Annotated in this window: 52 protein-coding genes and 1 tRNA gene (1 of these 53 cut by a window edge); 25 read left to right on the forward strand and 28 right to left on the reverse strand. The window is 63.3% G+C overall.

Annotation, left to right across the window (positions count from 1 at the left end; translation table 11 throughout):
* Positions 1-35 precede the first annotated feature (35 nt).
* Positions 36-5,720 (forward strand): DUF1998 domain-containing protein, encoded by a 5,685-nt coding sequence (locus tag AC01FP_RS02950; protein WP_474477998.1) that lies wholly within the window; start codon positions 36-38, stop codon positions 5,718-5,720.
* Entirely contained in the window at positions 5,717-7,930 is a 2,214-nt protein-coding gene (locus AC01FP_RS02955) for a 3'-5' exonuclease (RefSeq protein WP_474478001.1), read from the forward strand. The genes AC01FP_RS02950 and AC01FP_RS02955 overlap by 4 nt, the downstream gene beginning before the upstream one ends.
* Positions 7,931-8,363: 433 nt before the next feature.
* On the opposite strand, the gene AC01FP_RS02960 is transcribed toward AC01FP_RS02955, so the two are convergent.
* The 5 genes from AC01FP_RS02960 to AC01FP_RS02980 form a co-directional block, all read right to left on the reverse strand.
* Positions 8,364-8,594 carry a hypothetical protein gene (locus AC01FP_RS02960; protein ID WP_474478004.1) on the reverse strand — a complete coding sequence of 77 codons (231 nt, stop codon included), beginning with the start codon at positions 8,592-8,594 and terminating at the stop codon, positions 8,364-8,366.
* A gap of 2 nt (positions 8,595-8,596) precedes the next feature.
* Positions 8,597-8,806, reverse strand: a complete 210-nt coding sequence (locus tag AC01FP_RS02965; RefSeq protein ID WP_474478007.1) for an addiction module protein — start codon at positions 8,804-8,806, stop codon at positions 8,597-8,599.
* 339 nt (positions 8,807-9,145) lie between these two features.
* The gene (locus tag AC01FP_RS02970) at positions 9,146-9,445 is read right to left on the reverse strand and encodes a hypothetical protein (protein ID WP_474478010.1); all 300 of its coding nucleotides are present in this window, start codon (positions 9,443-9,445) and stop codon (positions 9,146-9,148) included.
* Between the two features lie 53 nt (positions 9,446-9,498).
* Complete coding sequence (locus AC01FP_RS02975; protein ID WP_474478013.1) at positions 9,499-10,827, reverse strand: Fic family protein; 1,329 nt, start codon at positions 10,825-10,827, stop codon at positions 9,499-9,501.
* Positions 10,828-10,884: 57 nt separating this feature from the next.
* Entirely contained in the window at positions 10,885-11,220 is a 336-nt protein-coding gene (locus tag AC01FP_RS02980; protein ID WP_474478016.1) for a hypothetical protein, read from the reverse strand.
* A gap of 648 nt (positions 11,221-11,868) precedes the next feature.
* Between AC01FP_RS02980 and AC01FP_RS02985 the strand changes: the two genes are divergently transcribed.
* Together AC01FP_RS02985 and AC01FP_RS02990 are read left to right on the forward strand one after the other, a co-directional pair.
* Positions 11,869-13,170 carry a hemolysin family protein gene (locus tag AC01FP_RS02985; protein ID WP_474478194.1) on the forward strand — a complete coding sequence of 434 codons (1,302 nt, stop codon included), beginning with the start codon at positions 11,869-11,871 and terminating at the stop codon, positions 13,168-13,170.
* 55 nt (positions 13,171-13,225) lie between these two features.
* Positions 13,226-14,218, forward strand: coding sequence for a Gfo/Idh/MocA family oxidoreductase (locus tag AC01FP_RS02990; protein ID WP_474478018.1), 993 nt, complete (start codon positions 13,226-13,228; stop codon positions 14,216-14,218).
* Here the strand turns inward: AC01FP_RS02990 and AC01FP_RS02995 are convergent.
* Positions 14,215-17,496, reverse strand: coding sequence for a glycoside hydrolase family 15 protein (locus AC01FP_RS02995; protein ID WP_474478021.1), 3,282 nt, complete (start codon positions 17,494-17,496; stop codon positions 14,215-14,217). The genes AC01FP_RS02990 and AC01FP_RS02995 overlap by 4 nt on opposite strands.
* Before the next feature lie 60 nt (positions 17,497-17,556).
* On the opposite strand from AC01FP_RS02995, the gene AC01FP_RS03000 reads away from it, so the two are divergent.
* Positions 17,557-18,282, forward strand: a complete 726-nt coding sequence (locus AC01FP_RS03000) for a WecB/TagA/CpsF family glycosyltransferase (protein WP_474478024.1) — start codon at positions 17,557-17,559, stop codon at positions 18,280-18,282.
* A gap of 8 nt (positions 18,283-18,290) precedes the next feature.
* Here AC01FP_RS03000 and AC01FP_RS03005 read toward each other — a convergent pair whose 3' ends face one another.
* Together AC01FP_RS03005 and tgt are read right to left on the reverse strand one after the other, a co-directional pair.
* Positions 18,291-18,434: a photosystem II reaction center protein K gene (locus AC01FP_RS03005; RefSeq protein WP_254935149.1), complete on the reverse strand. Its 144-nt coding sequence runs from the start codon at positions 18,432-18,434 to the stop codon at positions 18,291-18,293.
* A 29-nt stretch (positions 18,435-18,463) separates the two neighbouring features.
* A complete protein-coding gene (gene tgt, locus AC01FP_RS03010; RefSeq protein WP_474478196.1) occupies positions 18,464-19,597 on the reverse strand; it encodes a tRNA guanosine(34) transglycosylase Tgt in 1,134 nt (377 codons plus the stop codon).
* Positions 19,598-19,646: 49 nt separating this feature from the next.
* Between tgt and AC01FP_RS03015 the strand changes: the two genes are divergently transcribed.
* Positions 19,647-20,426, forward strand: a complete 780-nt coding sequence (locus AC01FP_RS03015; RefSeq protein ID WP_474478026.1) for an adenosylcobinamide-GDP ribazoletransferase — start codon at positions 19,647-19,649, stop codon at positions 20,424-20,426.
* On the opposite strand, the gene AC01FP_RS03020 is transcribed toward AC01FP_RS03015, so the two are convergent.
* On the reverse strand, positions 20,383-21,519 hold the full coding sequence (locus AC01FP_RS03020) for a sensor histidine kinase (RefSeq protein ID WP_474478028.1): 1,137 nt from the start codon (positions 21,517-21,519) through the stop codon (positions 20,383-20,385). The genes AC01FP_RS03015 and AC01FP_RS03020 overlap by 44 nt on opposite strands.
* Before the next feature lie 431 nt (positions 21,520-21,950).
* Here AC01FP_RS03020 and AC01FP_RS03025 point away from each other — a divergent pair, with 431 nt between their 5' ends.
* Entirely contained in the window at positions 21,951-22,322 is a 372-nt protein-coding gene (locus AC01FP_RS03025; RefSeq protein ID WP_474478030.1) for a DUF3155 domain-containing protein, read from the forward strand.
* 43 nt (positions 22,323-22,365) lie between these two features.
* Here AC01FP_RS03025 and AC01FP_RS03030 read toward each other — a convergent pair whose 3' ends face one another.
* Entirely contained in the window at positions 22,366-22,995 is a 630-nt protein-coding gene (locus tag AC01FP_RS03030; RefSeq protein ID WP_474478034.1) for an alpha/beta hydrolase, read from the reverse strand.
* 54 nt (positions 22,996-23,049) lie between these two features.
* Here AC01FP_RS03030 and purH point away from each other — a divergent pair, with 54 nt between their 5' ends.
* A complete protein-coding gene (purH, locus tag AC01FP_RS03035; RefSeq protein WP_474478037.1) occupies positions 23,050-24,609 on the forward strand; it encodes a bifunctional phosphoribosylaminoimidazolecarboxamide formyltransferase/IMP cyclohydrolase in 1,560 nt (519 codons plus the stop codon).
* 95 nt (positions 24,610-24,704) lie between these two features.
* Entirely contained in the window at positions 24,705-25,169 is a 465-nt protein-coding gene (locus AC01FP_RS03040) for a DUF4079 domain-containing protein (protein ID WP_474478198.1), read from the forward strand.
* A 49-nt stretch (positions 25,170-25,218) separates the two neighbouring features.
* Here AC01FP_RS03040 and AC01FP_RS03045 read toward each other — a convergent pair whose 3' ends face one another.
* From AC01FP_RS03045 to sfsA, 4 genes are all read right to left on the reverse strand, one after another.
* Positions 25,219-25,842 carry a DUF1997 domain-containing protein gene (locus tag AC01FP_RS03045; RefSeq protein ID WP_474478200.1) on the reverse strand — a complete coding sequence of 208 codons (624 nt, stop codon included), beginning with the start codon at positions 25,840-25,842 and terminating at the stop codon, positions 25,219-25,221.
* Between the two features lie 211 nt (positions 25,843-26,053).
* Positions 26,054-27,250 carry a 4-hydroxy-3-methylbut-2-enyl diphosphate reductase gene (locus tag AC01FP_RS03050; protein ID WP_474478040.1) on the reverse strand — a complete coding sequence of 399 codons (1,197 nt, stop codon included), beginning with the start codon at positions 27,248-27,250 and terminating at the stop codon, positions 26,054-26,056.
* 37 nt (positions 27,251-27,287) lie between these two features.
* Entirely contained in the window at positions 27,288-27,995 is a 708-nt protein-coding gene (locus AC01FP_RS03055) for a GAP family protein (RefSeq protein ID WP_474478043.1), read from the reverse strand.
* Positions 27,996-28,023: 28 nt separating this feature from the next.
* Entirely contained in the window at positions 28,024-28,779 is a 756-nt protein-coding gene (gene sfsA / locus AC01FP_RS03060; RefSeq protein ID WP_474478044.1) for a DNA/RNA nuclease SfsA, read from the reverse strand.
* Positions 28,780-28,838: 59 nt separating this feature from the next.
* Between sfsA and murJ the strand changes: the two genes are divergently transcribed.
* Positions 28,839-30,464, forward strand: a complete 1,626-nt coding sequence (gene murJ / locus AC01FP_RS03065; protein ID WP_474478046.1) for a murein biosynthesis integral membrane protein MurJ — start codon at positions 28,839-28,841, stop codon at positions 30,462-30,464.
* Here murJ and AC01FP_RS03070 read toward each other — a convergent pair.
* Genes AC01FP_RS03070 through AC01FP_RS03080 form a run of 3 tightly spaced genes read right to left on the reverse strand, consistent with a single transcriptional unit; the run spans position 30,461 to position 31,272 of the window.
* The gene (locus tag AC01FP_RS03070) at positions 30,461-30,721 is read right to left on the reverse strand and encodes a cytochrome-c oxidase (protein ID WP_474478048.1); all 261 of its coding nucleotides are present in this window, start codon (positions 30,719-30,721) and stop codon (positions 30,461-30,463) included. The genes murJ and AC01FP_RS03070 overlap by 4 nt on opposite strands.
* A gap of 24 nt (positions 30,722-30,745) precedes the next feature.
* A complete protein-coding gene (locus tag AC01FP_RS03075) occupies positions 30,746-31,036 on the reverse strand; it encodes a DUF3181 family protein (protein WP_474478050.1) in 291 nt (96 codons plus the stop codon).
* A complete protein-coding gene (locus AC01FP_RS03080) occupies positions 31,033-31,272 on the reverse strand; it encodes a hypothetical protein (protein ID WP_474478053.1) in 240 nt (79 codons plus the stop codon). The genes AC01FP_RS03075 and AC01FP_RS03080 overlap by 4 nt, the downstream gene beginning before the upstream one ends.
* Positions 31,273-31,337: 65 nt before the next feature.
* On the opposite strand from AC01FP_RS03080, the gene AC01FP_RS03085 reads away from it, so the two are divergent.
* The 4 genes from AC01FP_RS03085 (at position 31,338) to AC01FP_RS03100 (ending at position 35,255) form a co-directional block, all read left to right on the forward strand.
* Positions 31,338-31,411: transfer RNA gene (locus AC01FP_RS03085), tRNA-Arg, on the forward strand.
* A gap of 110 nt (positions 31,412-31,521) precedes the next feature.
* Positions 31,522-32,811, forward strand: coding sequence for a serine hydroxymethyltransferase (gene glyA / locus AC01FP_RS03090; protein ID WP_474478056.1), 1,290 nt, complete (start codon positions 31,522-31,524; stop codon positions 32,809-32,811).
* 64 nt (positions 32,812-32,875) lie between these two features.
* A complete protein-coding gene (locus AC01FP_RS03095; RefSeq protein WP_474478058.1) occupies positions 32,876-33,973 on the forward strand; it encodes a glycosyltransferase family 4 protein in 1,098 nt (365 codons plus the stop codon).
* Between the two features lie 4 nt (positions 33,974-33,977).
* Entirely contained in the window at positions 33,978-35,255 is a 1,278-nt protein-coding gene (locus AC01FP_RS03100; protein WP_474478062.1) for a competence/damage-inducible protein A, read from the forward strand.
* Here AC01FP_RS03100 and AC01FP_RS03105 read toward each other — a convergent pair.
* Positions 35,246-37,348, reverse strand: coding sequence for an amylo-alpha-1,6-glucosidase (locus tag AC01FP_RS03105; RefSeq protein ID WP_474478066.1), 2,103 nt, complete (start codon positions 37,346-37,348; stop codon positions 35,246-35,248). The genes AC01FP_RS03100 and AC01FP_RS03105 overlap by 10 nt on opposite strands.
* On the reverse strand, positions 37,338-38,438 hold the full coding sequence (locus tag AC01FP_RS03110) for a glycosyltransferase family 4 protein (RefSeq protein WP_474478069.1): 1,101 nt from the start codon (positions 38,436-38,438) through the stop codon (positions 37,338-37,340). Before AC01FP_RS03110 ends, AC01FP_RS03105 begins: the two co-directional genes overlap by 11 nt.
* 150 nt (positions 38,439-38,588) lie before the next feature.
* Between AC01FP_RS03110 and leuC the strand changes: the two genes are divergently transcribed.
* Positions 38,589-40,016 carry a 3-isopropylmalate dehydratase large subunit gene (leuC, locus tag AC01FP_RS03115; RefSeq protein WP_474478072.1) on the forward strand — a complete coding sequence of 476 codons (1,428 nt, stop codon included), beginning with the start codon at positions 38,589-38,591 and terminating at the stop codon, positions 40,014-40,016.
* Complete coding sequence (locus tag AC01FP_RS03120; RefSeq protein ID WP_474478075.1) at positions 40,013-40,627, forward strand: 3-isopropylmalate dehydratase small subunit; 615 nt, start codon at positions 40,013-40,015, stop codon at positions 40,625-40,627. Before leuC ends, AC01FP_RS03120 begins: the two co-directional genes overlap by 4 nt.
* Here AC01FP_RS03120 and AC01FP_RS03125 read toward each other — a convergent pair.
* Both AC01FP_RS03125 and AC01FP_RS03130 read right to left on the reverse strand, forming a co-directional pair.
* Entirely contained in the window at positions 40,614-42,737 is a 2,124-nt protein-coding gene (locus tag AC01FP_RS03125) for a DUF3769 domain-containing protein (protein WP_474478078.1), read from the reverse strand. The two genes, AC01FP_RS03120 and AC01FP_RS03125, sit on opposite strands and share 14 nt — an antisense overlap.
* A 400-nt stretch (positions 42,738-43,137) precedes the next feature.
* Positions 43,138-43,257: a photosystem II reaction center protein I gene (locus AC01FP_RS03130; protein ID WP_006172424.1), complete on the reverse strand. Its 120-nt coding sequence runs from the start codon at positions 43,255-43,257 to the stop codon at positions 43,138-43,140.
* Positions 43,258-43,371: 114 nt separating this feature from the next.
* On the opposite strand from AC01FP_RS03130, the gene AC01FP_RS03135 reads away from it, so the two are divergent.
* Positions 43,372-46,284: an alpha-mannosidase gene (locus tag AC01FP_RS03135; RefSeq protein ID WP_474478085.1), complete on the forward strand. Its 2,913-nt coding sequence runs from the start codon at positions 43,372-43,374 to the stop codon at positions 46,282-46,284.
* Between the two features lie 3 nt (positions 46,285-46,287).
* Here the strand turns inward: AC01FP_RS03135 and psbN are convergent, their stop codons facing one another.
* Complete coding sequence (gene psbN, locus AC01FP_RS03140) at positions 46,288-46,440, reverse strand: photosystem II reaction center protein PsbN (protein ID WP_106632281.1); 153 nt, start codon at positions 46,438-46,440, stop codon at positions 46,288-46,290.
* Between the two features lie 123 nt (positions 46,441-46,563).
* Between psbN and psbH the strand changes: the two genes are divergently transcribed.
* The 4 genes from psbH to AC01FP_RS03160 are packed head-to-tail and all read left to right on the forward strand — an operon-like array spanning position 46,564 to position 47,943.
* The gene (gene psbH, locus AC01FP_RS03145; RefSeq protein ID WP_094559148.1) at positions 46,564-46,764 is read left to right on the forward strand and encodes a photosystem II reaction center phosphoprotein PsbH; all 201 of its coding nucleotides are present in this window, start codon (positions 46,564-46,566) and stop codon (positions 46,762-46,764) included.
* Positions 46,764-47,036, forward strand: coding sequence for a TatA/E family twin arginine-targeting protein translocase (locus tag AC01FP_RS03150; RefSeq protein ID WP_474478088.1), 273 nt, complete (start codon positions 46,764-46,766; stop codon positions 47,034-47,036). Before psbH ends, AC01FP_RS03150 begins: the two co-directional genes overlap by 1 nt.
* 6 nt (positions 47,037-47,042) lie before the next feature.
* Positions 47,043-47,681 carry an aminoacyl-tRNA hydrolase gene (pth, locus tag AC01FP_RS03155; protein ID WP_474478091.1) on the forward strand — a complete coding sequence of 213 codons (639 nt, stop codon included), beginning with the start codon at positions 47,043-47,045 and terminating at the stop codon, positions 47,679-47,681.
* 4 nt (positions 47,682-47,685) lie between these two features.
* Positions 47,686-47,943 carry a DUF3146 family protein gene (locus tag AC01FP_RS03160; protein WP_474478093.1) on the forward strand — a complete coding sequence of 86 codons (258 nt, stop codon included), beginning with the start codon at positions 47,686-47,688 and terminating at the stop codon, positions 47,941-47,943.
* A 5-nt stretch (positions 47,944-47,948) separates the two neighbouring features.
* Here the strand turns inward: AC01FP_RS03160 and AC01FP_RS03165 are convergent, their stop codons facing one another.
* From AC01FP_RS03165 to ntcA, 3 genes are read right to left on the reverse strand one after another with little or no spacing between them, the layout of a single operon-like run.
* Positions 47,949-48,413, reverse strand: coding sequence for a RuvC family protein (locus AC01FP_RS03165; protein ID WP_474478096.1), 465 nt, complete (start codon positions 48,411-48,413; stop codon positions 47,949-47,951).
* Positions 48,410-49,627, reverse strand: a complete 1,218-nt coding sequence (locus tag AC01FP_RS03170; protein WP_474478098.1) for a DUF3084 domain-containing protein — start codon at positions 49,625-49,627, stop codon at positions 48,410-48,412. The genes AC01FP_RS03165 and AC01FP_RS03170 overlap by 4 nt, the downstream gene beginning before the upstream one ends.
* Before the next feature lie 34 nt (positions 49,628-49,661).
* A complete protein-coding gene (ntcA, locus tag AC01FP_RS03175) occupies positions 49,662-50,402 on the reverse strand; it encodes a global nitrogen regulator NtcA (RefSeq protein WP_106632287.1) in 741 nt (246 codons plus the stop codon).
* A 242-nt stretch (positions 50,403-50,644) separates the two neighbouring features.
* Here ntcA and AC01FP_RS03180 point away from each other — a divergent pair, with 242 nt between their 5' ends.
* Together AC01FP_RS03180 and dcd are read left to right on the forward strand one after the other, a co-directional pair.
* Positions 50,645-51,283, forward strand: coding sequence for a cob(I)yrinic acid a,c-diamide adenosyltransferase (locus AC01FP_RS03180; RefSeq protein WP_474478101.1), 639 nt, complete (start codon positions 50,645-50,647; stop codon positions 51,281-51,283).
* Complete coding sequence (dcd, locus tag AC01FP_RS03185; RefSeq protein WP_474478104.1) at positions 51,283-51,876, forward strand: dCTP deaminase; 594 nt, start codon at positions 51,283-51,285, stop codon at positions 51,874-51,876. Before AC01FP_RS03180 ends, dcd begins: the two co-directional genes overlap by 1 nt.
* 20 nt (positions 51,877-51,896) lie before the next feature.
* Here dcd and thyX read toward each other — a convergent pair whose 3' ends face one another.
* Both thyX and AC01FP_RS03195 read right to left on the reverse strand, forming a co-directional pair.
* Positions 51,897-52,622, reverse strand: coding sequence for an FAD-dependent thymidylate synthase (gene thyX, locus AC01FP_RS03190; protein WP_474478106.1), 726 nt, complete (start codon positions 52,620-52,622; stop codon positions 51,897-51,899).
* 8 nt (positions 52,623-52,630) lie between these two features.
* On the reverse strand, positions 52,631-53,203 hold the full coding sequence (locus AC01FP_RS03195) for a thioredoxin domain-containing protein (protein ID WP_474478109.1): 573 nt from the start codon (positions 53,201-53,203) through the stop codon (positions 52,631-52,633).
* 70 nt (positions 53,204-53,273) lie between these two features.
* On the opposite strand from AC01FP_RS03195, the gene AC01FP_RS03200 reads away from it, so the two are divergent.
* Both AC01FP_RS03200 and AC01FP_RS03205 read left to right on the forward strand, forming a co-directional pair.
* Complete coding sequence (locus AC01FP_RS03200) at positions 53,274-53,687, forward strand: NIL domain-containing protein (RefSeq protein ID WP_474478112.1); 414 nt, start codon at positions 53,274-53,276, stop codon at positions 53,685-53,687.
* 5 nt (positions 53,688-53,692) lie between these two features.
* Positions 53,693-54,160, forward strand: coding sequence for a hypothetical protein (locus tag AC01FP_RS03205; protein WP_474478114.1), 468 nt, complete (start codon positions 53,693-53,695; stop codon positions 54,158-54,160).
* On the opposite strand, the gene AC01FP_RS03210 is transcribed toward AC01FP_RS03205, so the two are convergent.
* A protein-coding gene (locus tag AC01FP_RS03210) for a lytic transglycosylase domain-containing protein (RefSeq protein ID WP_474478117.1) crosses the window boundary here: on the reverse strand, positions 54,157-55,966 show its 3' portion. Its footprint extends 185 nt past the window's final position; only the last 1,810 of its 1,995 coding nucleotides appear in the window; the start codon falls outside the window, past its right edge; it ends in the stop codon at positions 54,157-54,159. The genes AC01FP_RS03205 and AC01FP_RS03210 overlap by 4 nt on opposite strands.

The raw sequence follows: 55,966 nt of genomic DNA on the forward strand, positions 1-55,966 counted from the left end.
CCGCCACCCTCGGAGGCCCCGAATCACGTGAGGCGATGCTCAGCTACGCCGGCCAGATATTTGCCAGCCGCTTTGAGCCAGCCTCCTTAATAGAAGAAAAACGCCTCGAGCCAGAAGAGTTCTTCACAGCGCACACCGCCTATGGAGAGGAGGGGCTCTATGCCCTGTCTCTGCCTGGGGTGGAGACAGAGCACCAGCTCAATGCCAGTAATGCCGAAAGCGCAGCGGCTTACCTCGCCCTGCAGGCCCAGCTATGGCTGGGCGACACCCTGCCACTGCCACCAGAGGGCAACGTCAACGACGAGTCCTGGCGCCAGGCTTTAGGTCAACGGCTCGGCACCCTGCCTGCTGTACAAAACCTGGTGCGCCAGGCCGCTGGCACCTGCTCAATCGAGGAGCTGCTTGATCGCTTCTCCCGCCAGCTGGGCTTAGGTGATCGCTTCCGCCGCCCCTATCGGGTATTGCTGCTTGAAAGCCTCCTTGCCTTGGTGGCCCATTCCCGGCGCAGCACCACCTTGCTCAATGGTCAAGAGGTGGTCGTGCCCTGGCTCAACCTGCGCCAGCAGCTCTGGCTGAGGGAGCTCAAACGCATGGTGGCCTCAGTAGAAGCCGTGCCCCAATTACGTCATTCCGATGACCTGTCAGGCACAGAAGCCAGCCCCCATCTGCCGGTCGTCCATTGCCGCGACTGCGGTGCCACCGCCTGGGCCTCCACCGTGATCAGCCAGGGCAGCAATTGCCTCGATCGCGGCAGCAATCTGCAGGGCTTCTACAAAGCCTTCTTCTCTGGTGCCCCGGAGCTTCGCTATCTCTTCCCAACCGGCGCCAGCACGGCAGGCCATCGAGTTTGTGGCGACTGCCTCTCTTTCCACCCCGGCCAAGACGTTGCTAGTGGCATCTGTCCCAACTGCCAAAGCCGCAACCTGCTGGCCGTTGATATTCCCGATTGCAGCTACCAAGACGACAACAACCATCCCCATGTCAGCCGTGATTGCCCCCATTGCGGTGCCCAGCAAGGCTTACTGCTGATTGGTTCTTCTGCCGCGAACCTCACCAGCACCTGGAGTGCAGCCCTGTTTGCCTCGCCCTTCAACGGCGACAAGAAGCTGCTGGCCTTCTGCGATTCGGTGCAGGACGCCGCCCACCGCGCCGGCTTCATTGCCGCCCGCGCCTACCGCACCTCTTTCCGCACCGCGCTCACCACCACTGCGCGGCAAGCCCAGCTTGAGCTAGCCAGCCCAATCACCCTGGATCAGCTGCAGGAGCGCCTGATCACCGACTGGCGGCAACACTTTCCCAACCCGGTGGATTTTGCTGCCACCTTCATCCCAAACGACCTTGAATGGCTGCGCGAATGGGATGCCCTGCAGCACCAGGACACGCCAAGCCTGGATGCGGACAGCACCCTGCTGCGCTTGGTGTGTGACCGGCTGCGCTGGGAGGTGGCCGCCGAATTCGGCTACCGCTCCCGTTTGGGCTCATCGGTGGAGCAGGCCGGTTCGCTGGCGGCAGGAGTCGATCCTCAGGCCATCAATGCCCTGCTGCCCGACCTGCTGAGCCGTCTGCAGAACGAAATCGAGCCGCTGCGTCAAGCCCGCAGCTCCCATGTGCAGCAGCTGGTAGTCGGGCTGCTGCATCACTGGCGCCAACGCGGCGGCCTTGATGTTCCCGAGCTGCTCGGCAAAGACGGCAAAGGCAGCGATTACCTGCTCTCAGGTGGCAACGACACCTTCGTGTTCAACCAAAAAATTACCCATACCCCCCGCTTTGGCCCCACCTCAGCGCGGCCCAGCTTCCCAACCAGCCACCGCGGTAAGGGTGGTTTCGAGCAGCTAGTGCGTGAGCGCGAGCGGCCCACCTGGGCGCAGCACTGGTTGCAGCGCACCCTTGAACCCAGCTCGCCACTTGATGCTGAGCAGCAAAAAGAAGCGCTGCAGGCTGTGGTGGCCGCACTGATCGAAGCGCAGCTCCTGCTGGAGATCCAAGGCAACCGCAGCGAGCACATCTGGGCGATTCCTCGTGCCCGTATTCAGATCAGTGCCCAGCCCCAACGCTTGCGTTGCAGCTCCTGCCAGGACGCCCAGGCGGTACTGAGCGAGCAGCTCAGCCTCTGGGATGGCATGCCCTGCCAAGTGCGCCATTGCGGCGGCGAATATCGCCTTGATCCCCGCGGCGGCCTGCCGCTCTACCGCCATCTCTACGAGCGCGGCGACGTGCACAGGATCGTGGCGCGTGAGCACACCGGCTTACTGCCGCGCCCCGATCGCGAGCGGCTGGAAACCCAGTTCATCCGCAGTGAATACCGCAGCGATCCCAACCTGCTCTCCGCCACCTCCACCCTGGAGATGGGCATCAACATTGGCGATCTCTCTACTGTTCTGCTGGCTTCCGTTCCGCCTGAGCCCGCCAACTATCTGCAGCGCATTGGCCGCGCCGGAAGGCGCGATGGCAACGCCCTAGTCGGCACGCTGGTGACCGGCACCGCCCACGACCTTTACTTCTTCTCGGATCCTCGCGAGATGCTGCAAGGTCAGGTGAATCCACCTGGCTGTTATCTCGATGCAGCCGCCATCCTGCGGCGCCAGCTACTGGCCTACAGCCTCGATCGCTGGGTCGTAAGTGGCATCGATCACCAAGCCCTGCCTAAGCAGCTCAAAGCCGTACTCGATGCGGTGGAGCAATCGGGAGCCGGCAATGTCAAGGTTGCCTTTCCTTACACCTGGCTGAGCTGGTGCGATGCCAATCAAGGCGAGCTGCTGAAGCGCTTTCTAGGGCTGTTTGATGCCACCCTTGCTGAAACAAGTCGCCAGGAATTAGGCCGAATTTTCCTTGCCGCTGCCGATTCCCCCTACAGCGCGCCCTATGCCCAAGAGTTGCTGCAACGCCTCGAGGAGCTAATCGCCGAGCGCAAACGGCTCAGCGCCGAAGCCCGGCGGCTGCGCGAGCGCTTCAACAAGCTCTCGCAGCTGGGTGATGCCCTCACACCAACCCAGCAAGAAGACAAGGACCAGATCTACCGGGAGATGAAGGCCTTTGGCCTGTTGCGCAAGGCACTCGATGCCCGTCCACTGCTGGCGATGCTCACCGATGAGGGCTTCCTACCCAATTACGCCTTCCCGGAGGCGGGTGTCACCCTCAAATCCGTGCTGTGGCGCCGTAATCCTGCTCGCGGTGATGGCCAAAACCGCAGCGAGGAACTACCACCGCTGAGCTATGAACGCCCCGCCAATGTGGCCATCCGCGAGCTGGTTCCCGATGGTCAGTTCTATGCCCAGGGCCGCCGCGTCAAGGTTGATCAGGTTGATCCGGGCCTGAATCAACCGGAGCGTTGGCGTTTCTGCCCGTCTTGCTCCTATGCCTGCCGTGGCACCGACGACGACTTCGGTCGCAAGGAATGCCCCCGCTGCGGAAACAGCGGCTACGCCGATCAGGGGCAGGTCAAGGAGATGACCATGCTCAAGCAGGTACAAGCCACAACAGAAGATGCCCGCAGCAGGTTTGGTGACGACGCCGATGAACGCAACCCGCTCTTTTTCTTGCGGGAACTGTTGATCCTTCCCGATCTCAATCGCCGCGAGATCTCACTGGCAATCGAGGATGAGGAGTTTCCCTTTGGTGTGGAGTATCTAGCCAGCTCCACCTTCCGCGAAATCAACTTCGGTGAGCAGGCCGCCGTCGGCCAGAACCACACCATTGCCGGTAAAAACCTGAAGGTGCGTGGATTTGAGCTGTGCCGTAGCTGCGGCAAGGTCCAGCACGGCAAAGCCAAGGCCAGCAATCACACCTGGGGCTGCCGTTACCGCGACAAGCCCGATGACGCCCAGCTGCGGCAGCTGCTGTTCATGTATCGGGAGTTCCGCTCAGAAGCACTGCGTTTCCTATTGCCTGGTGCCAGCTTCTGGGATGACTCCGGCCAGCCCTCCTTCATCGGTGCCCTACACCTGGGTCTAAAGCAGCGCTTTGGCGGCAAGGTAGATCACCTCCACTCGGCCTTGGCAGAGGAGCCCCAGCCCGGCAGCCGCCAGCGCAAAACTTTTCTCTATCTGTTTGATTCGGTGCCGGGTGGCACCGGGTATGTGCGCCAGTTGATGGATCGCGGCGGCGAAGATCTCAAGGAGGTGTTCCAGCGCTCGCTCCAGTCTCTACAGAGCTGCGCCTGCAGCGATGGCTGCTACCGCTGCATCTTTCGCTATCGCGAGCGGTTTAATCGCGAGCACACCAGCAAACTGCGCGCCATCGAGCAGCTGCAGACCATCCTCAAGCGTTGGTCAGAGCTCCAGCCCAGTGAGCGCAGCCTCTCGGAGGTGAGCATCAACACGCGCGCTGAAAGTGAACTCGAGCTGCGCTTCCTCGAAAAACTGCGCGAGGGCAAAGGCCTACCCGAAGGCGCCAAGGCCTCCCTGCGCGACGACGTGATCCATGGCCGCAAAGGCTTTTTGCTCACACTGAGCACTGCCAATCACAGCGTCAGCTGGAAGCTGGAGCAGCAGGTGCCGATTGGCGATAGCGAAGGGGTTGGGGTGTTCTCCCGGGCTGATTTCCTACTGACCCCCACCGCCGGCGGCAAGCCAATCGCGATCTATACCGATGGTTGGGAATACCACCGCGGCCGCCTGGCCACTGATGCCCAGCAGCGGATGGCGCTGCAACGCAGTGGCCGCTATCTGTTTTGGGGCTTGAGTTGGGATGACGTTGTTGAGAAGCCCCCGAGCGCCCAGAACCCCCTGGTGCCCAATGGGCTGCAACTGGGCGTGGTGCCAGCCTTCATCGACCGGCCGGAGCTGTTCAGACGCTGGTGGCCTGAAAACACCACTAACCAGGTGACACCGCCCCCTCCAACGCTGGCAGCACGCCAAGCCCAGCTGGCCAGCAGCCTGGAGTTACTGATGGCTTACTTGCTCCATCCCAGCGAGGCCTGGTGGCAAGGTCTGGCCCAGCAGTTCGCCCAGGCCCAAATCACACCATCCTTGATTTCAGCCCCTGACCTGACTCAAGCGATCGAGGAGTTGCTGCTCCAGCCCCACATCGAGGAATGGCGGGTGTCAGCGACCGGCAAGTGCATGGGGCAGCAGCTGGAAATAGCACCAGGCCTAAGGGCCCTAAACCTTGCAGACCTTGAGCTGCATAAGCACCTGCACCCCGCCGCCAGCTTTCGCGTCATCCATTTCGAGCCAGATGCGGCAGGCAACGACCAGCAGCAACAAGCCACCTGGCGTGAATGGCTGCGCCAAGCAAACCTGTTCCAGTTCATCCCCCATGGGCTGATCTCTACGCCAGGGTGGGGTGGAGCAGAGCAATCGCCTTCCCTTGAGCCCTACGAGGTCTGGGTGCAAGGGGTTTCCGCCGCTGCTGCGGCACAGAATCCAACGGCCCAGCCACAGGAGGCCATCGCCTGGCAGGAATTGATCAGGTTCGCCCATCCCTCCTGCCAGTCGTTGCTCAGCGCCCTGCAACCAGTCATCTTCAAAAACGCTCTATCGCTGCCGGAACTGGGCTACGAACTGGAGGGTCCGAAGGGAGAAGTCTTAGCGGAAGCCGAATTGGCCTGGCCGGATCAGCAGCTGACGGTGATCCTGGATGCGGATCAACGTCCCTGCTTTGAAGCTGCAGGTTGGCGTTGCTGGACCATCGATGATCCCCCCGACAACAACGCCGTTGACATAACTGCCGCCCGCATCATCGACGCCTTGCAAACACCAGCCACCGCGCCCATCCCATGAGCGAGCCCCGCCTCACCGTTGCCCTCTCCAGCGACTTCCTCAAGGCGCTCAACAAGCTGCCTGAAAAGGGGCGCAGCAAGGCCGCTTCCTTTGTTTCCAAGTTTCGCGACAACCCTCGCAGTACTGGTCTCAATTACGAGCGCATAGAAGGCGGCAAGGATCCCATGATCCGATCGCTGAGGGTTGATCAGGACATTCGCTGCATCGTGCGCGCCCCAGAGGAGGGCGACACCTACGTGCTGCTTTGGATCGACAAACACGACGATGCTTATCAGTGGGCTCGGCGCCGCACCTGCCATGTCAACCGGGTCAACGGTGCCCTGCAGGTAGTGGATGTAGAAGCAGCTGAGGTAGCGGTGGGCGATGCCATTGCAGCAGCCGTGAGTGAGGCCCTAGCCCAGAACGGATCTACGCCAAAACCAGCGACAGGCACGACAGCGGCCGCTAACAGTCCACCTTCCCTGTTTGCCCATTGCGACAACGACCAACTGATGCTTCTCGGTGTTCCGGAAGCCCTACTGCCAGCAGTACGTGCGGTTTGCAGCGATGAGAGTCTCAGTCGCCTAATCCAGTGGGTACCAAAGGACTGCGTTGATGGCTTGATCCTGCTGGCAGAGGGCCGGCCGATTGAAGCTGTGATCGAGGAGCTGGAGCGGCAACGCCCTGATCACATCGATCCCGATGATCTGGCCGCCGCGCTGGAGACCCCGGAGAGCAAGGCCGAGTTCCTGGTCATCACCGATGACGATGAGCTGGAAGCGATGCTGGCTGCACCGCTGGAACAGTGGCGGGTATTCCTTCACCCCAGCCAGCGCCGCCTGGTGGAACGCGAATGGAGTGGACCCGTCCGTGTTCTTGGCGGAGCGGGTACCGGCAAAACCGTGGTGGCCATGCACCGGGCGCGCTGGCTTGCCCAGCAACTAAACAAATCGGAAACAAGTGGCCGGATCCTGTTTACGACCTACACCCGTAACCTGGCCACCGACATCCGCAGCAGCCTGACCAAGATCTGTAGTCCCGCAGAGCTACAACGGATTGAAGTGATCCATCTCGATGGCTGGGTCTCCACTTTCCTCAAAGGCCAGGGGCTGCCGGTTCGGGTATTCGATGAGAACGCCCGTAAGGCTTGCTGGGATTTGGCAATGGCTATTGCAGATACCTCTCTGGGCCTTGACCAACGCTTCTATGAAGAGGAGTGGAAAGAGGTGGTGCTTGCCAATGGCTGCCGCACCCAGCCGGAATATCTCGCCGCTCGCCGAGTGGGCCGGGGCACCCGTCTCACACGCCAAAACCGGGCCCAGATCTGGCCCGTCTTTGATGCAATGCGCATGGAGCTACGCCAAAGAGGTCTGTGGGAGCCAGAGGAAGCCAAACAAGCGGCTACTGATCTGATTGAGAAATCAGCTCTAGATGCCCGCTATACATCTGTGGTAGTTGATGAAGCACAAGATCTTGATGTTGCGGGCTTTTCACTGTTACGCACAATCGTCGGTGGAGCGCATGCCAATGATCTGTTCATCGTTGGCGATCCCCATCAGCGCATCTATGGAAAGCCTGTGGTGCTTAGCCGCTGCGGTATTGAGATCCGCGGTCGCTCACGCAAGCTGCGGATCAATTACCGCACCACAGAGGAAACCCGTGCCTGGGCGACGGCAGTGTTGCATGGTCTCGATTTCGACGACCTCGATGGAGGCCTGGATCCAGCCACCGACTATCGATCACTGCTGCATGGTGATCAACCGCTGATCAAGGCATTTGTAGACCCTGCAGAAGAACAACAGTTCTTGGCTGCAACCTTGCGTCAGATCCAGCAGGAGCAGGGGGGCCTAGCTGCCACATGCGTCATCGCTCGCACCAAGAGTGGGGTTGAGAAACTCAACCACGCCTTAAAGCAAGAAGGATTTTCAACCAGGATTATCCAAAAAGATGAATCAGATGATCCCAGTGACCCCGCCCTACGGCTAGCCACCATGCACAGGGTCAAGGGACTGGAATTTGATCAGGTGTTCATCCCCGGGCTTGATGTAGCTCAGATGCCATTTCGCTTTGAACTTGAGCAGCGCCCAGACCAGCTCTCTCGCGAGCTATTTGAAAAACAGGAACGCTCATTACTGCACGTAGCGGCTACCCGCGCCAAAAAACGCGTCGTGATTAGCTATAGCGGCAAGCCGTCACCGTTTATTGGTAGTTCCAATATCGGTACAAGCTGAGTCTGTGATCTCAAAGAATGGCTAATCTAAGCGGATTCATTAGCTATTTGGTTGTCACTTCGTAGATCGCTTAAGTTGCCTTCAATGAGCGATCAAACCGAGTCGGTCTGTGCCAGTGGCCAGGATTTAGCCGATGAAGTCCTATATACATTCGGCCGCCAGCCGAACAAGCTGCTGCGCCGCAAGATCTAAGGCTTGCCACCTGTGATAGATAATGAGCCGCTGATCCTCGATTTCTCCTGCGCGACTACATCCTGCTGATCACAATCCTTGTGGCTTTTCTAGAAGCCACCGCCCTGCAGCTCAAGCCAATCCAGCCACCTGTAGTGATGGCTCTTGGCGGTATTAATGCGGTGAACGGATGAGCAACCTGGACCGCAAACAGCTTGCAGCGCGGGTCCAGTACCAGTTGCTCTATCACCACGTTTCTTGCTCAGCTGGGATTAGGCCCTTGAGCGCTGACGCCGTAGGGGAAACGGCCGATCAGGGCACGGTGCGTTCCCCTATAAACGACGGGATACGCCACAGGGTTGGAGCGGATGCGCTCAAAAGCCAGACGCACCTCTGTAAGAAATTGCCGTCCCAGGCCAATCTCCTGGGCTTCGTACCAGCGGGCCGCCGCATAGAGATCGTCCCGGGCTTCTGGGCGGAGCCGCAGCAACATGCTCAGAGCGACTGCTCTATGGCAGCGAGCACCGCATCGGCATCGAGGCCGGTGTCGCTGTCTGTAAGGAAGCTCTCCAACCGCTGATCGATCAGCTGTTGATCGGCGTCTGTGAGCTCAGGGCCGATCTGCTCGGCGGCAATCGAGTCCCAGAGGGTCTGGACCAGCTCCAGCCGTTGTACCAAAGGCAGGGTCAGAAGGTCATTAACCACAGGCCGTGCCGGCAAAACCGGGTGGCTGGGACCTCTCAACCGTAGCGGGAGCAATAGGGCGAGTCGCCACCAGTCCGTCAAACACCCACCTAAATCCCTCGTCCAGTCCTGGCGCTGCGTCAAGGATCTAGCCATGCGCCCCGTTGGGGCGTCCCTGTCACATCCCTGCGGCTGGCCGTTGGGGGTGGGGTTCTCTGCCGTCCCCAGATGGCTGCCAGCGCTCCCCCCCAGAGCGACCTGCTGAAGAAGACCGGCGACGCCGGGCGCGTGCAGTTTCGCGCCCCGGCTTTCCCAAGCCCGGCCCAGCCTTCTGCCCTTCCTTCCGGGAAGTAGGAGATTTCACTGCAGCTCGATCGAAACCGTCAGGGCCTGGGGTGAACCGCTGACGGCGGTGAGCTGCAGCCACAGCCAGTGACCCGCGGGGATGTCGGGTATCGCAAAGTTGGTGATCGCGTTGCCGGCGGTGGTGCTTGTGACGCTGAGTGGATCCGTTGCGACGGCAGTGCCAGCAGCGGAGACATCAGCGCCATGGCTCAGCGAGAAGCTGGCGCTTGGGCTTGTGCCGCCGCTGAGCACGGCATCGACCCGGCTGATACTCAGGGCCTGGGGACTGGCGATCGAGACCGCCAGGGGTGGCATGGTTCAGGCAGCGGCATTCACTGCCTCTTGCCATCACCCGATACACGGCCAGATCAGGCGGGCAGGCGCGAGGGAAGATCCTCCGGCACTCGGAAGACTTCTCGTCTTCCGTCCTTGCCCGGAATCAGAAGCTCACGGGCAGCCAGCTTTTGCAGGTCACTTCGGGCGGTCTGATGACTGATCCCATGGCTGTTCTGGTGGGAGAGCACCGAATAGCGGAAGCCGGAATGCCTCAGCGCATGCCGCAGCAAGGCCAGTTGTCGATGATTGATGCCCTCCATTCCTTCAAGCCGCTGTTGAAGCGTCCCGACCTCGTCGGCCTTGCGCTCCAGATAGGCGTGCAGGCTGCTGATGGCCTGCTGGATCACCTTCACCTGGGCCAGCAGGAAATAGGTGAGGTCGTTGTCGTCGCTCTCGCTGAGCAGAAACGATCGCTCGTACTGCCCTCTGGCCTGGTTGATCACCGAGGAGATCGAGATGAACTCAAACAGCCAATAGCCCTGATTGAGCATCGCCCAATAAAAGAGCGCCCTGGCCGTTCGGCCATTGCCGTCGCAGAAGGGGTGGTCGTAGGCCAGCCAGAAGTGCAGGGCGATGGCCCGCAGCACCGGGTGGATGAACACCTGCGGGGTCTCGCCGTTCGCAAACAGGCACAGCGCCTCCAGCCGCTGCGGCAGCTCCTGCGCTGGGGGTGGCACATGAAACACGGTTCCGTAGAGGTCATCCACCACCACCTCCTTGCCGGGTGGGCGCAGCCGGCCGGCATCGGCAGGGTCATCCAGCGTGCCTTCAGTCACCAGCCGGTGCAGATCCAGCACCAGTTGCGGCGTCAGCGGCTGCTTCCGCAGCTCCCGGATGCGCTGCATCGTCAGGAAGTTATTCAGGATCATCCGCTCGGAACGATCGCGAGGCCGCCTGCGGCTGCGGATCATCGCTTTGGCCACATCACGCGTCGTGGCGGCGCCTTCCATCTGCGAGGAGGTGATCGCCTCCTCCATCAGCGAACTCAGCAGATAGCGATCCCGGGTGGAGCGGGTGGTGACAGCCTCCGGTGCCACCACGCTGGCACCGGCCTGCATATCGATCTGATGCAGCCCCTGGAGCAGTACAGGCGGCTGCGAAAACCAGAAGGCACTGCAGTCGTTCGCCTGGAGGGGCAGAAGAGTGGGGCGACGGGAAAGCTTTTCTGCCAGCCACCACTGCTCATGGCTCAGCCCCTTCGGCGGCGTGCGATAGCGCAGCTCATCCCAGTGCAGATAACGATCCCCTGCTTCCGCTGTAGAGGCCAGGCGGGATAGCAGCGGCAGCGCCTCCTGAGGTCCTCCGCAGAGCTCCAGCAGCTCCTGGAGAGAAGGGGGCTTGCGGGGCAGCCGGGTGGGCAAGTGCTCACGAACTTCAAATTAGGTTCAAATTAGAAGATGGCTTGGCGTTCCGTCTGGTTAGGCCGCCAGCTCGTAGACCTGCCCGCTCAGCCGGTCCAGATAAAAGTCCCCCACCGCTGGCGCCGGCTGCAGGGTCGTGGGCGGCGGGCCGTCGCCGGAATACCAGCGGGTGGCCCTGCTGCCGACACCCGATTCCTGCACCACCACAGGGATCCGCATCTCAGCGGGCAGATCGCCGAAGGCACTGAGGTTGCCGATTGAACCAAGGACGCCGATGGCATCGGAGCCCAGGCCTATATCCAAGGAAGAGAAACGCGGAGCGCAATCTTCCGCCATCCGGCGAAGCGACTCGGTACCGATCAGTGTGGCGCTGTCGAAGCGAATGGACTGCATCCGCAGACCTTCCATCGCTCCCTCTCCGACTCCAGAAAGGGGCTCATCGTTTGCAGGGCGGCCAAGCCCCTGGTGAAGTTCGCCCCGAGTGCTGAGGACAGCGCCCTCCCAATGCTGGCCTCAGCGAGCGCGATTGCCGCACCGTGTTGGCTCGTAAGGGTGGACCCGGAATGAGGGGCCCTTTACTTGGACGTGGGGGTGTGGCTCTCGGCTCGCGCGCTCTTGGTGGACATGCCCGTGGTTGCCGGTTGAGCCGCATCCGGTATCAATGAGGTTCATTTTAGACGACTTGTAGCGGGAATCTCCCGTTTGGCCCCCAGGCGTGTACACCATTGCTGGTGTGAGGTGGAGAGAGGCGCTCAGTCAGCCCGCTACTTGTGGATTCGCATCCATGAGACAAGCGTGTTTTGGAAGCCATCAAGCGGAACTAATAGGAACAGCTGCGACCGCCGTTAGGCATTGCCTAGGCACAACACTCGCGAGATCCCTTGCTGTGCATGGCCTTCAGACAGACTCATAATTCGCCTTAGCCGAGTTCGATCCTCGGGACCCCCATTTCAATTTGTTCAATCAATTCCAGAGGTCTGAATGCCCTTTCAGCCCCTATGGTCAGATTATTAATAGGTTCCCTGGCAGGGGCTGGCCGTGATCCAAGTCCTGGCGCTGGCCGTTCTGCTGGCCCTGCTTGCTTTTTTTGCCGCTGGGGAATTCGCCCTGATCCGCCTGCGGCCGAGCCGGGTGCAGCAACTGCTGGAGGCTGGCGAGCCCGGTGCTCAGGCCGTTGCCAAGCTGCAACACCGGCTCCGGCGCGTGCTGGTGGCTACCCAGCTGGGTACGGCACTCGCGTTAGTGGCAATGGGCTGGGCTGGCCGCGGCTTAGCTGAACAGCTGGGCGGGGCCCTAGCAGCCAACCCTGGAGCCATTCCCCAGGGTTTGCTAGATGCCGGCATTTTTCTGGTGCTGGTGTTACTAGCCACCGTGTTGGGAGGCTTGCTCCCCAAGGCTTGGGTGTTGCATCGGCCTGAAAGCTCGGCTTTGCGATTGGCGCCGTTGCTGGCTGCGGTGAGTCGAAACCTGGCCCCCTTGCTTTCATTGATAGAGCGCTGCAGCGGGGTGCTGCTGCGCCTGCTGGGTTTGCCCCGCAACTGGGATGAGCTGGTGCCGGCCTTGTCAGCCGGCGAGCTGGAAACCCTGATCGAAACCGGCAACGTCACCGGTCTGATGCCCGACGAACGCAACATCCTTGAGGGGGTTTTTTCGCTGCGGGACACCCTGGTGCGGGAGGTGATGGTGCCCCGATCCGGCATGGTCACTCTGCCGCTGGAGGTGAGTTTTGCCGAGCTGATGCGCGAGGTCCACGACACTGCTCACGCCCGCTTCCCGGTGATCGGCAGCTCCCTTGACGACGTGCGTGGCGTGCTTGACCTGCGGCGTCTTGCTGATCCCATTGCCAGGGGCTTGCTCAGCGCCGACACTCCCCTGGCTCCTTACATCACCCCCGTGGCGCTGGTGCAGGAGAGCAGTTCCCTGGCCGAGCTCCTGCCGCTAATTCGCAGTGGGCAGCCCTTGCTGGTGGTGGTGGACGAGCACGGCGGTACGGAGGGTCTGGTCACTGTCGCCGACCTCACCAGCGAGATCGTTGGGGAAGAAGAAGATTCCTTGGAGGCGGCCCAGGACCTACAGCAACTCGGTGAGGGCTGCTGGTCGGTGGCAGGAGACTTGGAAATTTTCGAACTCAACCGGCAACTGGCCTTGCAGTTACCAGAGGCAGAAGGACACCACACCTTGGCCGGATTCCTGCTCGAGCGTCTTCAGCACATCCCCGCGGTGGGCGAAGGGTTGCGCTGGAAGGGCCACCAATTTCGGGTGCTGGTCATGGATGGTCCGCGCATCGAGCGGGTGCAGATAGAGCGTCCAGTCGTGGAACCGGTGCGGCCTGAGGGCGGTTGAACGGCGTTTAAGGCCCCTAGACCCCCGATAATGCCCTTAGTCGGGAAGCCCTGCCTTGAACCCTGTGCGCGTGGGTGTCATCGGCATCGGCAACATGGGCTGGCACCACGCCCGGGTGCTGAGCCTGATCAAGGATGCCGAACTGGTGGGGGTGGCTGATCCGGACGAGGGCCGCGGACAACTGGCCACTGAGCAGTTCGGCTGCCGCTGGTTCCCCTCTTGCGAAACGATGTTGCCCGAGGTGGACGCGGTTTGTATAGCCGTGCCCACCCTGCTGCACCACCGAGTCGGTCTGGCCTGCCTGAAGGCCGGGGTGCATGTGCTGATCGAGAAGCCGATCGCCGCCAGTCAGGAGGAGGCGGCTGAGCTGATCCATGCTGCAGAGCAGGCCGGTCGCCTACTGCAGGTGGGTCACATTGAGCGCTTTAATCCCGCCTTCCGGGAGTTAGTCAAGGTGGTGGCCAATGAGGAGGTGGTGGTGCTTGAAGCCCGCCGCCACAGCCCCAACCCGGACCGCGCCAACGATGTTTCGGTGGTGCTCGACCTGATGATTCACGACATCGACCTTGTGCTCGAGCTAGCCAGGGCTCCGGTGATTCGCTTGGCGGCGGCCGGCGGTCGCAGTGCGGAGGGGCCAATCGACTACGTCAACGCCACCCTGGCTTTTGCCAATGGTGTAGTGGCCAGCCTGACGGCCAGCAAGATGGCCCATCGCAAGATCCGCAGCCTCAGTGCTCACTGCCGCGGCAGCTTGGTGGAGACGGATTTTCTCAATCGCACCCTGCACATTCATCGCCGCGCCAATGAGTCGGTGAGTGCAGACCATGGGGAACTGGTGTATCGATCCGATGGGGTCATCGAGGAGGTGAGCACTACTTCCATCGAGCCCCTATACGCTGAACTCGAACATTTTCTCCAGTGCGTGCGGGGTGTCGAGACCCCGGCGGTAGATGGCTTGCAAGCTTCCCGGGCTTTGCAGCTGGCCGACCTGATCGAGCAGTGCGTCGAGCAGCCCGATCTCTGCATGAGCCTGAAGGCGCCGATCTAGCTTATCGAAATTTGTCTTGAATTAGCAGCTAGCTTTTGGCTTGTGAGCTGGCGCAGGGCTGCCAGCTGCCAGCGGCGGCAAGCCGCCGGAGATGCCAGATAAAAATGATCCCAGGCATCTGCTTTATGCAAACCGTACTGGGACTCAGGAATATTGGGGTGGCGTTGTTGCCAGCCAACCCGCACGGCGTGACCGATCACCACGTCCAACACCAAGTCGTCGTCAAATATCACCTCGGGATTGGCACCCATAAAGGTGATCAGGGTGAGCAGGGTTTCCGTGCACAGTTGGCGATAATCCGGGGCTTCGATCTTGCTGAGCAGGTGATCTACGAGGGCAGCAAAGTTGCGCTCGCCCGGTGTTTTTTCGCTCAATAGGGGTCCGCTATCTAGGCGATTGCGCTTATCCAGCTTGTCGCCGATGACAATGCCGCGGCAATGGTGCAGCAGGTCCCAGATGCCCGGATAGAAATCGCGGGGGACTCGCCCCAAGGCCCCGAGCCGCAGCCGATGTTGTAGCCAGCAGCCGCCCTTGGGAAGCTCCGTCAGGGGATCGGGCACGTCCCAACGCACCCGGCCGCTCACATGCAGTTGCTCCTGGCGCTGCAGTGAGGCCTTGGCGTGCTCAAGGTCAGCCAGCACGGCCCGCAGCCGGCGCTGGATGGCGTGGGGCGGCTGAGCGCAAAGGGCTTCGAAGGCGTCAATGGGGTTGAGCGCGGCTGCGCTGGCCAGTTCGCCGGTGAGCAGTAGCAGCAGCTGACCCAATTGCAGGGTGAGACTGCCGCTCAGCAGGGCCGGCTCATGGCGGGCCAGGCTGTCGAGGGCAAGTAGCAGTTCCTGCTGAAGCATCCACTCGCGGCAGTCTTCACCGCTGAAGCGGCGGATCATGGCGGCGATGCTGGCGCTGCCCTGGGGCTCGCTGATGCGCGAATCGCTTGTGTAATTACGTCCCACTACCACCTGCTTCTGGCGCACCAGCAGGTCGGTGAGGGCATCTTCCAGCTGGGGATGGACCAGATCGAGGGCGCCAGCCACCCGCCGCACCACGTTCCAGTCGGCTTCGGCCAGGGCGCGGCGGTAGACCTCCTCCAGCAGGTCATGCAGGCGCACCGGCTGGCTGCCGGCCGGTCCCTGCAGCCGGGAGTCGGGTCCTAGGCGCCGCACCAGCTGCTCCAGCACCTCGCCCTGCTCTTCCAGGGAGGAGCTGCGCCAGAGCCGATCGGCGAGTTCGCCAATGCTGATGTCCTCCCGTTCAAGCTCTTGCTCCTCCTTGGCGCTAAGGGGGGCCTGGCTGGTGCCAGCCCGCAACGGGGTGGGTATGGGCGCAGGCGGTAGAAGCACGGCCCCTGGCGCTTGGGCAGGCAGCTCTACCCAGCTGCCCTGGTCGATGAGTTCTGCCAAAGGTGCAAGCCGCACGGGGACACCGTCCAGCAGGCCTGCCTGCAACTGCTGCCCCAGCCGTAAAAAGGCATCTGGGTTTGCCCGAAAAGCTCCCTCAGCGACCGGCAACAGCAGCAGTGGCGAGCCGCTGCCCCGCCAGTGGCGCTGCAGAAGGCGCAGCTCGGCGGTCACCGCGTCGACGAGCTGCTCAGGGTCGTCTGCTAGGTAGAAGGTGTCTTCATCAAGCACGGCTGGGAAAAAGGCAAAACAGCTGCTTCCCTGCCGGTAAAGGCGAGCCGTGGCCATGGTTTCCATCCGCACCGGTGGATGGCCGCTGAGGCCGAGGGCGGGGTTGGCACCCACCTGGGCCATGCGCTGGGCTAGCTCCTGGGAGCTGGCGATGCGGATCGGCGGACTGCTGTTGTCTGGGTTGCTGCTGGCGCCATGGGCCAGGGGTAGCCCAGCCGCATTCAGACTGGCCGCGATAGCCGCATTGGCTGGCACTAGAGCCACGAGCACCAGGTCAGCGCCGAGAGTGCTGGGCCGGCGTCGCCCGGTTGGATCGAGATCGTCTGGACTGATTAATCCGGCCAGCAACAGGTCGGAGAGCCAGGTGAGGCTCTGGGTCCACAGCAAGGGCACGTTGGGGTTTGCCAGCCGGAGCTGGCTGCCGGGCTGGCGCCGTTCGGCCTCGATTGCCTCTGCGGGCACCAGGTAGAGCTCGGGCAGCAGGGCGCCCTCTGTCTGCTCCAAGCTCACTTCATGCAGCCGCTGGCGCCACTTGCGGGCCTCCTCCCAGCGCTCCTCGCAGCAGGCCGTGATCAGTTCGTAGGCCCAGAACAAGGGCCATTCGCATTCGATGTGCTGAAACTGAGCCAGTTCCTCCCTTTCGTAGTGCAAGCGGGTGTGGTCTTCGACCACAGTTTGGTGGCCATCGCGGCGGAAGCGCTTATATCCATAGGCCCCACCCAGCTCGGCGCGAATCTTGGCGCGGGTGCGCTGCCGCAGCACTGGGTCGTCCACGGCCCAGGCGGGGTAGCCGATCACCGCTAGGCAGGCGCTATCGACTTCCTTGCTCGCTGATTCCCTCGGCAGCAGGGCGTCTAGGGCCCGGCGCAGCCGCACGATGGCGTCGTGGGGGATCACCAGACAGCTGCGGCCATCACCGTGGGGTCCGTAGAGATCGAGTCCCTCCAGGGATTCCAGAGCGGCCTTGACCAGGCCAATCGAGCTGGCGTTCCGTTCTGGGAGGCCGTGGTTGCCTTTGTCGCCCCTTTCCCAAATTCCGTAGTCGGCTACGCGGTAGGCGCGGGCCACGTAGTACGCCAGGTTTTGCACGAAGTCGCGCTCGTGGCTGCTTTGCACCACCACCAGGCCCGATCGGGTCAGCTGGGCGAGTTGGAGCAGAAACAGCGCAGTGGCATCGAGTTGCAGATGCCCCCAGCCGTCATCGGCCACCACCGCAGCGCCAGTGGCCGTGTCGAACTTGGCGTGGATGGCATGCAGGCGATGCAGGCTGTGCTTAAAGCGCTCCACCTTCGGGGCCTGGCGCAGCATGGCGTTGAGCAGGCCGCGCATCAGTTGCAGCACCCTCGCTTCAAGCTCGTATACGCGGCGACTGGCCCCCCGCAGGCGGCGATGGGCCAGGGCAAGTCCCCAGACGCATTGGATTGAATAAACGCAGTCGCGCACCCAGGCGTCTGCGTAGTTGCCGTGCACGGTATGGGCGGTGCTGGCGGGCAGCAGTCCCGTAATCGGGTGCTGGCGGCTCAACACCACCCGATCAATCTGACTGTCCAGGTCTTGCAGCAGGGCCCAGGCCTGAGCCGGATCCAAGGCGGCTGAAACGGTGGGTTCCGGCGAATGGGCCGGATTGTTCAGTGGCAGGGATTGCGCCATGGATGTCCCTATGCCAGTGGTAGGCCAGCCATATATTCTCCACCCCCACCTCTCCCCCTGATGGCATCAACAGCAACTGAGCCACTGCGCACCAGGGTTCTGGGGGTGCCGGTGAGCGTGTGTCCGGATGTGTTTGCAGCGGCCCTGGCCCTGCGGCAGCGCAGTGGTGGTCAGATAGTCACCCTGAATGCTGAGATGACAATGGCCGCTAGGGCCGATCCAGCCTTGGGGGCTGCCGTCGCCGCGGCGGCCCTGGTGATTCCAGATGGTGCCGGCGTGGTCTGGGCCCTAGGCCGCCAGGGCTACCGGGTGCGGCGTAGTCCTGGGATTGAGCTGGCCCGTGATTTGCTCACTCACGCGGCTTCCCATGGCTGGAGGGTGGCTTTGGTGGGGGGCTCACCGGAGGTGATGGAGCAGCTCACCGCGCGCTTGCGCCGGGAGCTTCCCGGGCTAAGGCTGGTGCTGCATGCCCATGGCTACCAACCGGCTGAAGCCTGGCCTGGCTTGGAGCAGCAGCTGCTGGCGGCTCGGCCCGATCTGGTGCTGGCGGCCCTAGGCGTACCCCGCCAGGAAACCTGGATTCAGCAGCTGCCTGGGCGCAGTGGCGGCCTCTGGATGGGTGTGGGCGGCAGCTTTGACGTTTGGGCTGGAGTCAAAAAAAGAGCCCCCGCTTGGATGGGAGCCCTGCAGATCGAATGGTTGTACCGGCTGATTCAGGAGCCCAGTCGCTGGCGCCGCATGCTCTCTCTACCCAAATTTGCCTGGGAGGTGCTCAGGCAGGGCTGAGGCCGGATTCAGCGAAAGCCGACGGAGGCCTGCCACACGAAGGCAAGCAGCAGAAAAAACAGGGGAATGATCGGCAGGATGTCGACCAGTGGTCCGAATGCTTGGTAGGCCTCGGGGAGTTGGGCCAGGGTTTGCAGGGCGTAGGAAGCCATCCCGGAATTCACTGAGCTAGGGGCGGACGCTACCACGTGTGAGCGGCTGGGGAGTCCGGTTCCCAGGGAGCGAAATCCTCTGCAAAACAGCCGTCGCGGATGGCCTGCCCCATGGCGGTTGAGAAGCGCACCAACTGGGTGATGTTGTGCAAGCTCAACAGAATCTTGCCCAGCAGCTCCTCGCTCTTGATTAGGTGGTGCAGGTAGGCCCTGCTGTGCTGGCGGCAGGCTGGGCAGGGGCAGCTGGCATCCATGGGGGTGTGGTCGTGGCGGAAGCGGGAGTTCTTGAGGTTCCAGCGTTCGCCACCTACCAAGGCAGCGCCATGGCGGCCGAGGCGGGTGGGAATCACGCAATCAAACAGGTCGAAGCCGTTGGCCACGGCGATGGCCATTTCCCGCAGGGTGCCTATGCCCATTAGGTAGTGGGGCACGGCATCAGGCAGCAGCGGCCCCAGCTGGCGCACGATCCGATGCATTTCCTCGGTGGGCTCGCCAACACTCACCCCGCCCACGGCTATCCCGGGCAGGCCCATGGAGGCAACCACCTGGGCCGATTCCTGGCGCAGGTGGGGGAAGCAGCCCCCTTGGACGATGCCAAACAGGGCCTGGTCGGTCTTGGTGTGGCTGGTGATGCAGCGCTCCAGCCAGCTGTGGGTGCGCCGGCAGGCGGCGGCTACGTCTGCCTCACTGGCGGGATAGGGGGGGCATTGGTCGAAGGCCATGGCCACATCGGCCCCCAGGGCCATCTGGATCGCCATCGAGCGTTCGGGGGTGAGCTCGATGCGGGCGCCGTCGCGCGGTGAGCGGAACACCACGCCGTGGTCGTCGATGGTGTTGATATCGCCGAGGCTGAAAACTTGGAAGCCGCCGGAATCGGTGAGCATCGGCCCGTCCCAAGCCATGAAGCGGTGTAGCCCCCCGGCATCCGCCACGATCTGCTCGCCCGGCTGCAGATGTAGGTGATATGTGTTGGAGAGCACCATCTGGGCGCCGGTGTCCCGCAGTTGGGACGCCGTCACCCCTTTCACAGTGGCCAGGGTGCCCACGGGCATGAACCGGGGCGTTGTGACATCGCCATGGGGGGTGTGAAAGCAGCCGCAGCGAGCCCGGGTGCGGCTGCACTGGGCCGTGATGTCGAAGGAGAACGCTGGTGGGAAGCTGATTGCGCCGAACAGGTGCTGTTCCGACGCTAGGTGTCGCTTGCTAAAGCCCGTGCCGAAGTCTTTTCCTGGGCCGATTCCCGGCTGGTTGGGCGATCTGGCCGGAGCCTGGGTGTTTTATTCGGTGCTGCCAGCCTGGCCAGGAGTGCCGCCGCGCTTTGAGCGCATTGCCCGCTTCGCTCCCCTGATCGGCCTGGTGCTTGGCGGGCTGCAGGGCCTTTTCTGGTGGCTTGCCGCTGGCTGGCTGCCCCTTGGAGCCCAGGTGGCCTTGGTGCTGGCCCTTGGGCTGGTGCTCACCGGTGGCTTGCACGTTGATGGCGCAATGGATACGGCCGATGGCTTGGGCGCCGGCCCTAGGGCCTTGGAGGCGATGGCAGATAGCCGGGTGGGCGCATCGGGGGTGCAGTCTCTGGTGGTACTGCTGCTGCTCAAGACAGCAGCCCTGCTTTGCCTAGGGGCCGCTGCCCCGCTGGCCTTGCTCTGGGCGGCTTTCTGGGGCCGGGTGGCACCGCTTGTGGCCATGCAGTGGTTTCCATATTTGAGGCAGCAGGGCAGTGCTGCTTTTCACCGGCAGCACTGGCGGGGTCTGGCCGCGGAATTGGTGCCGGCCCTGCTGGTGTTCGCCCTGGCCCTGCTCCTAGCGGCCTGGACCCGCTGGCCCTGGCCCCAGGGGCTGGGTTTGCTGCCAGCGGTGCTCGTGCCCCTATGGCTCGGCCGCCGGCTCGGCGGCCATAGCGGCGATAGCTACGGAGCCTGTGTGGAATGGACCGAAGCTCTGGCCCTGCTGCTCATGGGCCTGTTGCTGGGTTTGGGGCAGCGGCTGGCAGCCTGAGGCAAAAGGCGTTGCCCCGCTCGGGCAGTTGCCGGGCAACGGCTGCCGGCGGCAACACCAGGTTGAGCTCGCCACCGAGGCTGCGGGCCAGATCCCTGGCCAGGGCCAGTCCCAGCCCCGTCCCCGGCCGCCCCTGCCCCTGCCGCCCCCGGAAACCCTGCTCAAAGATGGCCTGGCGCTCGTTTTCGGCAATCGGCTCGCCGCCATCCCACACCGTCAGTTGCCAATCCCCTGATGCCAGGGCTTGGCAGTCCAGGCCGATGGCCGTGCCGCTGGGGCTGTATCGAAAGGCGTTGTTCAGCAGGTTGGCCAAAATTTCCGCCACGGCGCCACTGTCCCCGTGCCAGTTGGGCAAGCAGGATGGCGGATGCCAGGGGCGGCCCTGCAGTGAGGCCGTGGCAGCAGCTCGCTGCACCAAGGGCTCCAGCCAGTCGAGCAGGGGTTGGCCCTCGGGCCCCACCAGCCCGGGGGGAAGTAGCAGGGGCGCCGCTGCTTCGCCCCCGACTGCTGCTTGTTGGTGGCGGCCCAGCTGGCTGAGGGCATCCACGTAGCGGTTGAGCTGGCGCTCTTCCACCAGCAAGCCTTCCACCAGTGGCCGGTTCTGCTGGTCTTGTTCGAGGCGCCGCAGCAGTAGTTGGCCGAAGGTGCGCAGGGCGGCGAGGGGGTTGCGCAGCTGGTGCAGTAACAGGTCCAATTCGGCTTGCTGGCGCTCGAGGGTTTGCTGCAGCTGCTGTTGTTCCAGATCGAGGCAGAGCGCTTCGGTAAGACACAGGGCGACGGCCTGGAGCCGCTGCCCGAGGCTGTCTGGCCAGGGCACCACGCTGGTTTCCACCTGGATCGCGCCCAGCAGCACCCTTTGGTGGCGCAGCGGCAGCCAGCGCCGCTCCTCGGCGGGCAGGCTCAGCGGGCTGCCGGCTTCCACCGCAGGCAGGGCTCGGCCGTCACTCGGCCACTGACCAATCGGTACAAGTATTGGGGCGTTGGTTTCGCCGGGTTGGGTGACATAAACCACCAGGGAGCTGAGGTCGCCGCGATCAGCGAACTGGGCTAGCTGGAAGCGCAGTAGGGCGAGAAAGCGTTTGGAGACTTGCATCTGCTGCCCTCAACCCTGGCCGTGTTCCAAAAAGTTTGGATAAGGCGTGGGAAAACCAGAAAAAAGTCTTAAGATGAGCGGTATCGACCAATACGGCGCGGTCCGCAAGCGGGCAGCGGTTCGTCGTCGTGACGCCCTCACCCTTTGTTGCCCATTTCGGCAATCTAGGCTACAGCGGTGACAGATCTGACTTTCGTCGATCCTGCTTTCTGTTGTTTTGCACCCCGAATGGGCGGGGTGTGGCGTCACTGACCCCTGGGCCTGCTGACTCTCTCGGACAACAAAACGTTTGGGCGTCGCCCTGCTCTCCGAATTTTGGGGGGTGCGGGTGGGCTGAGTCACGGACCCTGCGCATGTTTTGCGCTCCCACTGTCCGTTCCCCCTCCGGTTTCTCTTCCTCCTCTTAATTCCTCCTTCTCGGGAGCAGTTCAATGTCCAAAAAGCGCAAGCGGATCAGCCGTCGCCGGCTAGCAGGCCAGCGGGTTCTGGCGCATGTCCCCACTTTCAACTTAGAAACCGGCTCCCACAAACCGGTCACGGCAGCACGCCGCTTTATTGCCGAGGAGCTGTTAGTTCCCCCGGCAATTCTGAATGTGCGCCGCAACGAGCACACCACTGACCGCTTCTTCTGGGGCGAAAAGGGTCTGTTCAGTGCCCAGTATGCCGAGGAAAACCACTTCCTCTTTCCTTCATTGCGCACGATCGTCGATCGCGTCGGGGAGGAGGTGCTTTTCGAAGGCATCGAAGCCCTCGCCGCCGACGACTGGGAAGAAATGGAGGAGTACGAATACGCCTTCGTTTGAGCTTGGCTTTGCCCTGGCGTAACTCAGGTGGGCTGCTGGTTGTTCAGCATGACCACTGGCCCGCCAAGTAGCTCCTCAGGGCAGGAAACAGGCAGCTGTCAATTGTGTGGCCGCCTGTAAAGCCAACCAGTTCGGTGTCGATGCCACCGAGTTGCAACTGCTCTTTCAGGGCCTCACTGGCTCCGAAGGGCACCACAGGATCCTGTTCGCCATGGGTGAGCAGGATTTTTGGCAGGCATGCTGCGGCTGGTTGCCAGCCGGGATGGGGGTAGCCGCTGCAGCCGATCAGAGCGGCCAGGGGGAGGCCGCTGCCGGCTGTGGCCACATCAAGGGCCATTGCTGCGCCTTGGGAGAAGCCCAGCAGAGCCGTTTGCTGCAGGGGCACCTCTGTGGCTAGGGCCAGGAGCCGCTCTAGCAGCTGGGTTCGGGCGGCAGGCAGCTGGGGCCAATTTGGCTGTTGCAGGTCGTACCACTGGCGGCCGCTACCGCTGGGGTGCGGCAGTGGTGCCCGCAGGGCCACCACGCTCACCTCTGGCCCCACCAGCACCTCGGCCAGGTCGAGCAGGTCGTCGGCATCCGCTCCCCAGCCGTGCAGCAGCACTAGGCGCCGGTCGCCCAGGTCCGGGCCACTGCGAATCAGTTGGTCGTTGGGCTGGCTGGTTTGGCTACTCATGACGGGGGATCTGTTGCTGCGTAGGTTGGCCCTAGATCTGCACGTTTGGCAGCCATGGCCCCCACGGCCCTTCTCAGCGTCTCCAATAAGGAGGGACTGGTGCCCTTGGCCAAGGGGCTGCTGGAGGCTGGCTATCAGTTGATTTCTAGTGGTGGCACCGCTGCGGCCCTCAAGGCGGCCGGGCTTGAGGTCACCAAGGTGGCTGAGCACACCGGGGCTCCTGAGATCTTGGGCGGTCGGGTCAAGACCCTGCACCCACGCATCCATGGCGGCATCCTGGCCCGCCGCTGCGAGCCCAGCCACCGGGCTGATCTGGAGGCTCAGGGCATTGCGCCGATCGACGTGGTGGTGGTCAACCTTTACCCATTTCGAGAAACCGTTGCCAACCCCGAGGTGGCATTCGATACCGCCATCGAGAACATCGATATCGGCGGACCGGCAATGGTGCGGGCAGCGGCCAAAAATCACGCCGACGTGGTGGTGCTGACCAGCCCCAGCCAATACGGACCCTTTCTTGAGTCTCTGCGCACAGGAGCCATCAGCGCCGCCCTGCGGCGCCAGCTGGCGCTGGAAGCTTTTCAGCACACCGCGAGCTACGACACGGCGATCAGCAGCTGGCTGGCAGGCCAGCTAGCCGGCTCAGGGGAGGTCCCATCAGCGGTGGCGGCGCCCCTGCGACTGGAACTACCCGCCCGTCAGAGCCTGCGCTACGGCGAAAACCCCCACCAACAGGCCACCTGGCACAGCGAGCCCGCTGCCGGCTGGGGCGCCGCGGTGCAACTGCAGGGCAAGGAACTTAGTTACAACAACTTGATCGATCTCGATGCGGCCCTCGCCACCGTGCGGGAGTTTGGCTACGGCCCTGGGGCCCAGCCCGCGGCGGTAGTGGTTAAGCACACCAACCCCTGCGGCGTGGCCATCGGCCACAACGGCGCCGCTGCCCTCAGCCGGGCCCTTGACGCCGATCGGCTTTCAGCCTTCGGCGGCATTGTGGCGATCAACTGTGTGGTGGATCTAGCCACCGCCGAATTGCTGACCAGCCTGTTCCTTGAATGTGTAGTTGCGCCTGGCTTTGACGGACCGGCATCGCAGCGGCTGGCGACGAAAGCCAATCTGCGCCTGCTGGAATTGAATCCTGCGGCGATCGCTCTGGCGTCCAGGCGCCAGCTGCGCACCCTGCTCGGCGGGGTACTGGTACAGGAGCTAGACGATCAACCGGTTGATGGAGCGGCCTGGCAGGTGGTGAGCGAACGCCAGCCCACAGCCCAGGAGCTCGACGACCTCGGTTTTGCCTGGAAGCTTGCCCGCCACGTGCGCTCCAATGCCATCACCGTGGCCAAGGGTGGTCAGAGCCTGGGCATTGGCGCCGGCCAGATGAATCGGGTTGGCTCAGCCAGGCTGGCCTTGGCAGCGGCCGGGGATCGGGCCCGGGGTGCGGTGCTTGCTAGCGATGGCTTCTTCCCCTTCGATGACACCGTGCGGCTGGCCGCTGGTCAGGGCATCACAGCTGTGATTCAGCCTGGCGGCAGCGTGCGCGACGCCGATTCGATCGCCGCCTGCAATGCCCTTGGCTTGGCGATGGTGGTAACCGGTCGCCGTCATTTTCTGCATTAACGCCCTTGCTGGGGCGCAGTGAGTTGTAGTTTCGATTCATAAGTCCTGTTCTGCTGCGCACTTGCCGCAGCCATCCCTTGGCCCCTTCTGACGCCCTGCCCGAAGCCCTCGCCTACAACCTCAACTTCCTCCACCCCCTGCTGATGCTGGGCCTGCTGGCCCTCTCCAGCTACGGGATGCTGCTTGGCCTCAAGGCCAAAAAAACCCGCACCGCCGACGCTGAGACCCGTAAGCAGTTGATCAAGGGGCAGTTTGCCAAGCGCCATTTCCAAATCGGCAGCTTGATCCTGGCGCTCACCGTGCTGGGCACCTTCGGTGGCATGGCCGTCACCTACCTCAACAATGGCAAATTATTCGTCGGTCCCCACCTGCTTGTGGGCATCGGCATGACCTGCTTGATCGCCCTGGCGGTATCGCTCACACCCCTGATGCAGCAAGGCAATCTGATCGCCCGCAAGGCCCACGTGGGCCTAAACATGGCAATGATGACCTTGTTTCTCTGGCAGGCGGTTAGCGGCTTTCAGATCCTCAATAAAATCTGGGAAAACCGCCCTGCTTAGGTGCTGGATTGGGGGCTAGGTTCCAAATTTGAAAGACAGCCCAGCTGATTTAGAACTGGGCGCTTCGCCGGGGTGGGCACTCAAGATCGTGGCTGCCGTGAAAATCTTCCTGAACCTTCCAGGTGAGCCGGCGAGAAATCTGCCTCACGATCTGCCGCAGCAGGTGGTCGCCGCTCGACTGCACCAGCCCATCTGGCAGCAAAGTAATAACCCCAGGTAAGCGGATCCAGACGCTCAAGTCGAGCTCCCAGCGCACCAGGGTCTGGGGTCGGGGATCGTTAGAGGTGCCATCTGCTTCATGAGATTGCTCGAGTTGCAGCGAGGCGTTGAACTCGACGTCGTACAGCCCTTCGAGGTTGGGGTCGCCGCCGGGGTGGGGCATGGTCAGGATCCGATAGAGGCCTTGGTCTTGGGGGAGCAATTCCAGGCCAATGGTGGGCTCCACCTCGAAGCCGAAGTTGCCAAAGGTACCCAGAGTTAGCTCGTAGCCCTGCTTGCCAAGAGATTGGACGCTCATCGGTGCAGCGCAGCGGCGAAACCAGCCTTCGTGGTGATCGAGATACTGGGCAACCACAGGCGGATCGGCACGCATTTCCATCACGTCGGCGAAGGCGCTGGCGTAGCGCCGCACCCGCGGGTCGTCGCTGTGGCGCAGCAATAGACCAGAAGCCAGAGAGTCGCCGCTGGGCGACGGGTCGTCAGCCGGGGTGAGATTCCTTTCTAGCGGTGCGGTTGACAATGACAAAGAAAACAGCGGCAATACCTGGCATTTGACCAGCTCAGGCAGGTAGCTGCCGGTTGGTCTTGGATTCCTTGAATCAATGTAAAGCCCCTTGTGGACTCCAGCGCCACCCGCTGTGACACCAGGACACCGCGGGTGAGCCTCAGGCTTCGCAGAGCACGATCAGCCGCTCGATCACATCCTCAACCACCCGGTCGGGGGTGGATGCCCCGGAGGTAATACCCACCCGGATCGGACCTTCAGGAAGGAAGGGCCGCTCGGTTTCGAGTTCGCCCCCCAGTGGCATGTGCTCGATGCAGTTGTCAGGGCTGATGCGTTCAGGTGTGTCGATGTGGAAAGAGCGGATGCCGCGGCTGACGGCGATCTCCTGCAGGTGGGTGGTGTTGGAGGAGTTGTATCCCCCGATTACGACCATCAGGTCGAGGGGCTCATCCACAAGGGCAAAGATGGCATCCTGCCGCTCCTGGGTGGCGTCGCAGATGGTGTTGAAAGCCAGGAAATGCTCGTTGAGCTCGATGGGTCCGAAGCGCTGCAGCATGGTGCGCTCGAACAGGCGGCCAATTTCTTCGGTTTCGCTCTTCAACATGGTGGTTTGGTTGGCCACCCCCACCCTGATCAAATCCAGGTCGGGATCAAAACCTGGCGAGCAGGCCTTGGCAAAGCGGTCCATGAAGGATTGCCGATCGCCGTTGCCGAGGATGTACTCGCTCACCATCTGGGCTTCGGCCAGGTCGAGCACCACCAGGTAGGTACCGGCAAAGCTGCTGGTGGCGAGGGTTTCCTCGTGCTTTACCTTGCCGTGAATGATCGAGGTGAAGGCATGCTTTTTGTGCTTCTCCACCGTGTTCCATACCTTGGAGACCCAGGGACAGGTGGTGTCAACAATGTGGCAGCCCCGCTCGCTTAGTAACTGCATCTCCTGCACGGTCGCACCGAAGGCAGGCAGGATCACTACATCACCACTTGCCACCTCTGAAAAGTCCTTCACGCCGTCTTCCACGGAGATGAAAAGCACGTCCATCTCCCGCAGGTGGTCGTTGACTGAGGGGTTGTGGATGATTTCGTTGGTGATCCAGATCCGTTCAGTGGGGTAATGGCGCCGGGTTTCGTAGGCCATTGCTACCGCCCGCTCCACGCCCCAGCAGAACCCAAAAGCTTCCGCCAGCCTCACGGTGAGGCGGCCGCTCTCGAGCGAGTAGCCGCTTTCCCGCAGCTTGGCGATCAGATCGCTTTGGTAGGCCTGCTCCAGGCTGCCTGCCACCTCATTGCCCAGACCGAAGCCGCGTCGGTTGTAGCGCTCCGAGTGGTGCAGGGAGCGTTTGAAGGCGCGGGTATCCACAGCAGCTCGGTCACGGTGAAACAACTCTATGGGCCACCTAGGGCAGTGAGGCGGCAACCAGGGTCATCTGATGGAGGCCCTCAATTCCCTGCCAGCCCAGATAGACCCCCAGCACCAGGGCAAATACCCCCACCAGCCATTCGGCCCGATGCACAAGCCAGTCGTTGAGGCGGCTCAGGGGCTGGCGCAGCCTGCCGCCGCTCAGCAGCCAGGCCAGTGGTGGCAGCAGCAGTAGCGAGGTGGTTACGGCCACAAATACGGCGCCCACCTCCAGGTCGCCGCGCAGGGAGGTGTGGTTGGTGAGCAGCATGCCGCCTTCTTTGGCGTAAAAAACCAGATTTTCCGGGCTGATCAAGGCACAGCCGGCCCCCAGCCCGAGCAGGGGAAACCAGTCGAGCTCGGGCAGCTGGCCCATCAGTTGCATCGCCCAGCTCTCCTCACCGATTGCTGCTGCCGGGGTGAGCTGGAAAAGCCCCAGGGCCACCAGGGCGCCGGCGCCAATCAGGTCCATCAACACCTGGCCGCGGCTGCCCAGCTGCATGGCCCAACTGAAGCGACTGCCTACCAGCACCACCGTTGTGAGCGCGCCACCGTTGGCGAGTATCCAGCCCCCCAGGTAGGTGGAGCAGCGTCGCAGCGGGTTGGGGCCCAGCAGTAGCAGGGCCACCAGGGCGATGTTGAGTGGGCTGAACGAAATGCCCAGGCCCAGGGCGATGGTTTGGGTGAGCCAATGGAACGGGAGCATCGCGGGATTGTGGCGCCTGGCCAGCCCCTCAGGAGGGGCTGTGGGCTTCCACCGTGGCAAGACCCTTCCAATTCACCTCGCTAGCCGTGAAGCTGTAGCGGCAGGGCAACACCTCCACGCCAGCCGCCAGGGCCTGGCGAAATAGTTCGCCATAGCGCGGATCGGCCGAGTCGCCAGGGGCAAAGCGGGTCACGTCGCTGCGGCTTAGGCAGGGAACTAATACGGCCCGGCTCTGCGGCAGCAGAGCCATCAGCTCCACCAGGTGTTTTTGGCCCCGTTCGGTAACGGTGTCTGGGAAAAGGGCCAGTTCTCCCATGGTCCAGGTGGTGTTTTTCACCTCCAAGTAGATGGGTCGCGGATCGGCGGCTCCTGCCGGTGGGGTGAGCAGCAGGTCGATGCGGCTGCGGCGCCCTTCGCCGTAGGGCACCTCGGCCCGGATGGTGGCGACCGGCCCCAGCCAGGGTTCAAGGCAGCCGGCCTCAATCGTGGCCCGTACCAGATGGTTGGGTAGGGCCGTGTTGATGCCTACCCAGATGGGTGTGCCATCTGCCCCGAGCACCTGGGCCTGCTCCCAGGTCCAGGCCAGCTTGCGGCTGGGGGAAGGGGCATGGCGCAAGCGCACCTGGCCGCCGGGGTGCAGCACCCCGGTCATCGGGCCCGTGTTGGCGCAGTGGGCCGTGACCAGCTCACCGTTTTCTAATTCGACATCGGCCAGGAAGCGCTTGTAACGCTTAACCAAGGTGCCCTCCACCAGGGGACCGAGGCTGAGCACGCAGGTGGCCATGGCAGATAGGGCTATGCCAGCCATACTGCCGCCAACTCCCGGGCTTTTGGTCCCACTGGATGGCGAAGTCCCTCAGGCGCATCGCTCTGGTCGTGGCAGTGGCCACTGCCCTCAGCAAGTTGGCCGGCCTGGTGCGGCAGCAGGCCATTGCAGCAGCCTTCGGCGTTGGTGCCGCTTACGACGCTTACAACTACGCCTATGTGCTGCCGGGCTTTCTATTGATCCTGCTGGGCGGCATCAACGGCCCCTTCCACAGCGCCATGGTGAGTGTGCTGGCCCGTCGGCCCCGCCAAGAGGGTGCCCACGTGCTGGCGGCGATTAACACCCTGGTGGGGGCGGGTTTGATCGGGGTAACGGTATTGCTGTTGGTTTTTGCTGGCCCCCTGATCACCCTTGTGGGGCCGGGCCTCGATGCCACCCGTCACGACATCGCTGTGCTGCAGCTGCGCTGGATGGCGCCGATGGCCCTGTTTGCCGGGCTGATCGGCCTGGGCTTCGGAGCCCTTAATGCTGCTGATGAGTTTTGGTTGCCCTCGGTTAGCCCGTTGCTTTCCAGTGTGGCCGTGATCGCCGGTATCGCCTTGCTGTGGTGGCAGCTTGGTGCAGCCATCACCCTGCCCACCACCGCGGTACTGGGCGGCGTGGTGCTGGCCGGCTCCACCACCTTGGGGGCGGTGCTGCAGTGGTTGATTCAGCTGCCGGCGCTGGCCCGTCAAGGGCTGCTCCGCTTTCAGCTTGTCTGGGACTGGAAAGACCCCGGCGTGCGCGAGGTGCTGCAGGTGATGGGACCCGCCACTCTGTCGTCGGGAATGCTGCAGATCAACGTTTTTGTGTCCCTGTTCTTCGCCTCGGGCATCCCGGCGGCGGCGGCGGGCCTGGGCTACGCCAACCTGCTGGTGCAGACCCCCCTGGGGCTGCTCTCCAATGCCCTGCTGGTGCCGCTACTGCCGGTATTTGCCCGGCTGACAGCGCCGGAAGATCGACCTGCGCTGATCGGCCGTATCCGCCAGGGACTGATGCTCTCCAACGCCAGCATGCTGCCCCTGGGGGCCTTGATGGTGGCGCTGTCTTTGCCGATCGTGGCGCTGATCTACGAGCGGGGGGCCTTCAATGCTGGTGCTGCGAAGTTGGTGGGCGATCTGCTGATGGCCTACGGCATTGGCATGCCCGCCTATCTGGCTCGCGACGTGCTGGTGAGAGTTTTTTATGCCATCGGCGATGGGGTAACCCCGTTCCGCTGGTCGCTGGCGGGAATCGGGCTGAATGCGGTCTTCTGCTGGGCCTTCGTGGGCGGACCGCTGCCCGGTCAGGGTCAGCTGCTGCCCGGGCTCTACTGCGGTGCCTCCGGCCTGGTGCTGGCCACGGTGGCGGTGAACCTGATCACCTGCGTGGGTTTGCTGCTGGCGCTGCAGTCCCGGCTAGGCGGGCTGCCCCTGAGGCTGTGGCTGCGCGACACGATGCTGCTGTTTGGCGCTGCGGTGTTGGCCGGCCTGACGGCCTGGGCAATAGCAGCAACTGTGGCTTGGCCTACCGGTCTCTGGGGGCGTTTGCTGGAGTGCAGCTTTGCCGGAGGAGTGGGAGTGTTGGTTTATGGCTTGGTGGCCAGCCTGGCCCAGGTGCCCGAGGTCAAGGATCTGACCGATCAATTGCGGGAGCGCATTCCTCGAATTCGAGTCAAGCGCTAGGGGTCGAGACGAACATCCCGTTCAGCTCTCACGTGCACTGGAATCTCCAGGTGGGAGCGGCCCAGCATCCGGGGGCCGTCCACTGAAAAGATGCGTGCCTCAATGCCGAATTCTTTAAAGGCGGTCTCCAGCTCCTGAATCAGGGCTTTTTCAACCTGGGCCTCAGCGTCCACTACCTTGCCGATCAGGCGTCCGCCTAGGCGACCCAGGCGTTGACGCACCACATCGCGGGCGTTGGTGACCTCAATGACCAGCACAGCCCAACGCCAGGTGGGGCAACCTTATCGGCAAAACGGCTCCAGCACCTCTTCGAGATCCCTTAGCTGGCCGGCGGGTACCAGCCGAGCCAGGGGCAGCCGGGTGGAACCGGATCCGATCGGCACCTGTACCGCCTCGAGGGCCTGGCGCGCGCACACCTCCGCCCCCTGGTCCAGCCGGGCGGAACATTCGATCGCCAGGGTCTGGGCCAGCCCGGCGTCGCCGAGGTAAAGGTGCCAGCTGGCCACTTGCACATACAGGCGATCTGCCAGTGCTAGTTCCAGGTCCTTGAGGTCTGTGGCGGATAGGGTCATGGCTGGGAGGCTGGACGTAGTGCTACTACAGCGACGGCGTGCACCAGCAACACCATTAGCCAGCCCAAGCTGAGCCAGTTCAGGTGGGTCCAAGGGTGACGCATCTCCTGCACCAACCAGAGGCCGCTGTTGAGGGCGGCGAACAGGGCGGCGTGGAGCGTCAGGTTCACGATCCGTTCGAAGTGCCTGTATGTGGGGTCTTCGGGGTTGGCGGGGCCGTACCAGCGGATGGGCATGAAAGGAAGTGGTGATGTCGGAGTGTTTGACGGATGGGCCCTCCGTGCGGTGAAAATGGTCCCATGCGCTTGTAGCTCAGCGGATTAGAGCATCTGACTACGGATCAGAGGGTCGGGAGTTCGAATCTCTCCAGGCGCGCCTTAATTAGAACCGCCCTTGGGCGGTTTTTTTGTGGGTTGGGTTCGAGATGGGGTGCTCCCTGGCCCCGTTTCGGTACTTACGATCACTGCACGAATCCAACTTTCACCATGGCCAACCCCGGCGGTGCTGCTCTCAACCAGTCCTTAGCTGCCGGAGATCCCGCCATTGCTGAGCTGATCCAGAAGGAGCTGCAGCGTCAGGAAACCCACCTGGAGTTGATCGCTTCCGAAAATTTCACCTCCCGGGCGGTGATGGAGGCCCAGGGCTCGGTTCTCACCAACAAGTACGCCGAAGGCTTGCCTGCCAAGCGCTACTACGGCGGCTGTGAGCATGTGGATGCGATCGAGGCGCTGGCGATTGAGCGGGCTAAGGAGTTGTTTGGGGCCGCCTGGGCCAATGTGCAGCCCCACAGCGGCGCCCAGGCCAACTTCGCCGTGTTCCTGGCGTTGCTGCAGCCCGGCGACACGATCCTGGGCATGGACCTCAGCCACGGCGGCCACCTCACCCACGGCTCGCCCGTGAACGTAAGCGGTAAGTGGTTCAAGGCTGTTCACTACGGCGTGGACCCCGACAGCCAGCAGCTCAATTTCGACACGATCCGCCAGCTGGCCCTGGAGCACAAGCCGAAGCTGATCGTGTGCGGCTACTCCGCCTATCCCCGCAGCATTGATTTCGCGGCCTTCCGCGCCATTGCCGATGAGGTGGGCGCCTACCTGCTGGCCGATATGGCCCACATCGCCGGTCTGGTGGCGGCGGGCGTGCACCCCAACCCGGTGCCCCATTGCGACGTGGTGACCACCACCACCCATAAGACCCTGCGGGGCCCCCGCGGCGGCCTGATCCTCTGTAGGGATGCAGAGTTTGGCAAGCAGTTTGACAAGGCCGTGTTCCCCGGCAGTCAGGGCGGCCCGCTCGAGCACGTGATCGCCGCCAAGGCGGTGGCCTTTGGTGAGGCCCTACAGCCCAGCTTCCGCGTTTACAGCCAGCAGGTGGTGGCCAACGCCCAGGCCCTCGCCGAGCGCATCCAGGAGCGCGGCATTGCCGTGGTCAGCGGCGGCACCGACAACCACATCGTGCTGCTGGATCTGCGCGGCATCGGCATGACCGGCAAGGTGGCCGACCTGCTGGTGAGTGATGTGCACATCACCGCCAACAAGAACACGGTGCCCTTCGATCCCCAGTCGCCCTTCGTGACCAGCGGCCTGCGCCTGGGCACCGCTGCCTGCACCACCCGTGGTTTCGACGAGGCCGCCTTCCACGAGGTGGCCGATGTGATCGCCGATCGCTTGCTCAATCCCGAAGACAGCGCCATTGAGCAGCGCTGCCGCGATCGGGTTGCGGCTCTCTGTGAGCGCTTCTCGCTTTACGCAGCAGCGCGTGAGCTTCAGCACGCTTGATCCAGTTCAACGCCCGTAAGGTGGGTACTGAAGGCCATTTTTCGGCTTGCTTCGGTCTGATTCAGTGACCCTCGCCTACAGCCCCAACGCGGCCGCCTTGCTCACTTTTGCCGTTGCTGCTCTGTGCACGGCTCTGGTGGTGCCAGTGGTACGCAGGCTCGGACTGCGCTGGGGGTTGGTTGATACTCCCGATGCGCGCAAGCAGCACACCTCTCCCATGGTGCGCCTTGGCGGGGTCGGCATTGTTATCGCCTTCAGTGCAGCCTTGGGCCTCATCTGGGCATTGGGTGGGTTCGCCAACCTGCCCGCTGAAAAGGACCAGTTGATCTGGACCACCCTGGCCGGCGCCCTTTGCTTTTTTTTGATTGGGCTGGCAGATGATCTTTATGCCCTGCCGCCCCTGCCCCGCTTGGCCGGCCAGTTGGCCATTTCGATGGTTGCCTGGAACGAGGGTGTGCGCATCGGCAACATCGAGATCCCCATGGGCTGGTGGGGAGGTTCTGATCTGCTGCTGCCATTGCCAGAGTGGCTAAGCCTGCTGGCAACGGTGATCTGGTTGGTGGGTATCACCAACGCCATCAACTGGCTCGATGGTCTTGATGGTCTGGCGGCCGGCGTGAGCGGTATCGCTGCAGTGGGTTTGTTGTCGGTGAGTTTCAGCCTGCATCAGCCTGCTGCTGGCCTGCTGGCCGCGGCGCTGGCCGGCAGCTGCCTCGGGTTCCTGCGCCACAACTTCAACCCTGCCCGCATCTTTATGGGCGACGGCGGCTCCTATTTTTTGGGCTTTGCCCTGGCGGCGATCAGCATCGTCGGCCCGGCCAAGGGGCTCACCAGCGTCAGCCTGTTGCTCCCGCTGCTGATCCTGTCGCTGCCCTTGGCCGACATGTCGGCTGTGATCATGGGTCGCCTCAGCGAAGGCCACTCTCCCTTCTATCCCGATCGGCGCCACCTGCACCACCGGCTACTAAGGACGGGACTGAGTCATCGCCGCACCGTGTTGCTTATTTATGCCTTCACCCAGTGGTTGGGCTCCCTCGCCCTGGTGCTTGTGAATGCTGAATTGCGCTTCCTCTGGCTGGCCCTGGCTACAGCGGTGTTGATCTGGGTGCTGGTTAGTACTCGCCGGGCCTTGCAGCAGCCTGCGGCCAACGGGGAGCTGTGAGGCTGTGACAGCCGAGATTCTCTGCATCGGCACCGAGCTGCTGCTCGGCAACATCACTAATGGCAATGCCCGCTGGCTGGCCGAGCAGCTGGCAGCCCTGGGCATCGCCCACCAGCGCCAGAGCGTGGTTGGCGACAACCGCCCGCGCCTGATGGCAGCGGTGCGGGAAGCGGCAGGTCGCTGCCGGGTGTTGATCACAACCGGCGGCCTCGGCCCGACCCCAGACGACCTAACCACCGAAGCTATCGCTGCTGCTTTTGACACGCCCCTGGTGGAGCACCCAGAGATCTGGAGCGACATCCAGGCCCGCATCGGCGCCCGCGGCCGTTTCTGTTCCCCCAGCAACCGCAAACAGGCATTCCTGCCCGAAGGGGCGGCGGTGTTGCCAAATCCCACCGGCACCGCCCCCGGCATGATCTGGACCCCGCCAGCGGCCCCGGGCATCCAGCCCGGATTCACCGTGCTCACTTTCCCTGGCGTGCCAAGCGAAATGGAGGCGATGTGGTTTGGCACCGCAGAGCCATGGCTGCGCTCAGCTGGTTTGGCTGAGGGGGTGTTCGCCAGTCGCATGTTGCGCTTTTGGGGCGTTTCCGAGTCGGCTCTGGCTGAGCAGATGGCCGATCTGCTGGCGCTCGAAAACCCAACTGTGGCTCCCTACGCCGGCGCCGGTGAGGTGAAGCTGCGCCTCACGGCCAGGGCAGCCAGCGTTGCTGAAGCCCAGATCCTGCTGGCTCCGCTTGAGGCGCAGATCCGGGCCCGCTCCGGTAGGGCCTGCTTCGGCGTCGATGACGACAGCCTGGCCAGTGTGGTGCTCGAGCAGCTGCGCCGCCGCGGTGAGACGCTGGCGGTAGCTGAGAGCTGCACTGGCGGTGGGCTGGGGGCGGCCCTAGCGGCGGTGCCCGGAGCCTCTGATTGCTTTATTGGTGGCGTGATTGCCTACGCCAACTCGATTAAGCAGGCGTTGCTTGGGGTGCCGCAGGCCCTGCTTGAGAGCCACGGCGCCGTGAGCGATCCGGTGGCCCTCGCCATGGCTGAGGGCGCCCGCCGTGCAACTGGTGCCACCTGGGCCATTGCTGTGACCGGCATCGCCGGCCCGGGGGGTGGCAGCACTGAGAAGCCGGTGGGACTTGTGCATATCGCCATTGCCGGCCCGGATGGTTGCAGCAGCGAGGCAGTGCGCTTTGGCGCCACGCGCGGCCGGGCCTGGATTCAGCGCTTGACTACCGGTGAGGCGCTCCATCGCTTGCGGTTGCGCCTGGCCGAGACCCCCACTTACTTGTGAATGACAACATCCACGCCGCTGCTGCGGCGTTTCACCAGCACGCCGGTGTCCACCTCACCCCGGTGCAGCTGCAGATCAATCTCCTCCTCGCCCAGCCGCAGCCCATGGATCTCCAGCAGGTTGATCCGCTCCGGTAGCACCGGATTGCGGAACAGCACCTCGACACGCCCACTTTCGGCATTGTGGCCGATCCACATGCCGGTGATTGCCTCCAGCAGCCCGAAGAGACTGCCACTCGCCCATGCCTGGGGGCTGCAGGCCACCGGGTAGTGGGTGGGCCCTTCGTCGGGCTGGCGCTGGAAGCCGCAGAACAGTTCCGGTAAGCGATGCAGGGGCATGGCCTGGGCTGTGTCGAACAGTCCCATCAGCACTCTCATCGCCTCCGGGGTGTGGCCGTAGCGGGTGAGCCCCAGTGCTATCAAAGAATTGTCGTGGGGCCACACCGAGCCGTTGTGGTAACTCATCGGGTTGTAACGGGCTTCCCCTTCATCCAGGGTGCGAATTCCCCAGCCGTTGAAGCTGGTGGGGGCCATCAGCTGGCGGGCGATCGCGCTGGCTGCTTTCTTGCTCGCCAGACCGGTCCAGAGGCAGTGGCCCGCATTGGAGGCGCGCACTTCGCAGGCCTCGCCCTTGCCGTCGAGGGCCAGGGCATAGGAGCCGATCCGCTCGCACCAAAAGGCGTCGTGGAAGCGCCGCTGCAGCTGGCTGGTCTCCTGGAGTAGTCGCTCGGCCTCGGCGTCACGGCCGAAGTGCCGCTGGATGTGGGCCATCGCCCGGCGGGCCCCATAGCTGTAGGCCTGCACTTCGCATAGCGCGATTGACCCCTCCGCCAGGCGGCCATTGGCGTGGTGCACGGCATCTTCAGAATCTTTCCAGCCCTGGTTGCGCAGGCCCCCCTGGGCGGCGCACTGGTAGCGCAGGAAGCCATCGGGAGCTCGGCCCTCGGTGTTGCGAATCCAGGCCATCGCTGAATCCAGCGCGACGTGTATCTCGCGGATGAAGGCCTGATCGCCGCTGCGCATCAGGTAATCACCCGCCAGGATTAGAAACAAAGGGGTGGCATCGACGCTGCCGTAGTAATGCGCAAAGGGAACCTCGCCCAGGGCGGCCATCTCCCCCAGCCGGGCCTCGTGGAGCACCTTGCCGGGCTCCGCATCGTTGGCGGGGTCGCTACGGCGAGCCTGATGTTCCGCCAGATAGCCCAGTACGCCACGGGCCAGCCTCGGCTCGAACAGCAGCAACTGCCGGGCTGTGATCAGGCCATCGCGGCCGAACGGACAACTGAACCAGGGCACGCCGGCGTATGGGTAAAGGCCGTGGTCGAGCTGGCTAGCCAGCAGGTGCACATCCGAGGTGGAGCGAGCGATCCAGCAATTGAAGGCGGGATTGTCGGTGGTGACGCTGGCGGCGAGACGGTTTGCCTCGCGGAAGCGCTCCACCGCCGCCTCCAAGGCTGCATCGAATGCTGCCTCCGGGGTGGGCTGCTGGTGGCTGCCATTGGGATGGAAGTCGAGCACCAGGCACAGCCGCCGCGGTCGGCGGGGCTCAAGTTGCAGGCTCACCTGAATGCAGGCTTCGGTTACCTCCTGGATGGGGCCGCTAAGCCGCACCAGGGTGAAGCGATCGCTGTTGTCCAGCCCGCTGTAAACCGCTTCCAGGCCCTCAGAGGTGCAGGTGTGCACGGTGCGACCGCGCTCCGGTCGCTCATAGCCCCTCACCTCGAAGATGTCCCGAAAGTCGGCGTCGAAGTGCAGCGTGATCGGCACCTGCAACGAGGTCTGAGCAAAGCTGGTGAAGGTGAGTTGCTGTAGGCAGGAGGTTGGTGTAAGCACCGTGCTCCGCTCGAGGTGCACGGTGCCGTCGTCGTTGCTGAGATGACTTACCTGCAGGCCCAGTTCCCCCCTCTCGGTGGAGCTCAGCACCGCCCCAGGTCGTTCCCACAATTGCCATTCCAACCGGCTGACATGGCGCGTGCCGCGGTGGAATACACCGGAGTCCGCATGGGTGTCGGGGTGGATCTCGCCACGGGCATCGAGCATCGCGAAGGTTTCCCCGTTTTTCAGCACGAACGGGGGGAGTACGTCATGCGGCATGGGTCAGGGGATTAAGGGGTGGACAGGGGCGATGTAGGGGGCGGTGGTTGCCATTGCCTTCGTGGGTCTCGATCAAGCGGCGGTACAGCTGCTCGTACTGCTCCGCCTGTCGGGTCACGCTGAACCGGTCTTCAAAGTCGCGTCGCACGGTGTGGCGATCGAGCTGCTCGAGTCGCCGCACAGCGGCAACGGCTTCGGCAATCGAGCTCACCAGCACGCCGTTGATGCCGGGCCTTATCACCTCCGGGGTGGAGCCGTTGCGCCAGGCGATTACCGGGGTGCCACAGGCGTTGGCTTCGATCATCACCAACCCGAAAGGCTCGGCCCAGTCGATCGGGAACAGCAGGGCCAGGGCGTTGCCCAGCAACTCCTGCTTACCGGCATCGCCGACTTCCCCGACAAACTCCACCAAGGGATTGCCCTCGATCAGGTTTGCGATCTGACTGCGGTAATAGGCCTGATCGCTGCTGTCAATCTTGGCTGCCACCTTCAGCAGCATCCCAAGTTGGCCGGCAATGGCGATGGCCCGGTCGAGGCGTTTCTCCGGCGAAATGCGGCCCACGAAGGCCAGGTAGTTCTGGGGTGAGCGCACCGGCTGGTAAAGATCCAGTGGTAAACCGTGGTACACAGTTGCTAGCCAGCGGGCGTCCGGCAGGGGTTTGCGCTGGGCTTCGGAGATCGATACCAGAGGCAGCTGGTGAAACTGGCGGAACAGCTGGGCCCGGTCAGGTGCTGTCAGTGGCCCATGCAGGGTGTTGAGGTGGGGCACGGGCAGGTGCCGCATTAGGGGGTAGTGGCTGGTTCCGGTGTGGAAGTGGAGCACGTCGAAACGATCGAGCTGATCCATCAGCTGGTCCAGCTGGATCAGCTCCGGCACTGTGGGGTCGCCGTCGTAGCTCGCCAGCCGTAGAGCTTCGGGCACGCAGGGGAACAGTTCGGCGCTGGTGCGGGAATCGCCGCTGGCGAACAGGACCACCGCATGGCCGCGACGCACCAGTTCTTCGGTGAGATAGTGCACCACCCTTTCCGTGCCGCCATAGCGGTGGGGCGGAATGCTCTCGCAGAGTGGTGAAATCTGGGCAATTCGCATTGCTGCCGCGCACGTTTGAGGTGTCGCGGAACGCTCGGCCCGAGACCTTTCAGTAATAGGTAGGTTTCTTGGGCTTGAAGCGGCCAAATCCGAGGCGAATGGAGCCCCGGGTGCAGCTTTAGGCTCATTTGACAGTCGAACGGGCTATCCGTGAGTGCCGGCACCCTCTACGACAAGGTCTGGGATCTGCATCGGGTGGCCCAGCTGCCTGGCGGCTCCACCCAGTTGTTTATCGGTCTGCACCTGATTCACGAGGTGACCAGCCCGCAGGCATTTGCAGCCTTGCAAGAATTGGGCCTGCCAGTTCGACACCCTGATCGCACCGTGGCCACGGTTGATCACATTGTGCCTACCACCTCCCAGGCGCGGCCCTTCGGCGACTCGCTGGCGGAGGAGATGCTCGTCACCCTCGAGCGTAATTGCAGCGACTACGGCATCACCTTGCATGGCCTGGGTAGCGGTCGCCAGGGCATCGTGCATGTGATCGCTCCCGAATTGGGTCTTACCCAGCCGGGCATGACCGTTGCCTGCGGCGACTCCCACACCTCCACCCACGGGGCGTTTGGGGCGATTGCCTTTGGCATCGGCACCAGCCAGGTGCGCGACGTGCTGGCCAGTCAGAGCCTGTCGATGGGCAAACTCAAGGTGCGGCGGATTTGGGTGGAGGGTCGACTGCAGCCAGGTGTGTACGCCAAAGACTTGGTGCTGCACATCATTCGGGTGCTGGGGGTCAAGGGTGGTGTGGGTTACGCCTACGAATTCGCCGGCCCAGCCATCGATGCTCTGGCGATGGAGGAGCGTATGACCCTCTGCAACATGGCAATCGAGGGCGGTGCCCGTTGCGGCTATGTCAACCCCGACGCAGTCACCTTTGCTTACCTGCAGGACCGGCCCTACGCCCCCAAGGGTGAAGCTTGGGAGCGGGCCCTGGCTTGGTGGCGCGGCTTGGCCAGTGGTTCAGAAGCGGTCTTTGACGATGAGGTGCGCTTCGATGCCGCGACCATTGCTCCAACGATCACCTGGGGGATCACCCCTGGCCAGGGCATTGGCGTTGATGAAACCGTGCCCACCCTGGAGCAGACCGAGCCGGACGAGCGGCCCCTGGCCCAGGAGGCCTACCGCTATATGGATCTGCAGCCCGGCACTCCGATTGCTGGCACGCCGGTGGATGTCTGTTTTATTGGCAGTTGCACCAATGGCCGCCTGTCCGATCTGCGGGCGGCTGCGGCCGTTGCCAAGGGGCGCCACGTGGCTGGAGGTGTCAAGGCGTTTGTGGTGCCTGGCTCCGAGCAGGTAGCGGCTGCTGCGGAAGCCGAAGGGCTCGATCAGGTGTTCAGGGAGGCTGGCTTTGAGTGGCGTGAACCCGGCTGCTCAATGTGCCTGGCCATGAATCCAGATCGGCTTGAGGGCCGCCAGATCAGCGCTAGCTCAAGCAACCGCAACTTCAAGGGTCGCCAGGGTTCGGCGACCGGTCGCACCCTGCTGATGAGTCCGGCGATGGTGGCTGCCGCCGCGATTGCCGGCAAAGTCAGCGACGTGCGCCAGCTGTTTCCGATCACGCCTTGCCTGCAGCCATGACCAGCTCTTGCTTTCCCGTTGGCCCGATCTCGGCTGTGCGTGGCAGCGCCGTTGTCATCGTTGGCGACGACATCGACACTGACAGAATCATTCCAGCCCGTTTCCTCAAGTGCGTCACCTTTGACGGGCTCGGTGAGCAGGTGTTTGCCGATGATCGGGCCGAGCTCTCTGGGGAGCACCCCTTTGATCGAGCGGAGTTCCAGGGGGCCTCTGTGCTTGTGGTGAACCGCAACTTTGGTTGTGGCTCCAGTCGCGAGCATGCCCCTCAGGCCCTGATGCGCTGGGGTATCCGGGCGGTGGTGGGGGAAAGCTTCGCTGAGATTTTCTATGGCAACTGCTTGGCCCTGGGGATTCCCTGTTTCACCGCATCCCACGCCAGCGTGCTGAGCCTGCAGGAGGAGCTGAGTGTTGATACCGGCCAAGAATTACGCCTGTCGCTCGTGCCTGCCTGCCTGGAAACCTCTCAGGGGCGAGTTTGGCAGCTCGAACTTCAGGCCGGTCCCCAGCAGATGCTGGGCTCTGGGCAGTGGGATGCCACTTCCCAATTGCTGGCCCACGACTCAGAGCTGAATCGCACCGCCGCATCTTTACCTTATATCAACGGCTTCTAGGCCTGGGCACGAAGGGTGTGCCACTGCCGGTGAAGTTGAAGTCGTTAAGCTTGACGCGGATGCCGCCAATGCCGTCGTATGGGCTATAGAAGACGCCAACCTCGTAGGAGCGGCGTTGTAGTTTCAATTCCACATAGGAATAGGAGGCGTCGCCATAGAACTCGGAACCATTGTCGATGTTGAAGGTGGCGCCAGCTTCCAGTACGATTGGACCGTAAATCTGTTGAGCTGCTTGAAAACTTAGGGTGCGCAGGTCTACCGTGCGATCAAAGCCGAATGGGCTAGCGCCGTTTAAAAAAGTGCCGGCTATTGAGGCCGAAAAGCGGGTGTAGTCGAAGAAAGGCCGGTCAAATTGCCCTAGGGTGAAGGAGGGTCCACCCCATAAGGTCAGGGTGCTCTGGTTTGCGCCGTCGCTATAATTGGCTGCGTAGCCACTGGCGCCGAAGTTTATGCCTAGGCCAGGTACTGTCGGTGTTGGAGCATAACGCAAACCCCGTTTAGGGTCGTCGCTGGCGTCGAGGGCAGAGCCCTGCCAAAGCTGCAGGGTGGTGCTTGCTGACAAGTTGGCGTAACTGCGCCACAGGGTGTCCAGCGTATCTGTTTGAAATAATGTCGCCTCATAGGCGCCGGATTGGGCCGCCCAGTTGAGATTAATAGGTAAAAAATATGGGCCTTTGCGGGGGGGCGCCTGACCTTTTGGCTGATTCAGGAGCACGTTTCCAGCCAGATTAGCGCCGAATGAGTAAACAACAGTTTGCAATCCAAGGCTGCCGTTGTAGATGCGCTCGCGATAGGAGCCAAATAGGTCGGCGTTTGCACTTGTATGACCGGGCAGGTTTAGAGGAGCCGTCAGACGGCTGGTGCTGCGGGTGCCGGAGCGGAAGTTATCCGGATTGAGAGTAGACAGGCTGGCTTCGGCATTCAAAGAGAGCCAGCCCATGGGCAGGTTGAGTGCCGCCAGCAGGCCGAACATATCTGCGAGCTTGGCTGTCTGTTCGCTGGTGGGGCTGGCCAGGCTTTGCCCGGGAAGTACGTAACTGCTGGTTCGGCCCTCTAGGGCCCGCTGCACATTCAGCTGGGGCTGGAGCTGCAAGCTGCCCCGCGTGCCCAGTTTGATTGGCTCGAGATTATAGCCAAGAAAAAAGCCATCGCGATCTTCTTTATCGGTATCCCAAGCAAAACGAGCTTCTTCGGCTCCGACGGTTGTGTTGGTGATCGCCGGCAGGGAGAGCTTGCCATCTAGGAGGATCTGGGAGCTGCGGCTATTGATGCGGGTGACGCCGCGCTCATCCATAACTGCCACCACCTTGCGCGCCAAGCTCCAGGATGCGGCAGGCGTAAAGGGGTCGTTGGTGAAGGCGATTTGCTCGGCAGTCCAGCGGCTGCCTTGGATCTTGATCTGGGATCCCTGAAAGCGGATGCGGCTAATCGTGCCTGCTTTGTTTGTGGGTGGCCGATAACCCTGGCTATTGCTGTTGAGCGAGTCTGTGGTGTCAATAACGGCGCCCAGGTCGAGTTTGAGGTTGGTGCTCCAGCTCTGCTGAAACGTCACGTTGCTCACCCTTGAATCCACCTCTGGCAGTTTCTCGATCTCAGCTGCGGCGATGACAGGCTTCCCAGGTCCCATCGGGACGGCTTGAGCCGGCGGCCCTCCTGTTTGGGGTGGGCCGAAAGCAACCGACTCAAGGGCCCGGTTTAGGGGCAGAGCCGGCGTCGAGAGATCACTTCCGGGGCAGCCGGCAGCCGCTGGCATGGTCGGAAGGCTGGTGCGACCGGGTGGTAAAACTCGCACTACGGCCCGATTGCCTGGATCGGCGCTGAGGGGCGGACAGGCAAAGGGGAGACGAACTGCCTCGAGCGACTGATCGTCTGTTTTGGTGCTGGGCTCTCTGGAATTGATGTCTCTAGCTAGGGTATCTTGCTCGATGACGCCGTAGACGTCTTCAAGCTCGCCGCTGCCTTCCCAATCGCTAAAACGCAGGTGGCTTGCCTGCAGATATTGATCCCCCCTGATCAGCCGAACCTGGCCGCTGGCATAGACGCTGCGGCTTGCTTCCGCTACTTCTACCCGGTCTGCTAGCAAGATCCAGCCATTAAATTGGGCTTGCACATTGCCAGTGGCAACAAATCGGCCGAGTTGCTGGTCGTAGCCCTGTTGGTCGGCCCTGATTACAGCGAAGTTGGGAGCATATTTAACTAACCCAGGTGTAATGACCGCTTCTTGCTGGCTGGGGTTATCCCTTGCTTGAGCTGCGGGAGCAAACAAAGCAGACAGGCAAGCCGCGGTTACTAGCGGACGAACGAATATCCTGAAAGGCAGCATCTTCGGGAGCCTCTGGTGGGGACCGCCAGCCAGATCCATCAGCCTTCTTGGCCTCTACCTTCTTGGCCTCTATGAGCCCGAAAATTTGGAGGCAGCGTGGCTGGAATCAGCACAATTAATCAGATGGGCAGGCCCTTTGGGGGATCATCCCACAAGTGGAATCAGGATCTTGCCAAATACCAGCTGATCAATCTTCCAGGTCTTTACGGCTGGGGGTCCGACTGGGGTCGCTGGCTAGGAAGCCAAATACAAAGATCCCTATAAAGAAGAAGACAACCGAATAAACCGAAATCTTGAGGGCGAGCATGGTTCGGCCTTGGGGAACGGCGAGCTGGTGACAGGGAGTGACAGGTGCCTTTAAGGGGCTAGTCGACCCCGCGGCTGCGGGATCATCCTATGGGACTCGGCTTGCCATCCAACGATGCCTGAGGCCTCAGGACTAGGGCAGCCCCCACGGATTGAAACGATTCAGTCAAGTTTGCGGCCAACCCATTCGCGTTGGGATCTCCAACCACTTTGGCGTTGCGTGCAGGCTGGAGGGCGGCTGGGCTCGGCCCTAGACGACCCCTGGGGCCAGCGCCATCGCTCGGATTGGGCAGCGCGGGGGCTAGTGATTTGGCCGCGGGGTGGCCAGTGGCGGGAGCTGCGGCTGCGGCTGGTTTGCCCGGCGACCTGGCTACATCTGCAGCAGCCGGAGCCCGTTGCCCAGGCCCGGCTGGTGCTGCGCTGGTGGGCCGACCAGGTGGAGCTGCGGGTGGATGGTGCGCGGGTGCATGGCGGCGACCTGTTTGACACCTCCTGCCGCTGGTTGCTGCCCGAGCGCTGGTGGCAGGGGGAGGCGCTGGAGCTGGAGTTACGCCTGCGCAGTCCCCTGCACGACGACGGCGCTCTTATCGACAGCCGTCTCGAGCTCGAGCCCCTGGATCCGGCAGACCCGGCGGCATTGTTGGCTGAAACCAAAGCCGAGCTAGTCCAGCTGCGCTCCGGCCAACCGCCGGCAGGCCGGTTTCACGTGCTCGGCCATGCCCACCTCGATCTGGCCTGGCTCTGGCCGGTGGCCGACACCTGGCAGGCCGCCGAGCGCACTTTCAGCTCCGCCCTCGACTTGATCGACCGCTTCGAGGAGCTCCATTTCGGCCATTCCACCCCGGCCCTCTACGCCTGGCTGCAGCAGAACCGTCCGGCCCTGTTTGCCCGTCTGCAGCGGGCGGTGGCCGCCGGCCGCTTTGAGCCGATCAACGGCCCCTGGGTGGAGAGCGACTGCGTGCTGATCAGCAGCTCCTCACTGCTGCGTCAGTTTCAGCTGGGCCAGCAATTCAGCGCCGCCAGCTTTCCCCAGCTAGAGCATGCGCTGGCCTGGTTGCCGGACAGCTTTGGCTTCGCCAGCGGCCTACCAACCGTGGCTCGTAGCACCGGCGTGCGTTGGTTTTGCACCCACAAGCTGGCCTGGAACGCCACCAATCCCTTCCCCCACCGGCTGTTTCGCTGGCGCAGCCGCTGCGGTTCCGAGCTGCTGGCCCTGATCAATGCCCCGATCGGCACCGATGGCGATCCAGTGGCGATGGAGCGCTATCGCTTGGCTTGGCAAGGAGCGACCGGGGTTGATTCGGCCCTGTGGCTGCCCGGAGTGGGCGACCACGGTGGTGGCCCCAGCGCTGAAATGCTCGAGCAGCTGCGGCTCTGGCAGCAGCAAGCGGAGGCTTGCCCCCAGCACCACGGCAGCTTGCGGGATTATTTGGCTGCCCTCGAGCCGCTGGCGCCCCGGCTGCCGGTGTGGCGCGACGAGCTCTACCTGGAGCTGCATCGCGGCTGCGCCACCTCGCGCCCCGATCAGAAGCGCCACAACCGCACGCTCGAGCGGCTGCTGCGGGAAGCGGAGCTGGCCCTGGCCCTAGCCGGTGAGCCTGAAACGGTCGACTGGCGAACGCTGCTTTTTCAGCAGTTTCACGACATTTTGCCCGGCACCTCGATTCCGGAGGTGTTCGAGCAGGCCGAGCCCCAGTGGCGAGCAGCTCGCCGCAGCGCCTGCCGGCAACGGGACCGGGGCCTGCAGGCTTGGCTAGGAGCTGGTGTCGGTTCCGGGCCAAGTTGGTGGGTGGCCCAACTCCAGCCCCTGCCGCCCCGATCCCGCAGCCTGCGGGTGCCGTCGGGCAGCTGGAGTTGGGGCGGCGTGAAGCTGCCGGCCCAGCCGGCTCGGGCTGGTGGCCAGTGGCTGCAGCTGCCGCCCTTGGCGGGCGTGGCTGCCCTGCCCCTGGAGCGATCGGCCGAAGCGGCGGCCTCTCAGGCAGCTCAGGTTGAGGCGCCGGTGTGGCGAGAGGGCTGGCGCTGCGGCAACGGTTTGGTGAGTTTTGAGCTGGGGCCGCGGGGCATTGAGCAGCTTTGGGATGGTCAGGGCCAGCCGCAGCTGGCGGCGCCGCTGGCCTGGCGGCGTTTTGCCGATCGCGGTGAGTTTTGGGATGCCTGGGACATCGCCACGGGCTACCGGGACCATCCGCTGGCCTGGCAGTGGCAGGGCGAGCCGAGCTGGCTGGAGCAGGGCGAGCTGTGTACCAGTTTTGTGTGGAGGGGCCAGTGCGGTGCCAGTGCGGTGCGGCTGGAGGGGCGCTTACTAGCCAATACCCCCTGGCTCGAGCTTGTGCTCAGCGTTGACTGGCGCCAGCGCCATGAGCTGCTGCGCCTGGAGATCCCCCTGGCCCAGCAGGCCCAGCGCTGGGCAGCGGATACCTCCGGTGGCGTGCTGGAACGGCCAGCCCAGCCCCTCACTGCCCGCGAGCAGGCCCGCTGGGAGCTGCCAGCGATCAGCTGGATCGCTTCTGTGGCTGCCGGCGGCGGCTTGGCGGTGCTGCTCGATGGCCCCCAGGGGGTGTCGGCTAGTGCGGAGCTGTTGGGTGTGTCGCTGCTGCGGGCGCCTACCTGGCCCGATCCTGGCGCCGATAACGGCCTGCAGCGCTTGCGGCTGGCCCTGGCGCCCTGCCCAGCAGGCTGGTGCCGGGCCCAGGTGCCCAAGCAGGCGGTGGCCTTCAGGGAACCGCTATGGCTGCGGCCGGCGGCGGCCCAGGGCCGGCCTAAACGACATCAGGCCCTGCCTCCCCTGGGCGAGGGGCTGTTGCTGCTGGGCTGCCGGCCGCTAGGGGACTCGGGGGACGTGGTGCTCACCGTGCAGAACTGTTCCCCATGCCGCCATCTTGTGGAACTGGGAGAGAACTGGCAGCTGCTGGAGCGGCTTGATGGCCTGGATAAGCCGCTGATTTCTGAGCCTGAACAAGCTGGGGACCCCTGGTTGCTGACGCCGTGGAGCCTGGGTTTCTGGCGGGTGCGCCCTTGTGGTTATTAGGGCTCAGTCGTCGTGGTCGTCGAAGGGGTCGGTGAGGCCCTTAGAGGGCGGCCCGAAGGCTTGATACACCCCAAAACCGGTGAGTGAAAGCAGCACCGCCAGCACGGCGAGGGCCACGGAAAGGGCCGGGGAGCTGGTGGTGGCGGTGGGGTCCATGGAGGTGGAAGGGGGGATGCAGGTGACGGGTTGCGTCACAACTCTCGACGGCCCGCCGCGGCGCGGTACGTGAGGCCCTTACAGTACTTAAAGCGAATCCATGCCCGAGAGGCTGCAGCAGACATGGCCCAACGCACCCGCCTCGGAGACATCCTGCGGCCACTCAATTCTGAGTACGGCAAGGTGGTTCCCGGATGGGGCACCACGCCCGTAATGGGCATTTTTATGGTGCTCTTCTTGGTGTTTCTGCTGATCATCCTTCAGCTGTACAACAAGTCCCTGCTGCTCGAGGGCATCACGGTCAACTGGAATGGCCTCGGCTGATGAACGTGTTTGGCATTGGCCTGCCTGAGCTGGCGGTAATTGCCGCCATCGGCTTGCTGGTGTTCGGTCCCAAGCGATTGCCGGAGCTGGGGAAAACCCTGGGGCGCACCCTTAAGGGTTTTCAATCAGCCTCTTCTGAGTTCGAAAAGGAGCTTCGGACAGCAATTAATACTGCCGAACCGGTTTCTGTAACAGAGCTTGTCTCAGCTGATGCCTCCGTGGCTGGTACCTCAGAGGTGATTGAGCAGTCTCCCAATGGTCCGGCTGCCTGAGTTGCCGTGACGCAGGCCAGCCCGGCGTCCCAGCCGTCGTTGCAGTTGGTGGTGGGCCTGGGTAACCCGGGAGCCAAGTACGCCGGTACTCGCCACAACGTGGGCTTTATGGCCCTAGAGCGTCTAGCAGATTGCGCCGGTGGTGCATCTTTTCGGCAGCAGCCAAAGCTTCAGGGCTTGGTGGCTGAAGTGGGCTCGGGGCCTGCCCGGCTGAGGCTGTTGATGCCCCAGACCTATATGAATGAAAGCGGCCGCTCGATCCGCGCTGCTCTCGACTGGTTTGGTTTTGAGCCCGCCCAGTTGCTGGTGGTGGTTGACGACATGGATCTGCCCCTAGGCAAGTTGCGACTGCGGGCCACAGGCAGTGCCGGTGGTCACAACGGCCTGCGTAGCACCATCAGCCACCTAGGTACCCAGGACTTTCCGAGGCTTCGTATTGGCATCGGTGCCCCCGCTCAGGATCCTGGCGAACGCCGTGCCCGCACACTCGGGCACGTGCTCGGACGCTTCACGCCAGTTGAGCAGCCCTTGCTGGAAGAGGTGCTCAGCGAGGTTGAGGCTGGCATTGGCCTGATCCAGCGCCTCGGCCTAGAGCGGGCCGGCAATCGACTCAACAGTTTTGAGCCCCAGTACACGGCTGCCTGAGCTGATGGCCCGCCTCCCCTCCACTACTGCCCAGTTGCGGGTGCTGCACCAGAGCTTCAGCCAGCGGGTGCTGGAGGGGGAGGTGAGTGCCGGTGGCTACAAATGGAGTTTCCGCTGGGCTTTTGACCGCGGCGAACTCAGCGTTGAGCCCTCCTTGGGCCGGGCCCTGATCCAGGACGCTCTGCTGCGTTATCTGCTCAAGGTGGACTACCAGCTTGAACCTGGCGGGGATTACGTCTTCACGGTTCGGGCCTGCTTCTAGCCGATTTAAATCCCAGTGGCAAGCTGCGGCCACTGCCGCAGCACCTCCTGGTTGTTGCGGCGCAATTGCAACCCGTAGTGGCGCTCTATCAGCAGCTGGGCCACCACATCGTCGATATCGCGGGGGGGCAATCGCAAGCCCGCCGGCAGCAGCAGCCTCCAGCCCCTAGGGGGCCATAGCTGCCAGTAGCGCTCGCGGGCTGCCAGGGTGCTGCCGCTCTCATCCACTACAACCAGTGACAGCCGCTGCTTGTCAAGCCGGCTGCGCCAGTCTTGGCTGCCGGTACCGTTGCCGAGCACAATCCGGCCAAGACCCTCTTGCCGCCAGGCTTGGAGTTGGGCTAGGCAGGCTTGCGGCGCCAGGATGGCGGCCTGCAGGATTTGGCTACCGGCTAGATCGGCCAGCACCAGGCCGCATTTGCTGCGTCCGGGATCGAGGCCTGCCACCAGGCCCGCCGCAGCGCGCGTCATGGGCGGCGAGGGCCCGGCCCCGATGGGGGGGGGGCTGGGGCTGCCAACCAGCGCAATTCCACCGCAATTGGGTCGGCGGTGCTGGCGCTGTTGATGGCGAGGGCTTCTAGTTGGGCAACCTGGCCCGGCTGGCGCTCGCTCAGCTCCCGGGCCAGCTGTTTGAAGCTGGCCGCATCGAACTGCAGCCCTTCCACCAACGTGCCCTGGCGCTGGGCTCGGGCATAGGCAGCGGCCAGCAGCAGGTTGAGTCGCCGCGAAACCGGCTCCAGGGCTGTGAGGTCGCCCTCGATCGTGGTGCTCGCCAGCACTTCACCTGCCTTAACTACTGGGCGGTTGGGGCGTAGGTCTGGGAAGGCGAGTACCTGGCGCTCGCCCCTCAGCACGTTGGCTGCCGAGAGAATGCTCACGACCCAGCTACCGGGTTTGGCGAGCAGGCTCTCCAGCTTGCTGATGTCGTTCTTGGGCACCAGCAGGATCTGGCGATCGGGCGGCTGGCCGGGCAGCACCCGCCTGAAGGCGTTGAGATTGGCCTGCTGCAGCAAGGCGTTGATCACCTCCTTGGCCTGATCAGGGCGCTCAAGTGTCACCTTGGCGCTAGCCAGGGTCTGACCGCTACTGAGCACCACGTCGCCGCGGCGCAGGGCAATCAGGTTGCCCTCCAGGTCCTTAAGTTCTTGGGCACCGGCGCTGATCCGGCGGCGCACCTGGGCCAGTTCCGCTTCGGTGCGGCGGATTTCCGCATCCCGCCCCTTCACCTCCTGGCTGAGACGGCTGCGCTCAACCTCCAGCCGGTTGCGCTGGGCTAAAAGTGGCGCCAGTTCCTGGCGCAATTTGCTGGCGCGGGCTTGGGCCTGTTCAAAGCGCGTCTGGGCCTCCCGTTTGCCCTGTTCGGCTCGCGCCACTTCTTGGCGGCTGCTGGCCAGTTGACTGTTGCTGCGGCTCAGTTGGCTGCGGCTGGTTTGCAGCCGTTGCTCCAGTCGATCGAGTTCAAACAGGCCCGTGCGCAGCCGCTCGCTCACCAGCAGCATCAGGCCGAGGGAGATGGCACTGATCAGGCTGCCGGTGAGCACCGTGATCAACACGGCGGTGCGGCGGGGCCGCATCCCCAACAAGCTCAAGCGCGCCTTGCCCACCAGGCTGCCGAGTCGGTCGCCCAGGGTGGAGAGCACTCCCCCCAGGGCGAGCAGAGCGAGGATCAGCAGCCAGCCCGTCACATACGTCCGCGAAGGGCCCCAGTATCCCTGGCGTTCAGCTGAAGCGCTTGGCTAGGGCGATTGGATCAAACACAGTGATCTTTTTGCGGTCGATCTGAACCAGGCCGTCGTTGCGCAGGTCGCCCAGCAGGCGGGTGATTGTGACGCGGGTGGAGCCAATCGCTTCGGCAATCGCCTGATGGGAGAGGCGCAGATCAATCGTGATCCCTTCCGAGCTGGGAACGCCGAAATCGCGGCACAGCACCAACAGGAAGCTCACCAGCCGCGAGCTCATGTCTCTATGGGTGAGGGTTTCGATCATCGTTTCGGTCTGCAGGATCCGCGAAGACAGTCCCTGCAGCAGCAGTAAGCCCACGCTGGCGTCCTGCTCTATCGCTCGGCGCACCGAGGTGGCTGGTGCGGTCACCATCTCGACCCTGGTAAAGGCCACGGCGTGATAAAAACGGTCGGAGCGCTGGCCGGTAAGCAGCGACAGCACACCAAACAGGCTGTTCTCACGCAACAGGGCCACGGTGATCTCCTCGCCGGATTCGTATACCCGCGAAAGCCGGACCGCTCCGCGCCGCAGCAGGTAAACCCGCTCGGCTGGATCGCCGGGAAAAAAAATCGTCTTGCCCCGTTCGATCGTCTCGACGCTGCTGCCGGCCAGGCCCCGGATCACTTCCAGCAGGGTGGGGTTGCCCTGGCCGGCGCTGCCCATGCCTGCCACCACGCCAGGGGCACCCGTCGATGGGGTGTTGGCGGTACGGCTAAATCCGTGGGTAGCGCCAACCATCAAGGTATGGGCAAGTGTCGGGACCCTAAGGATCACCCGGGGGGTGGCTTGTAGCAATACACACGGTTTGAGATGACACCGCCGGCGCCCCCTGCGCACCAGTACGTATGTTTCCGCTAGGGATGGTGTCGTTTGCTTGTGGAGCGGCCCTATCCCGCTACATTCAGCTCCGCGGGGCCATGGGCTGCTCGCGGCGCTCCAGGTCTGTTTCTCGATTTTCCAGGTTTTTATTCAGGTTGTTCATGACCGCGAGCTTGCCCGTCTCAGGCCTCACCTCCTCCTCTGGAGCTGGTTTTCCGGCGGTCCAGCACCAACCTCAGCGCTCTGGCCATCGCCCTTTGGCTTTGGCGGCTGCCGCGTCCACGCCTTCAGCTGCGCCGGCATTGCGGCTGGTGGCCCAGTCGGAGGGCTTACTCCAAATCCATACGGCGCCTTTCCGCGGCAGTTTCGGTGCCGTGCTCAGCCAGGCCCTGCGTAGTGCCGGCTTGGGCAGCCGGGTGCTGGTTACTCAGTTTCTTAAGGGCGGCGTAGATCAGGGCCTCGGCAGCAGCGTCTGGCTGTGTGGGCGATTGCAATGGCTGCGCCCCCGCGTGCCTGCCTGTCTGTCGGAACCGGCTGCCCACCAGGAGCTCGAGTTGTTGGATGCGGTGCGCCAGGTGTGGGCCTTCAGCCGCGAGCAGCTACTTAGTGGTGCGGTGGATCTGATGGTGCTCGACGAGCTGGGCTTGGCTGTGGAGCTGGGCTACCTCGATCAGGCTGAAGTGCTGGCAACCTTGCAGCGCCGACCAGCCCATTTAGATGTCATTTTGACAGGGCCAGCCATGACTCCTGAGTTGATGGCCATGGCTGATCAGGTCACCCAGTTGCGCCGAGGTCTCTGATGCTGAAGAACGACCGCTGGATCAACGAGCAGGCTGGGGCAGGCATGTTGCAGCCGTTTCAGTCGAGCCTGGTGCGCCACCTCGATCCCGAGACGACGGGCTCGCCGGTGCTCAGCTACGGCTGCTCTTCCTATGGCTACGACTTGCGGTTGTCGGCCAAGGAATTTTTGATCTTTCGGCATGTGCCTGGCACCGTGATGAACCCCAAGCGGTTCAATCCGGCGAACCTTGAACCCGCTCCCCTGCACGGTGACGAGGATGGCGCTTATTTCATCCTTCCAGCCCATTCCTACGGTTTGGGAGTAGCACTGGAGAAGATGAAGGTGCCATCAAATATCACGGTGATCTGCCTGGGTAAGAGCACCTACGCCCGGCTAGGCATCATTGTTAATACGACGCCAGCGGAAGCCGGCTGGGAAGGTCACCTAACCCTGGAGTTCAGTAATTCTTCGGGTGCTGACTGCCGCATTTACGCAAATGAGGGAATTTGTCAGCTGCTCTTTTTTGAGGGAGATCCCTGCGAGACCACCTATCAAGATCGGGCTGGTAAGTACCAGTATCAACCCGAACGTGTCACTTTGGCGCGAATCTAGGTCCCATCAAATGGCTCGCGCTATGGGGCGAGCCTGGCTTTATGTAAGCGGCTCTTCTCGTACCAGTCAGCAAACTGGGGTGTCCAAGCCTGCAGGTGGGGCCACATCAATTCACAAAGTTCACGAATTTCCTGCTGGGCGTCGAGCTTGGCCCGCAGGTCAAGGAAGTGCAGAAAGGCTCGCAGGGTGAAGCTCACCACGAAGTGCTGGCGGTAGTCGAAGGGCAGGATGCCGCGAGCATGCTCCTCGGCGAAACCAGCCGCCAAGAGATCACGGTAGCGAGCAGCAGCAACACCGCAAAGCTCTAAATCTATGCAGCGCTGTTCTTCAGTGTAGGTATATTTTTTGCCTTGACGGTCGCTATAGCTACCTACCGGCCGTAGATAGAACATCTCCTCCAGCTCCAGTTCACCATTTGCGGCCTTGCAAATACGATCGCCCGTGTAGCGCATGGACTGCACATCGAAGCTCACCCCCACCCGGTGAGTGCGCGCCTGCTGCATCACCGAGTGGGGAAACCAGCCAACATTGAGCACGATCTGGGCGTGTTCCAAGGGTCCGTAGTGACCTCGCTCGCCAGCTAACAGCCGCTTGACGCAAATCTCCCCCGCCTTGGTCTCATCGGGCCAGCTGGCGGTGGCTGCGGCGACAAAACCCTCGCTGTAGTCCTGATGCATACCCGCCCAGACGCACTGCTGGGGGTTCGGTGTGGCGGTGATGAGGGCAACGCGGAAACGGGAATCCATGGCAGATGTCAACCGTGGCTGCGGGGTCCGGCCATCGTGGCAGCACTCGACTCGGCAGCCGCGACTTCTCCAGCGGGTTGGTTCAGGTTGCTGACGGCACCCACTCCGGCCAGGGCTGGTAGGGGCTCACCGGCGATAAGGGCGTCGCTGAGAGCTTGCAGTTCGGTGAGGCTGCGGGCGCCGATTGAGAGGCCCACCGCTTCTCCTGCACCGTTGAAGAGCTCAAGTTGGGGAATGCCGTTGACTTCGTAGCGCTCCAGCTCCGGTTGCCAGCGCGGATTGTCAACGTTAAGCAGCACCACATCGAGCTGGCCGCGGTGTCGGGCTTCGATCGTTTCCATCGCCGGAGCCATGGTGCGGCAGGCGTCGCACCAGTCGGCGTAGAACTCCACCAGCGTTGGCTTGCTATTGCGCAAGGCCACTGGTAGATCCAGGGATTGGCGCGCCAAGCGCTCTAGGGGAGCCTCCGGATGCAGTCCGCCTCGTGACCACAGCAGGCCCGCTGCCAGTAGGACCGCCAGCACGACTAGCAGCAGCCGTTCGCTTGGCCCCAGGCCGGAATTCGGGGTGGAGTTGGTCATGACTGCATTTTGCCAGTGCTTGCTAGCGTTTTGCGGAGGTAAGCGTGCTGTTCCCGCGAACCGGATCCTCGTGAAAAGGCGCCTCACCCTGCACTTCCCCCGCGAAGCGGTGCACCAGCCAATCACCTACCGGTTGGCAGTGGACTTTGACATCGCCGCCAAGATCCTGCGGGCCCAGATTGCCCCCAACCAGAGCGGCACCATGGTGGTGGAGCTCTCCGGTGACATCGACGAACTGGCGGCGGCGGAGGCCTGGCTCGAGAGTCAAGGACTCGGCCTCAATCGGGCGCCTGGTCAGATCACCATTGATCGCAACCTCTGTGTCGACTGCGGTCTCTGCTCAAGCGTTTGCCCCAGCGGTGCCCTCAGCTTGAGCCAGCCGGCTTGGCAGCTGCAATTCGATGCGCAACGCTGCTTGGTGTGCGAACAGTGCATTCCGAGTTGCCCTCTGGATGCGATATCCCTAGTGCTGGCTCCCCCGTGAAGGCGATGTTGCGTCTGCTGTTGCTGCCCTTGCGGGCGCCGATGCTGCTGGTGCTGGTGGTAATCGCCGTCTACGAGGGACTGCAGTGGAGCCAGCCGCTGGAGGGCGCATCGGCGTCGGGAGTGGGACAGCTATCAAGCTTGTTCTGGTCGCTGGACTGCCTCCACGCTCTGTTGGTGGTGGTGGTTTGCACCATGCCAGACCTGCTGCTGCAGCGGATCTCCAACTTGATGGCCACCAGCCGGGTGGTGAGCCTGGTGATCACTCTGCTGATCGTCACGGTGGGGGGCCTCTATCTGCTCCATCTCGAAGTGCTTGCCAACGTGCTGATCCTTGGTGTTTCAGTGTTGTTGGCACGCCTCGACCTGGCCCGGATCCGGGTGGCGCCCCCGCCGATGATGCTGGCAGGAGCGCTCGGGGTGCTGGTGTTGTCGGGAGCTTGGGTTGGGCGCTGGCTGGCCAGCGGTGGCTAACAGCCCGCTAGGGGCCTCTGCTGGAAGTTCCAAAGGTTGCCGAGCACCTTTTTGACGTACAGCCTGGTTTCGGGATACGGGATTGCTTCAATCCATAGCTCTGGTTCTTGTTGCAGAAGGGGGGTTACCCAGCCGGTGGTGGCCCCTGGCCCGGCGTTGTAGCTGGCAGCCATCAGCACGGGGTTGCCCTGCCACTGACCCAGCAGTTGCTTCAGGTAAAGCGCGCCTAGTTGGGCATTGCGGGCTGGATCGGTTAGAGCATCCGCCGTTAGGGGCATGCCTGCCAGCTCGGCGGCAGTGGCCGGCATCAGTTGCAGCAAGCCGACGGCGCCGGCGCCGGAGCTCACCCCCGGGCTGAAGCGCGATTCCTGTTTGGCCACGGCTGCCAGCAGGGTTGCCGGTACCCCTGCCTTCGCCCCAGCCTGCTCTAGCTCCGCCACGAAGCTGGCGGTTTGCAGGTCGCGCTCTAGCTGCTGCGCTAGCCCGCAGGCCGCATCTACCCGTAGACGCAGGCTGGCTTGCTCGAGTTGGCCGAGGCCGATCCAGTGGTCTCCAACGGCCCGGCGCAGCCGGCCCTCTACGGCCAGCTCATGGGGGGTGCTGGGAGGGGAGGTCCGCCCTGTGCGCCAGTGCTCCCAGGCTTCCAGGGGTTGGCCCAGGCGCCAGAGCCGGTCGATCTGCCAGTCGCCGCTGCCTAGGGGGCGCCATCGGGGTTGCACAAGGGCCGGGCTGCTGCCGGGATCGAGGTCCAGATCGTCGTAGCCGAGTCTTACCGCCGCCCGCCAGCCGTAGTAGCCGCCGGGATGCTGTTTGGTCAGTTCACTCCAGGTGCGTTGCGCTTTGGCGATGGCGCCTTGCTGCTTCTGGCTGAAACCCAGCCAGAAGCGCTGGCGTCCCACCAGCCCCACCGGCAATTCACGACCGATCGGCGCACTCAGCAGGGTTGTGGCCGTTCCCCATTGGCGTTTGAGCAGGGCCTGGCGGGCCCGCTGCCACTGCAGTTCCCAGCTGGCTGGATCGTTGGGCCAGCGCTGCAGCACCGCCAGCGTCGCGCCGATGTCGCCACTCTCCATAGCCCGCCGTGCGTGCACCGGGGCCGTTTCCTGCAGAGCAGGAGGCAGCGCCTTCAGGGCCTGGAGAGCACTGGGCCCGGGCTGTTCGCTGAGCAGGGCTACGGCCTCGCTGGCTTGGCTGGAGCTCGGCGCGGATTTGGCCAGTTGCAGCAGCAGACTTTCGGCTTGGGCCTGCTGCTCGCTGCCGCCACTGAGCAGGGCTCGGCCGATGGCTAGCTGGGTTTCTGGTCTCGGCGGACTGCCCTTGAGGCAGCTCAGGGCGGCTGCGGCGTCGCCCAGCTGGGCCAGTCCCCTGGCCAATTGATCCCGCTGGTTAGGGGTGGCCACCGCTGCCGTGCTTTGGCAGGCCTGGCGCAAGCGTGGCCCCGCACCGGGCCAGCGCACACCGTGCCGGGCCAGGTGCAGGGCTGCCTGGAGGCGATCTGCATCGCTTGGACCGGCCTCCACAGCTGCCGCCAGGGTCGCGGGATGGGCTGCGAAGCGACTGCGCAGTTCCTGCCGCAGCTTGGGCTGCTGCCGGCCCAAGGTATAAAACCCATCCGCTGCGGCAGGCGTTTCGGGGAAGCGCCGCACCAGCTGCTGCCAGCGCTGCTGAGCAACTGCTTGATCGCCCAGAGCATCGGCGGCTAGGGCATCGCGTTTGAGTACCAGGGCGGCTAACTCATCGCTACCCCAGCCCTGACCGCGCAGCAACCGGCGCTCGCTGGCGAGGTCGCCTTTCGCCTGGCGCGGC

The sequence above is a fragment of the Cyanobium sp. NIVA-CYA 375 genome (genome assembly GCF_056108345.1).

Bases quoted from the DNA above. Each gene is read 5' to 3' on its own strand.
- AC01FP_RS02950 (WP_474477998.1), top strand. From the start codon at position 36: ATGCTCAGCTACGCCGGCCAGATATTTGCCAGCCGCTTTGAGCCAGCC.
- AC01FP_RS02955 (WP_474478001.1), top strand. From the start codon at position 5,717: ATGAGCGAGCCCCGCCTCACCGTTGCCCTCTCCAGCGACTTCCTCAAG.
- AC01FP_RS02960 (WP_474478004.1), bottom strand. From the start codon at position 8,594: ATGTTGCTGCGGCTCCGCCCAGAAGCCCGGGACGATCTCTATGCGGCG.
- AC01FP_RS02970 (WP_474478010.1), bottom strand. From the start codon at position 9,445: ATGCCACCCCTGGCGGTCTCGATCGCCAGTCCCCAGGCCCTGAGTATC.
- AC01FP_RS02980 (WP_474478016.1), bottom strand. From the start codon at position 11,220: ATGCAGTCCATTCGCTTCGACAGCGCCACACTGATCGGTACCGAGTCG.
- AC01FP_RS02995 (WP_474478021.1), bottom strand. From the start codon at position 17,496: ATGGCGCAATCCCTGCCACTGAACAATCCGGCCCATTCGCCGGAACCC.
- AC01FP_RS03000 (WP_474478024.1), top strand. From the start codon at position 17,557: ATGGCATCAACAGCAACTGAGCCACTGCGCACCAGGGTTCTGGGGGTG.
- AC01FP_RS03005 (WP_254935149.1), bottom strand. From the start codon at position 18,434: ATGGCTTCCTACGCCCTGCAAACCCTGGCCCAACTCCCCGAGGCCTAC.
- AC01FP_RS03020 (WP_474478028.1), bottom strand. From the start codon at position 21,519: ATGCAAGTCTCCAAACGCTTTCTCGCCCTACTGCGCTTCCAGCTAGCC.
- AC01FP_RS03025 (WP_474478030.1), top strand. From the start codon at position 21,951: ATGTCCAAAAAGCGCAAGCGGATCAGCCGTCGCCGGCTAGCAGGCCAG.
- AC01FP_RS03030 (WP_474478034.1), bottom strand. From the start codon at position 22,995: ATGAGTAGCCAAACCAGCCAGCCCAACGACCAACTGATTCGCAGTGGC.
- purH (WP_474478037.1), top strand. From the start codon at position 23,050: ATGGCCCCCACGGCCCTTCTCAGCGTCTCCAATAAGGAGGGACTGGTG.
- AC01FP_RS03055 (WP_474478043.1), bottom strand. From the start codon at position 27,995: ATGCTCCCGTTCCATTGGCTCACCCAAACCATCGCCCTGGGCCTGGGC.
- sfsA (WP_474478044.1), bottom strand. From the start codon at position 28,779: ATGGCCACCTGCGTGCTCAGCCTCGGTCCCCTGGTGGAGGGCACCTTG.
- murJ (WP_474478046.1), top strand. From the start codon at position 28,839: ATGGCGAAGTCCCTCAGGCGCATCGCTCTGGTCGTGGCAGTGGCCACT.
- AC01FP_RS03075 (WP_474478050.1), bottom strand. From the start codon at position 31,036: ATGACCCTATCCGCCACAGACCTCAAGGACCTGGAACTAGCACTGGCA.
- AC01FP_RS03080 (WP_474478053.1), bottom strand. From the start codon at position 31,272: ATGCCCATCCGCTGGTACGGCCCCGCCAACCCCGAAGACCCCACATAC.
- glyA (WP_474478056.1), top strand. From the start codon at position 31,522: ATGGCCAACCCCGGCGGTGCTGCTCTCAACCAGTCCTTAGCTGCCGGA.
- AC01FP_RS03105 (WP_474478066.1), bottom strand. From the start codon at position 37,348: ATGCCGCATGACGTACTCCCCCCGTTCGTGCTGAAAAACGGGGAAACC.
- AC01FP_RS03110 (WP_474478069.1), bottom strand. From the start codon at position 38,438: ATGCGAATTGCCCAGATTTCACCACTCTGCGAGAGCATTCCGCCCCAC.
- AC01FP_RS03120 (WP_474478075.1), top strand. From the start codon at position 40,013: ATGACCAGCTCTTGCTTTCCCGTTGGCCCGATCTCGGCTGTGCGTGGC.
- AC01FP_RS03130 (WP_006172424.1), bottom strand. From the start codon at position 43,257: ATGCTCGCCCTCAAGATTTCGGTTTATTCGGTTGTCTTCTTCTTTATA.
- AC01FP_RS03135 (WP_474478085.1), top strand. From the start codon at position 43,372: ATGCCTGAGGCCTCAGGACTAGGGCAGCCCCCACGGATTGAAACGATT.
- psbN (WP_106632281.1), bottom strand. From the start codon at position 46,440: ATGGACCCCACCGCCACCACCAGCTCCCCGGCCCTTTCCGTGGCCCTC.
- psbH (WP_094559148.1), top strand. From the start codon at position 46,564: ATGGCCCAACGCACCCGCCTCGGAGACATCCTGCGGCCACTCAATTCT.
- AC01FP_RS03150 (WP_474478088.1), top strand. From the start codon at position 46,764: ATGAACGTGTTTGGCATTGGCCTGCCTGAGCTGGCGGTAATTGCCGCC.
- AC01FP_RS03160 (WP_474478093.1), top strand. From the start codon at position 47,686: ATGGCCCGCCTCCCCTCCACTACTGCCCAGTTGCGGGTGCTGCACCAG.
- AC01FP_RS03165 (WP_474478096.1), bottom strand. From the start codon at position 48,413: ATGACGCGCGCTGCGGCGGGCCTGGTGGCAGGCCTCGATCCCGGACGC.
- ntcA (WP_106632287.1), bottom strand. From the start codon at position 50,402: ATGGTTGGCGCTACCCACGGATTTAGCCGTACCGCCAACACCCCATCG.
- AC01FP_RS03180 (WP_474478101.1), top strand. From the start codon at position 50,645: ATGACCGCGAGCTTGCCCGTCTCAGGCCTCACCTCCTCCTCTGGAGCT.
- dcd (WP_474478104.1), top strand. From the start codon at position 51,283: ATGCTGAAGAACGACCGCTGGATCAACGAGCAGGCTGGGGCAGGCATG.
- thyX (WP_474478106.1), bottom strand. From the start codon at position 52,622: ATGGATTCCCGTTTCCGCGTTGCCCTCATCACCGCCACACCGAACCCC.
- AC01FP_RS03195 (WP_474478109.1), bottom strand. From the start codon at position 53,203: ATGACCAACTCCACCCCGAATTCCGGCCTGGGGCCAAGCGAACGGCTG.
- AC01FP_RS03205 (WP_474478114.1), top strand. From the start codon at position 53,693: ATGTTGCGTCTGCTGTTGCTGCCCTTGCGGGCGCCGATGCTGCTGGTG.